The sequence below is a fragment of the Lysobacter sp. F60174L2 genome (genome assembly GCF_052547135.1).
The window spans coordinates 281838-339508 of record NZ_JBQWRA010000003.1 but is presented as its reverse complement, the minus strand read 5'-3'; the positions used below and the strand labels follow the sequence as shown (position 1 = coordinate 339508).

Sequence of the window (57671 nt, the reverse complement as noted above, 5' to 3'; positions counted from 1 at the left end):
CGCGCTGCGCATAGAACGGGTGGCGGACGACGAGGTTCTCCAGCTCGACGCCCCTGGCGCGGCCGTGGACGACGACGTCCTCGACGCCATAACGCTTCAGCGAGCTCTCCGCCAGCGCCTCGGCCAGCACCAGCCAGCGGCGGCTACCATCGGCACGGGCCGGCCCTTCGACCAGCACGTAATCGAGGTCCGCACCGACGCTGATCGCGAGGCTGGCCGGCAGCGTCCACGGGGTGGTGGTCCAGATCGGTACCGCGACCTCGATCCCCTGCTCCACCGCGATCCCGAACGCGCTCGACAGCTTCTCGGCGGACTTCGCCGGGTAGCCGACATCGATCGCCGGCGACACCTTGTCGGCGTACTCGATCTCGGCCTCGGCCAGCGCCGAGCCGCAGTCGAAGCACCAGTGCACCGGCTTGGCGCCGCGCAGCAGGTGGCCGCGGTCGATGATCTTCGCCAGCGAACGCAGCATGTCGGCCTCGAAGCGCGAGTCCATCGAGCGGTACGGGTTGTCCCAGTCGCCCAGCACGCCGAGGCGCTTGAAGTCGGTGCGCTGCAGGTCGATCTGCTCGGCGGCGTACTCGCGGCATTTCTGGCGGAATTCGGCCGCGTCGAGCTTGACCCCGACCTTGCCGTACTTCTTCTCGATGGCGATCTCGATCGGCAGGCCGTGGCAGTCCCAGCCCGGCACGTACGGTGCATCGAAACCCGACAGCAGCTTCGACTTCACCACCAGGTCCTTGAGCACCTTGTTGACCGCATGGCCGATGTGGATCACGCCGTTGGCGTACGGCGGGCCGTCGTGCAGCACGAAGCTGCGCCCGCGGCCCTTGACCTTGTCGCGGATCCGACCGTACAGGCCCTGCTCCTCCCAGCGCGCGAGCGTCACCGGCTCGCGCTTTGGCAGGTCGCCGCGCATCGGGAACTCCGTCGCCGGCAGGTTGAGGGTGGCCTTGTAGGAATTGGCGTCGTTGTTCTTGGCGCTCACGCAGTTGCTCGCGGTTGGTGTTGCATCAGGATGGCGCGGGCCTGCTCGGCATCGCGGTTCATCTGCGCGACCAGGGTCGGCAGGTCGTCGAATTTCTCTTCATCGCGCAGCCGGGCGACGAACTCGACCTCGATCCGGCGACCGTACAGGTCGCCGTCGAAATCGAACAGGTGGGCTTCGAGCAGTGGCTCGGTGCCGTTCACCGTCGGCCGGGTGCCGAGGCTGGACACCGACGCCCGCGGCTCCCCGCCGATGCCGTGGACGCGGGTGGCGTAGATGCCCGACAACGCCGGAACCCTGCCACCGAACCGCATGTTGGCCGTCGGGTAACCCAACTGGCGGCCAAGCTGCGCACCACGCACCACCCGCGCACCGATGCGGTACGGGCGGCCGAGCAGGCGCGAAGCGGTGGCAAAGTCGCCCGCCTGCAACGCCCTGCGGATGCGGGTGCTGGAGACGCGCTCGCCGCCGAGCAGTACCGGTTCGATCTCGCCAGCCGTAAAGCCGTGGCCGTCGTCGGCCAGCTCACGTCCCATCCGCTGCAACAGCGCAAGGTCGCCGCCACGGCCCTTGCCGAAGTGGAAATCGGGCCCGACCCACACCTCGCGCACGGACAACTGTGCGACCAGTACCTTGCGGACGAAGTCCTCCGCGGACATCGCCGCGAAACGGGCGTTGAAGCGCAACAGGCCGACCTGGTCGATGCCGAGTTCGAGCAACCCCTCGACCTTGGCCCGCGCCGACAGCAGTCGTGGTGGCGGCTGGTCACCCGCGAAGAACTCCCGCGGCAACGGCTCGAAGGTGAGCGCCACCGCCGGCACGCCCAGCGCGCGCGCGCGCTCGACCGCGTGGCGCACCAGCGCCCGATGCCCCAAATGGAGGCCGTCGAAGGCGCCGATGCAGACCACACTGCCGTGCGGGCACCGCGGCCCGCCCTCGACGTCTCTGAACAGCCTGCTCATCGGTCGAAGTATAACGGGCGGAGCGCCCCGGCCGGCGGGCGCAGTGGCCCCCGATCTTGCGCGGCCAAGCGTCCCGCCCCTGTAGGAGCGACGTAAGTCGCGATCGCCTCGCCAGTTGTCGATTCCTGGACGTCGCGACTTACGTCGCTCCTACAACGAAGGGATACCGCGGTTCCGTTCAACACGAAAGACGCCACAATGGCGCGCCCCCCTTTCCTGACCTCAATGCCGCAGATGGCGGGGACGCAGCCCGGCCACCAGTAGCACCACGCCATACACCCCGGCACCCGCACCGATCACCAGCAGCAGCCACGCCCAGCGCCACCAGCCGGTCATTGCCGTCCAGTCGCCAACCCACTCACGCAGGCCGACCACGACGGCCGCCATCGCGACCAGTCCCACCACGATCCGCCCCAGCCAGCGGCCCCAGCCCGGTTGCGGCTGGTAGATGCCATCCCGGCGCAGGTAGCGCCACAGCAACGCCGCGTTGAGGATGCCTGCCAGCGCGGTCGCCGCGGCGATCCCGGCGTGTGCCCACGGCAGGTCCATGCGGTACAGCGGCGTCACCAACACGACCGTCAGCACCACGTTGGCGACCACCGTGATCACCGCGGCGCGCATCGGGGTCCGGGTGTCCTTGCGGGCGTAGAACGCCGGCAGCAGAACCTTGCTGAGCATGAAGGCGGGGATACCGACGCTCATCGCGGTCAGCGCGTAACCCACCATCCGGGTGTCCTCCCCGGTGAACGCGCCGTAGCGGAACAGCGAGGCGGTCAGCGGCTCGGCCAGCAGCGCCAGCCCGAGCGCGGCGGGCATGCCGACCAGCAGCACCATCCGCAGGCCCCAGTCGAGCGACTTCGAGTAACCGCCGGCGTCCTCGTCCGCGTGCAGGCGCGACAGCTGCGGCAGGATCACGGTGCCGATGGCGACACCGAACAGTCCCAGCGGCAACTCGGTCAGCCGGTCGGAGTAGTACAGCCACGACTGCGCGGCCGGCACCAGCAACGAGGCGAACACGGTGCCGACCAGCAGGTTCACCTGCGACACCGACGAGGAGAAGATCGTCGGCAGCATCAGCGTCATCACCCGCCGCACGCCCGGATGGCGCAGGTTGAAGCGGAACCTGGGGCGCAGCCCGAGACGCCCCATCGCCGGCCACAGCACCAGCATCTGCAGGATGCCGGCGGCCAGCACGCCCAAGGCCAGCGCGTTTTCGTCGACCCCGAGAAAGCGCGGCAGCAGCAGCATCGCGCCGATCAGGGTCAGGTTGTGCAGCACCGGGGTCAGCGCCGGCAGGCCGAACTGGCGGAAGCTGTTGAGCACCGCGCCGGCCAGCGCGGTCATCGAGATGAACGTCAGGTACGGGAAGGTGATGCGCAGCATGTCCGCGGCCAGCGGCACGGTGTCGGTACCGGCCGGCGCCAGCGCCAGGAAAAGCTCGGCGATCCACGGCGCGGCCAGCATGCCGACACCGCTCACCAGCACCACGACCGCCAGCAGCGCACCGGCGACATGGTCGAGGAAGTCCTGCAGCGCCTTCTCGTCGCCCTTCTGCTTCAACTCCGACAGCAGCGGCACGAATGCCGACGAGAACGACCCTTCGGCGAAGATCCGCCGCAGGTAGTTGGGGATCCGGTAGGCGACCACGAACGCGCTGACCGCCGGGCTGGCGCCGAACAGGCTGGCCTGCAGCCAGTCGCGAAGGTAGCCGGCGATGCGCGAGATGAACGTCATCGCGCTGAATACCGCGGTGGAGCGCAGCATTCCGGCCTGGCGGCCCTTGTCCGGGCCGGCGCTCATCGGCGACTCCGTGGCCGCGCGCCCTTCACATGGGCGATGTTGACCCAAGCCATTGAATCCCCCATAATTTCCTGTCTACTCGCTGGGCAACCGGCCGACCATGGTGTCGGCAAACCCGTCCGCAGTCCATTTTTCTTTCCGCTCCAACTACATATTTCAGGAATACGCCGTGGCAAACATCAAGTCCGCCAAGAAGCGCGCCAAGCAGGCCGTCGTGCGCAACGCCCGTAACGGCAGCCAGCGCTCGATGCTGCGCACCGCCGTGAAGAAGGTGCTCAAGGCCCTCGGCGAGAACGACGCCGCCGCCGCCGAGAACGCCTTCAAGGTCGCCCAGCCGATCCTCGACCGTTTCAGCTCGCGTGGCCTGATCCACAAGAACAAGGCCGCGCGTCACAAGAGCCGCCTAACCGCCCGCATCAAGGCGCTCAAGGCCGCCTGATCCGGCGTTGCCCCTCCGGGGCGATCCAGACGCACGAAAAAGCCCGGCTCCCGCCGGGTTTTTTCGTGGGTGGCCGTTTTTCAAGCATGCAGGCACGACGACAATGGCCTCTGTAGGAGCGACGTAAGTCGCGAAGTCCAGGAACCGACGAATGGCGAGGCGATCGCGACTTACGTCGCTCCTACAGAAGCCCGGAAAAACACAAAAGCCCGGAAAAGCCCGGAATCTTCAGCCCACGTCGGGATTGCCGCTGCCGTGGGCCTCGGCTTCAGCCGCGGCCTCCAGCGCATCCTCACGCTGGCGGTCGAAGAACGCCATCACGTCGAGCATGATCGGCCAGGTGCCCTCGCGACCGATCGCCGAGACCAGGTAGGAGCGCTCCTTCCAGCCCAGCTCGTCGATGACCGACCGGGCAATCGATTGACGCTCGTCCTCCGGCAGCAGGTCGGCCTTGTTGAGGACCAGCCAGCGCGGCTTGTCCAACAGCTCGGGATCGTGCTTCTCCAGTTCGCGCTCGATCGCGCGAACCTGCTCGGCGGGGCTGATCTCGACCCCACCCTCCATGGCCGCGATATCGACCAGGTGCAGCAGCAGGCTGGTGCGCTGCAGGTGGCGCAGGAACTGCGCGCCCAGGCCCGCACCGTCGGCAGCTCCCTCGATCAGGCCGGGGATGTCGGCGATCACGAAGCTGCGGTACTGCTCGACCCGGACCACGCCGAGATTGGGGTACAGCGTGGTGAACGGGTAGTCGGCAACCTTCGGCGTCGCCGCCGAAACCGCGCGGATCAGGGTGCTCTTGCCTGCATTGGGAAATCCGAGCAGGCCCACATCGGCGAGCAGCTTCAGCTCCAGCTTCAGCGTCCGCTCCTCGCCCGGCAGGCCAGGCAGCGCCTTGCGCGGAGTGCGGTTGGTCGAGCTCTTGAAATGCATGTTGCCAAGCCCGCCCTTGCCACCCTGGGCGACCAGCAGCCGCTCGCCATGCGTGGTCAGGTCGCCGATGGCCTCGTCGGTCTCGACGTTGACCACCACGGTGCCCACCGGGACGGTGATGGTGAGGTCCGCGCCGGCCTTGCCGTACATCTGCCGGCCCATGCCGTTCTGTCCGCGCTGGGCACGGAACGTCCGCTGGTGGCGGAAATCGACCAGGGTGTTGAGGTTTTCGTCGGCGATGAGCCAGACACTGCCACCATCGCCGCCGTCACCGCCGTCGGGTCCGCCGAGCGGGATGAATTTTTCACGGCGGAAACCGATGCAGCCGTTGCCGCCGTTGCCTGCGGTGACCTGGATTTCGGCTTCGTCGACGAGCTTCATGCCTGGACCTTGCTTGTGGATGGAACGGATTGATTGTTGCAGAAACGAAAAGCCCCGCCGAAGCGGGGCCTCCCGAAACATCTGCCGGACATCGACGCCGGCCGGGTCAGGCCCTGGCCTGGCCCCGGGCAATCACTCGCTGACGATGTTGACGGTGCGGCGCTTCTTCAGGCCCCGGGTCGTGAACTCGACCTTGCCATCGACCAGCGCGAACAGCGTGTGGTCGCGGCCCACGCCGACGCCCTCGCCCGGATGGAACTGGGTGCCACGCTGGCGGACGATAATGTTGCCCGCTTCGATCGCCTGGCCGCCGTACAGCTTGACGCCGAGGTACTTCGGGTTGGAGTCGCGGCCGTTGCGCGAGGAACCTACGCCCTTTTTGTGTGCCATGACTGCTTCTCCTTACTTGCTGCCACCGGCAATGCCGGTGATCTCGATTTCGGTGTAGTGCTGACGGTGACCCATCTGCTTGCGGTGGTGCTTGCGGCGGCGGAACTTGACGATCCGGACCTTGTCGGCGCGGCCATGGCCGACGACCTTCGCGGTGACGCTGGCGCCCTTCAGCGCGTCGCCGAGCTTCACGCCCTCGCCGTCGCCCAGCATCAGGATGTTGTCGAGCTTGATCTCGCTGCCGGCTTCGGCCTCGAGCAGCTCGACGCGCAGGGTTTCGCCCTGCATCACGCGGTACTGCTTACCGCCGGTGACTACAACTGCATACATGACCAGATTCCTCTGTAGTTATTTTGGTCGCTGCCGTACCCGTCGAGGGGCAGACAGAAGCGGAATTGTAGGGGTATCAGGGGGTTAGCGCAACCAGCGGCGGGCATGCGCCGCCGTGGCCCGGCGTGCATCGCCGGACCGTTTGCCCGAGGGGCTCAGGCCACCGCGGCAGTGGCCGCCGGACGACGGGCGGCCCGGGGGGCAAGCAGCTTGGCGCCCTCAAAATAGGAAACCCGCAATTGCAGGCCCCGCGGCGAGTAGCCGATGAAGGTGCTGTCGGCTTCCGGGATGTAGGCGTCCTTGTGGTACGCGTCCAGGTAACGGCTCTCGAGCTCCAGCAACACGCCCAGGCTTTCCGGTTCGGCCAGGCCGGCATTGTAGGCCTGCAGGACCTCGCGGGCGCGGTTGTAGAACGGGATGACCTGGCCCTGCCCGCGCACGGAACGGGCGAAGAACAACCGGTAGTAGTACAGCGGCTGCATCAAACGCGGCAGCACCCGCACAACCGCCGTGCTGACGGCGCACAGGGCGCCATCGTCGCCACGGGCGATGCACACCACCTCGTCGGCCCGATGCCGCGCACGCTCCGGGTCGCCGATGGCGCGGTGCTGCTTCCAGAAGGCCAGCACTTCATCCTTCAGCTCGGGGGTGATCTGCTTCCACACCGGGGAAACATCGAAGGTGACGGGGGCACGTGTGCTCATGGGTGTCCGGCCTTGGAGGTAGGGGTGCGCGGTGGCGTCGGGCGACCACCGGTCGTGCGCAGCCGCTCGACCAGCGCGCTGTACTCGTCGAACTCGAGCTTCTGGCTGCGATTGCGGTCGGCCTCGGAGAAGGGCGGGGCCATGGCGCCGGAACGCTTGAGCAGAACCATGTTCGAGTACTCGGTCCGGTCGATGCCGTCATTGCCATTGGCATCCAGGCGATCGAACTGCTGTCGCAGCCCCGCTCCCGCCGTTTGCCTTGACCCGCGCTTCATGGTGCGCCAGCCATTGCGGAACTCGGCCAGGCTCAACGCGTTGTCGCGGTTGGCATCCCAGGCCTTGAACGCGGCATCGACGGCCGGTGGCACGGGTTCGGCGCGCAGGGTGGCCGCTGGCCGGGTGGCGGTGGCGGTCGACACCGCCGGCGTGGCCGGCTTCGGCGCGACCTGCGCCGAGGCCGCGCTGGCAGCGATGGCCACGGCGACGGCCAGGGCGATGCGCAGGCGGGGACTGACGTGCGGATGCGGGCTCATGCCGGAACCTCCTCGGTGGGGGTCTCCGCTTCGAAGGTGATCAGGTCGCGGATCTCGGCCGTGCGCAGGCCGATCATCATCGGGTTGCGTACGTTGGGCAGGAAGCTGATGTCGAAGATCTCGGTGATGTCTCCCTCGAACCGGATCCAGTTGCTGACGTCGCCGTTGGTCAGCGACACGATCTGCACGCCGCACCACGGGTCGGAGTCGCGCGTCCGCAGCTCTTCGTCGAGTTGCAGGCCCTCGAAGCGCTGGTTGCGGGGCTTGGACAGGCCGACCGCCGCGACGTTGCCGATGATCGACAGCCCGCGCAGGAAGCCAGGGAAGAATGCCAGAGGCACGAACGCCTTCTTCTCGAAGTCGACCCAGCCGAGGTGGCCGGTGCCGGCGTTGAGCACCCACAGCTTGCCATTGGCCCAGCGCGGCGAATGCGGCATCGACAGGCCCTCGCAGACGATCTCGTCGGTCTCGATGTCGATCACCACGCCGCCATCGTGGCGGCGGTCGCGCCAGCCGTCGACGGTGTCGCTGCGACACACGGCGGTGACGTACTTGGGCCGGCCGTCGACCATCGCCAGGCCGTTGAGGTGGCAGCGGTCTTCCGGCGCGAGCTTGCTGACGAACTTCGGTTTCCAGATCGGCTTGAAGCTATGGGTCTGGCTGAGCTCGGCCAGGCAGGAGTACTTGGTGTTGACGAACACGACCTTGCCGTTGCTGCGGATGCCGAGTTCGTGGATGTCCAGGTCGCCGATGGTCTGCGCGTTGCGCGGCACGTAGCACTTGTCGTACTGCCCGTGGATGACCTCGTTGGAACGCAGCACGTTCTCGAAGCGCCACAACTGGTACAAGCTGCCGAGGTAGATGCGCTGGGCGTTGCCGACCACGCCCATGGCGCGCTCGAAGATGCGCTCGAAGAACGACACCCTGCCCTGCTGGTCGCTGCCGACCAAGTAGACCCGGCCGCTCTGGTAGGAAGTGATCGCCAGCGAGATGCGGTTGGCGGCCAGCCATGCGGCGAGGCCGCGGGAACAGGTCTTCTCGACCTTGAACTTGGCCAGGTCGACCGGCGGCTTGCCGGCCTTGCCCGCGCCGGGCACCGCCTTGGCGGCAGGGGCTTCCGGCCCGACCGTCTGCAATCCGGACTCGGCGCCGCTGCCTTCTTTTCCCTGTTCCGATGAAACGTCGTTGGTGACTACTGCGGTCGCGTGTTCGCCACGCTCATTGCTCTTGCCTGTCAAAGGGCGGTCTCCCGTACTGGTGTCTGCATGTCTATCCACGTTCCCCTGTCATGCGCTCGCCCCGCGTCCGACTTGGCCTGCGGCAGTGCGGCCCGGTGACGTTGCCACCGGGCCGCCGGGTGTTACCAGGCGTACCGCAACATCACCTGGCCGCCGAACGCACCGTCGAAGTTGCCGCCGTCCAGCCAGTTGACGCCACTGTTCCACGACAGGCGACCCTTCTGCGCGCCCAGCCCGAGCTTCAGCAGTGCGCTGGTGCCCTCGGTGGCCACGTTGCCGAAGTAGTCGTCGTTGATCGCGTAGGTGGCCAGGCCTTCCAGCGTCCGGGTCATGCCGACCTCGCCATACGGCGACCACTGCCAGGCGCCGGCATTGAAGGTCTTCGACAGCGCCACGCCGACGCGGGCACGCTTCCATACCGCATCCTGGCCCTCGAACGTAGCCTGGTCGCCCTGGAAACGCAGGCCGTCGATCGACGTTTCGGTGTAGCGCAGCTGTGGCGCCACATCGATGCCGTTGGCCAGCTTCCATACGTGCCCGACCTCGAGATCACTGCTGAAGGCGTTGCCCTCGCCTTGCTGCAGCCCACCGATCGAGTCGATCCGGGTTTCGAACTGCATCGTCCGCCAGGACGCATCCACATAGAAACCGGTCGGCGACATCCATGTGCCGTACAGGCCCATGGTGCTGCCGCGGATCGTGTCCATGCCGCGGTCATCGACCAGGTACTGCCGGCCTTCGGACTTGGCGAACACCGAGCCGAAGCGGAAGCCGTTGGGCGCCAGGATCTCCACGCCCATCTCGGTGCCGGAGTTGTCCTGGCTCAGGCGCGAGTTGGACAGCTGCCCGAAGTTGCCGGACAGGTGGTCGGGGCTCATGCCGCCCTGGTCATCGAAGCCACGGACCCACGGCTGGATGCTCGTACGCAGCGGCGACAGACCCTTTGCCGCTACATAGTTGCGGTCGAGCCGGCTCCCGGCGGTGCTGGCCATCAGGCTGTCCACGCCCAGCGCTGCAGAGGATGCCAGCACGCCGGCCGCGTTGAGACCCGTGACGTGGGTCTTGACGTTGAGCATGTAGCCGCTGCCGTCGCCGCTGGCCTTGGCGCCCTTGTCGGGCGTGCTCGACAGGGTCAGCCCCATCGACAGGAAGTCCCGCGGCGAAACGCCCAGTACGCTGCCAGCCTTGAAGACCGACGGGTTCGTGTCGCCCGATACGTGCACGAGTTCCAGCTGGGTCCCGACGTCGCTCGACTTCGGCAGGCCGTCGAGCAGCATCACGTTCACGCTCTGCTTGGTGCCGTTGAGCACGCCACCCTGCACGATCAGCTGGTCGTTGAGCTTGCCGGCCAGGCTCACGTCGAGGTTGAGCGCGCCCCTGCCACCGAAGCCGCCAGTGACCGTCAGGCTGTCGTCCGCGGCGCCGTCGAGGAAGTCGAGGGTGCCGTTGTTGGTGAACGCCGCCGAGTGCTTGGGTCGCGCCAGCGCGGCAGTGGCCGCGGCAACACTGCCATCGGTCATGTCGATGTGGTTCCTGCCGGAAACCCGGATGGTGCCGGTGTTGCTGAAGCTGTTGTTTCCGGCGCCGAACAGGATCCCGGCATCCGCCAGCTGCAACGTGCCGCCCCACGCATTGACGAAGCTGTCGTCGCCGGCACCGAAGTCGGTGCCGCTACCGGTCAGTTGCCAGGTGCCGCCATTGCGGTTGGTGATGCTGTCGTCACCGCTTCCGGTTGCGATGGCACCTGTGATCGAACCGCTGTTGACGATATTCGCCGAACCCGGCGCCAGCGGTGCACCGCCGTCCGCGAGGAGGATGGCGTATGCGGTCCCATTGGTCGACGCCACATTGATGCTGCCGGCATTGTTCACCGTTACGTCTGCATCCGTGAGCGTGCCGAACAGGCCAATCGCGTCGCCGTCGACCGAGGTCGCGGTGATGCTGCCTGCAGCCGTGTTGGCCAGGGTCAGTTCACCCCCGCCGGCCACGGTGCCGCTGATGCCGATCGCATCGCCAGCAGTCGTGGTCGCCGCGATGGTTCCACGGTTACGCAACACCGCGTCACCGCCACCTTCGGCGGAACCGTCGACTCCCACGGCGTTTGCCGCGACGCTGGTGGCGGATATCACGCCACGGTTGTCAACGCTCAGTTCATCGTTGCTGCCTACATTCGCCAGCACACCGAAGGCGTTGCCGTAGTAGGTGTTGGCATCGATCGAGCCGCGGTTGACCACCGAGGCATCGTTGTTGTCGGACGATGCGTAGATGCCCGCGGCCAGCCCGGCATAGTCGCCGTGCGCGACCACGGTGCCGGCATTGACGACCTCCACGTCGTCGTAGACCGAGGTGCCAAGCATGCCCACCGCCACCGCGCCGGACGAGTAGGCATCGACCACGCCGTTGGCGGTATTGGTGATGCGCACATCGCCGTCAGTGGCGATTCCGGCGATGCCGTAGGTGTACTTGCCACCTGCATAGACCGAACCCTGGTTGCGGACATCGACATCGCCCGCACTCGATACCGCGTTGATGCCTCGGCTGTACTTGCCATAGGACTCGACGTAGCCGCGGTTGGTCACCTCCGCGTCGACACCGGAGGCATCGATGCCGCGGGCGATGGTCACCAGCCCGCTTGCTGTCGCCGAGATGTTGCCGCTGTTGGTAACCGCAGCGGTGCCGTTCTGTGAGGACGACACCACGCCATACGCGAACGTGTACAAGCCGCTACCCGCGGCCGTTGCCGTGACATCGCCCGCGTTGACCACGTTGGAATCACCGGCGAAGGACAGCGACAGCACGCCATAGGCGTAGGCGCCGCCGGCACTGATGGTGCCGTTCGCGGTGTTGCGGATCTCAACGTCGCCATCGCCGGAGGCCACCATGCCCACGGCATTGCCGTATTTTCCTTCCGTCGCGACCGCGCTGATCGCACCGGCGTTGGTCATGCTGATCGCCGCATCCGCACCGCTGGCCGCCGCGGAAATGCCGGATGCGCCGTTGTAGCCGTTGGCGGTGACGGTGCCGGCGCCGCGGTTGGTCACCTCGATGTCACTACCCTCGACATTGGTCACCGCGTTGATGCCGGTGGCGAAGCCGTTGACGGCAGTCGCACCGATGTCGCCACGGTTGTCGATGCCGATACCACCCGCGCCGCCGTCGTAGGTGTAGATGCCGGTTGCATACGGCCCGGTCGCCGCGATGGTGCCGCGGTTGTCCACGTAGACCCCGCCTTCGCCACCGGTCGCATAGATGCCGTAGGCGTGGCCATACACGGCCGGGGTTCCCGCTTCCGGATCCGCCGGCGCGTAGGCCGTTGCGCTGGCGCTGATCTCGCCCGTGTTGGTCACGTATGCGACGTCATCGCCCTGGGCCTCGATGCCCGCACCCCAGGTATAGCCGTCGGCCGTGATCGAACCGGAGTTGGTCACGTCGGCGACCGCACCGGAGGCGAACACGCCATCGGCCAGGCCGGCGCCGGTGGTCGCGGTGATGGAGCCGCTGTTGGTCACGCTGGCCACCGCGCCCGGTGCGTAGGCGTACACGCCGATCACGTCGGTGGGAATGGTGTAGGTGCCGTAATAGCCCTCGTAGACACCCGATCCGGTCGAGACGGCGCTGATGCTGCCGCTGTTGTCGACCGCGACATCACCACCGGCGCTCGAACGCACGATCACGCCACGCGCATTGCTGTAGCTGTTGCTCGCGCTGATGTCGCCGCTGTTGGTGACCAGCGCATAGCCGGCATCGGTCTGCACGACCGCACCGTAGGCGACCTGCGCGTAACCCGCACCGGTGGCGCTGATCGCGCCGGCGTTGTCGATGGTCGCGTTGCCGTCGTTGTTGGCGTTGGCGAATGCACCCACCGCGATCAGGTCGCCACTGTAGCCGGAGATCGTGCCGTCGCCGTCATTGCTGATCAGCGCATCACCGTAGTTGGAGGCCACCACCGCGCCATAGGCGTACTTGCCGCTGCCAGCAATGGCGCCGCTGTTGTAGACCGTCGCGTTGCCATCGCCGGACTGCGCCAGCACGCCGAAGCTGTACTTGCCATCGGTCGCGATCGTGCCGCTGTTGTCGACGACGGTATCGCCCTGCGAGGTATTGGCCCGCACACCGAAGGCGTACTTGCTCGCCGTGGTGTTGATATCGCCCTGGTTGTCCACGGTGGTGCCGGCGAAGCTGCTGGCGTCGATGCCGGCGGCCGTGCCAAAGCTGGAATCGACCGTGATCGAGCCGCTGTTGGTCACCCCGGAATAGCCGTTCTGCGAATTGGCGACGAAGCCGTAGCCACTCAGCCCGCCATTCACCGCAACCGTCCCGCTGTTGTCGACATCGGCATCGCCGGCGAAGGCGAGCGCCAGTCCGCCGTAGGCGTAATCGCCATAGCCAATGGTGATCGAACCGCTGTTGGCGATGCTGGCATCGCCGTCGGCCGAGGCGACGATGCCCTCGGCCGCCGAGTAGTACACCGTGGTCGCCGCGTAGACGTCACCGGCATTGTCGACGCTGGCGGACGAACCGGTGCCGGTCGCGAGGGCCACGATGCCGGACGCGCCGTTCATGCCGGTCGCGGTGATGCTGCCGGTATCGGCATTCTGGATCGCGATGTCGCTGTACTCGACATTGGTCACCGCGTTGACGCCCGTGGCGAAACCGTTTGCGGCGTTGGCGGTGATATCGCCGGAGTTGTCGACCTGGATGCCACCGATGCCGCTGTCATACGCATACACGCCGGTCGCGTACGGACCGGTTGCCGTAATGGAACCCTGGTTGTCGACGCTGACCCCACCGTCGCCACCGGTGGCATAGACACCGTAGGCGTGGCCGTAGACCGCGTCCGTCCCGGCTTCCGGATCGGCCGGGGCATAGGCCGTGGCGCTGGCGGCGATCGAACCGGTGTTGACCACCGATGCGGCATCGTCACCCTGCGCCTCGATGCCCGCACCCCAGGTGTAGCCGTCGGCTGTGATCGAGCCGGAGTTGTAGACATCCGCCACCGCGCCGGCAGCGAATACGCCATCGGCCAGGCCGGTCGCCGAGCTGGCCACGATCGCGCCGCTGTTGTCCACGCTGGCCAGCCCGCCCGGCGCGTACACATACACGCCGATCGCATCCGACGGCAGGTACTCGCCGGTGCCGGTCGCCGTCGCCACGATGTTGCCGGCATTGTCGACCGAAGCATCGCCGCCCGCGGAAGACCGCACGATCACTCCACGCGCGGAGCCGTAGCTGTTGTCCGCGGTGATCTCGCCGGTGTCGCCATTGGACACCAGGCCGGCACCCGCGTCGGTCTGGACCACCGCGCCATACGCGAGCTGCGCATAACCGACCGCCGTGGCGCTGGTCACGCCGGCGTTGTCGATCGTGGCGCTGCCGTCGAAGTTGGCGTTGGCAAACGCGCCCACCGCGATCAGGTCGCCGCTGTAGCCGGAAACCTTGCCGCCATCGGCGTTGTAGATCCCGACATCGCCGCCGTTGGAGCCCGCGACCACGCCATAGGCGTACTTGCCGCTGCCGGCGATCGCGCCGCTGTTGTCCACCAACACGTCGCCGTAGGTCGACTGCGCGAGTACGCCGAAGCTGTACTTGCCGTCGGTGGCGATCGTGCCGCTGTTGTCCACCACCACGTCGCCATCGCCGGACTGCGCGAACACGCCGAACGCGTACTTGCCCGACGTGGCGATGATGTCGCCGCGGTTGTCCGCCTCGGCATCGCCGACCGCCGAGTTGACGCGCATGCCGAAGGCATTGCTGCTGGCGTCGGCACCGATGTAGCCGCTGTTGGTGGCGGACGCGCCGGCCTGGCCGCTGGCGTCGAGACCGGCGGCCGTGCCGATACCGGATGAAACCGTGATCGAGCCGGCGTTGGTGGCGTCGGCATAGCCGTTCTGCGAAGCGGCCACGGCGCCGTATGCGCTCAATCCGCCGTACGCCGCGATGTCGCCGGTGTTGCGCACGTTCGCGTCACCGGCGAACGCCAGCGCCACTGCGCCATAGGCGTAATCGCCGTAACCGATGGTGATCGAACCGCTGTTGCGGATGTCGGCGTCGCCATCGGCCGAAACCAAGATGCCTTCCGCGGCGGAGTAGTACACGGTGGTCGCCGCGTAGATGTCGCCGGTGTTGTTGACGCTGGCCGAGGAGCCGACACCGCTGGCGAGCGCGACGATGCCGCTCGCACCGTTCATGCCGGTGGCTTCGATGCTGCCGCGGTTGGCGACGTCGATGTCGCTGCCCTCGACACTGGTCACCGCGTTGATGCCGGTGGCGAAGCCATTGTCCGCGGTCGCGGTGATGTCGCCACGGTTGGTGACATTGATGCCACCGCTGCCGCCGTCGTAGGCATAGATGCCGGTCGCATACGGGCCGGTCGCCTCGATCGAGCCGCGGTTGTTGACCACCACGCCATCTTCGCCGCTGCCCGCCGCGTAGATGCCGTAGGCGTGGCCGTAAACGCCGTACGCGGTGTCGTAGGCGTTGGCGGTGGCGCTGATGTTGCCGTTGTTGTTGACGGTCACCGAGTCGCCCTGCGCCTCGATGCCGGCCGCCCAGTCGTAGCCGTCGGCTTCGATCGTCCCGCGGTTGTTGACCGTGACCTCGGCGCCGTAGGCGAAGATGCCATCGGCCAGGCCGTCGACCGATTCGGCGTAGATGCTGCCATTGGCGGTGTTGACGATCGAAACGTCGCCACCCGCAAAACCGGCCTCGATGCCGATCACGTCGCCGCTGCCGGATTTGTCGATGGGGCCGCTGTTGACGATGTTGGCGGTGAGGGCCGCCACGCCGGGCGCGGTGATGCCGGTCGTACCCGCGACCACTACCGAATCGGGCGCGTGCGCGTCGGCGACCGTAGTCAAGTCGGCGACGGGCAGCTTTGCCGCGTCGACCTCGGCGCAGCGAATGAGCTGGGGCTGGACCATGCCGCCGCAATCGGTATCGCCCGCGTGTACCGCGCCGACACCGGCCAGCGCGATCGCGGACGCCGTCAGCGCGGCACGGACCGCGCGGGTGATCGGAGCAACGTAGTAGGTACGGGTCTGGGCGCGCCGCGACTGGGGGCCCTTGAATTTGTTTCCGCGCATCGTCAATCCCCTCGGATGAAGTTTGAGCCTGCAAGGCTGCATTTCATCGGCGATAACGCGGAGCGTCCCAGGAGTGCAAGGCGTGTCCGCTGTCGGGCCATCCGGCCACGACACCAACAAAACACAACCGCTGCCGCCCCCTAACGACAGGGCCGACCATATGCCTACAAAAATGACTTTGCAAGCGCCCCCCGTCACCGGGGTGGATCTTCCGTCCGCCTCGCGCCCGGCGAACGGCGGTGGCGCCCGCTGCGCGAGCGGGCCGGCAGTCGTCCTGGCAGGCCATGCACAAGGCCGCGGAAAGGCGTATGTTCCGAGCGGGGGATCCTGGTAATCGACGACCGAACGGTCATTTCTATCAGGGAGAGAACCACATGCGATTCACTCTTTTGGGCGCGGGTATCCTGGCCGCGCTGATGATTTCCCCCGCGGCATCCGCAGACGAACTGGCAACCTCGCCCTCCGCGATGCGCGCCCAGTCCATGCTCCAGCGCGGGTCCGTGCCGATGCTCAAGCGCGCCGCGGCAGACCGTTTCGTTGCGCAGGATGTCGTGGTCGACCGCAAGGGCAACGAGCACGTCCGCTTTGCGCGTACCTATCGCGGACTGCCGGTGATCGGCGGCGGCATCGTCGTGCATTCGCGCAACGGCGGGCTGGAGTCGGTGACCCAGACCATGGACGAACTGCAGCGGCCGGGCATCGTCCCGTCGGTGGACCGGCGCAAGGCCATCTCGGCGGCGGGCGCGCATTTCGACGTGGCCGCGCAGAAGGCGCCGACCACGCGCCTGGTGGTGTACGCACGCGGCGAGGCGACGCCGGCACTGGCCTACGAGGTGCGCTATGTCGGCGTAAAGAAGGACCAGACGCCGACCGACATGCGCTTCATCGTCGATGCGCACACCGGCCAGCTGCTGGACAAGTGGGACACCATCCACACCGCCGGCCCGGGGCGTGACCCGCGGACCTGCGACACCGCATCGTCGGGCACCGGCACCGGCCTGTACGTCGGCCAGGTCGAACTGGGCACCGCGCAGTGCAGCAACGGCCGCTACCAGCTGACCGACCCGTCGCGCGGGGGTGGCCGCACCACCAACATGAGCAATCGCAAGGTCGGCCTGGGTGCCGCTTTCGTGGACTCCGACAACGTCTGGGGCACCGGCACCAACAGCAGCTCGCAGACCGTCGGCGTCGATGCGCATTACGGCGTTTCGATGACCTGGGATTACTACGACCAGATCCATGGCCGCTCCGGCATCGCCGACGACGGCCAGGGCGCGTTGAGCCGCGTCCATTTCGGTCGCAACTACGCCAACGCGTTCTGGAGCGACGCCTGCTTCTGCATGACCTTCGGTGATGGCAACGGCAGCTCGGTCACCCCGCTGGTCGAACTCGACGTGGCCGGTCACGAGATGTCGCACGGCGTGACCAGCCGCACCGCCAACCTGATCTACTCGGGCGAATCGGGCGGCCTCAACGAAGCGACCTCGGACATCTTCGGCGCCATGGTCGAGTACTTCGCCGGTAACCCGTCCGACCCGGGCGACTACCTGATCGGCGAACTGGTGTTCCGCCAGGACCCGAACCTGCCCTACCAGACTGCCTTGCGCTACATGTTCAAGCCGAGCCTGGACGGCCTGTCGGCGGATTGCTGGAGCCCCGATGTCGGCGGCATGGACGTGCACTACAGCTCGGGCGTGGCCAACCACTTCTTCTACCTGCTGGCCGAGGGCGCCGTGGTACCCGACGGCTGGGGCGCCGGCACCGGCGCGGACCTCGCCACCACCGACATGGTCTGCAACGGCGATACCTCGCTGGCCGGCATCGGCCGCGAGGCCGCCGAGAAAATCTGGTATCTCGCCCTGACCGGCTACATGGTCGAGGACACCGACTATGCCGGGGCCCGCGTGGCCACCCTGAACGCCGCCACCGACCTGTACGGTGCGGAATCCGCGGAATACGCCGCGGTCGCCGCCACCTGGAGCGCGGTCAGCGTTGAATAAGCCGGGAAACCGGTAACCGCCAGCAAACGGCCCGCCCTGTGCGGGCCGTTTGCTTATGGACCGACTGAACCAACGGCCGGGCGCTTGCCGGGCGGCTCCCGCGTGCCCTTTTGTTGACGGCATTTGCCCCCATTTCAGGAGGCCGATACGCTCCCCTGTTGTCCGTCGATCCCGGCGGCACCCTCCCCCCTTGCAGGCTCCCGATGGCGATGGATTTCATCCGCATCCGCGGTGCGCGGACGCACAACCTCAAGAACATCGATCTCGACCTGCCGCGCGACAAGCTGATCGTGATCACCGGCCTGTCCGGCTCGGGCAAATCGTCGCTGGCGTTCGACACCATTTACGCCGAGGGCCAGCGCCGCTACGTCGAGTCGCTGTCGGCCTACGCGCGGCAGTTCCTGTCGGTGATGGAGAAGCCCGACGTCGACCACATCGAGGGGCTGAGCCCGGCGATCTCGATCGAGCAGAAGTCGACCTCGCACAACCCGCGCTCCACCGTCGGCACGATCACCGAGATCTACGACTACCTGCGCCTGCTGTATGCCCGCGTCGGCACCCCGCGCTGCCCCGACCACGGCTACCCGCTGGAAGCGCAGACGGTCAGCCAGATGGTCGACCAGGTGATCGCGTTGGCAGACAAGCCCGAGACCGCCGAGCAACGCTACATGCTGCTGGCGCCCGTCATCCGCGAGCGCAAGGGCGAGCATGCACAGGTGTTCGAGCAGTTGCGCGCGCAGGGTTTCGTGCGCGTGCGGGTCGACGGCGAGCTGCACGAGATCGACGCGGTGCCGCCGCTGGCGCTGCGCCAGAAGCACACGATCGAGGCGGTGATCGACCGCTTCCGTCCGCGCGAGGACCTGAAGCAGCGGTTGGCCGAATCGTTCGAGACCGCGCTCAAGCTCGGCGACGGCATGGCCCAGGTGCAGTCGCTGGATGACGCCGACGCCAAGCCGCTGTTGTTCTCATCCAAATACAGCTGCCCGGTCTGCGACTACTCGCTGCCGGAGCTGGAGCCGCGGCTGTTCTCGTTCAACTCGCCGGTCGGCGCCTGCCCGACCTGCGACGGCCTCGGCGTGGCCCAGTTCTTCGACCCGGCACGGGTGGTGGTGCATCCGGAGCTGGCGCTGTCGGCCGGCGCGGTGCGCGGCTGGGACCGGCGCAACGCCTACTACTTCCAGCTGATCCAGTCGCTGGCCAAGCACTACCGGTTCGACGTCGCGACGCCATGGCAGGAGTTGCCGGAAGGCATACGCAAGGCCGTGCTGTTCGGCAGCGGCGACGAGGTGATCTCGTTCGCCTACCTCAGCGAGGGCGGCACCCGCCACCAGCGCAAGCACAAATTCGAGGGCATCGTTCCGAACCTGGAGCGGCGCTACCGCGAGACCGAGTCTTCCGCGGTGCGCGAGGAGTTGTCCAAGTACATCAGCGAGCGGATGTGCACCGAGTGCGGTGGCGCGCGGCTCAACCGTTCGGCGCGCAACGTGTTCGTGGCCGAGCGGCCGCTGTCGGACATCGTGGTGCTGCCGATCGACGAGGCGCTGACGTTCTTCAAGGGGCTGAACCTGCCGGGCTGGCGTGGCGAGGTCGCGACCAAGATCGTCAAGGAGATCGGCGACCGCCTGCGCTTCCTGGTCGATGTCGGCCTCGACTACCTCAACCTGGAGCGCAAGGCCGACTCGCTGTCGGGCGGCGAGGCCCAGCGCATCCGCCTGGCCAGCCAGATCGGCGCCGGCCTGGTCGGGGTCATGTACGTGCTCGACGAGCCCTCGATCGGCCTGCACCAGCGCGACAACGAGCGCCTGCTGGGCACCCTCACCCGGCTGCGCGACATCGGCAACACGGTGATCGTGGTCGAGCACGACGAGGACGCGATCCGGCTGGCCGACCACGTCGTCGACATCGGTCCCGGCGCCGGCGTGCACGGTGGCGAGGTGGTGGCCGAAGGTTCGTTCGATGACCTGCTGAAGGCCCCGCGCTCGCTGACCGGCCAGTACCTCAGCGGCAAGAAGCGGATCGAGGTCCCCGCCAAGCGGCACGCGCCCAATCCGGAAATGACCCTGCACCTGCGCGGCGCCTCCGGCAACAACCTCAAGAACGTCGACCTCGACATCCACGCCGGGTTGCTGACCTGCGTGACCGGCGTGTCAGGCTCGGGCAAGTCGACGCTGATCAACGACACCCTCTACACCCTCGCCGCCAACGATCTCAACGGCGCCTCGCGCACGGTCGCGCCGCACAGGTCGGTCGAGAACATGGACCTGTTCGACAAGGTCGTCGACATCGACCAGTCGCCGATCGGGCGTACCCCGCGCTCCAACCCGGCGACCTACACCGGGTTGTTCACGCCGTTGCGCGAACTGTTCGCGCAGGTGCCGGAAGCGCGCGCGCGCGGCTACGCGGCGGGGCGCTTCAGCTTCAACGTGCGCGGTGGCCGTTGCGAAGCCTGCCAGGGCGACGGGTTGATCAAGGTCGAGATGCACTTCCTGCCCGACGTCTACGTGCCCTGCGACCTGTGCGGCGGCAAGCGCTACAACCGCGAGACGCTGGAGATCCTCTACAAGGGCTACAACATCTCCGACGTGCTGGAGATGACGGTCGAGGACGCGCTGAACCTGTTCGAGGCAATCCCGTCGATCTCGCGCAAGCTCGAAACGCTGGTCGATGTCGGCCTGAGCTACATCAAGCTCGGCCAGTCGGCGACCACGCTGTCGGGCGGCGAGGCACAGCGGGTCAAGCTGTCGAAGGAACTGTCGCGCAGGGACACCGGGCAGACGCTTTACATCCTCGACGAGCCGACGACCGGCCTGCACTTCCACGACATCGAGCATCTGTTGACGGTGCTGCACCGCCTGCGCGACGACGGCAACACCGTGGTGGTGATCGAGCACAACCTCGACGTGATCAAGACCGCCGACTGGGTGGTCGACCTCGGCCCCGAGGGTGGCCACCGCGGCGGCACCATCCTCGCCACCGGCACGCCGGAACACATCGCATCGCTGGAGCATTCCTACACCGGCCGCTTCCTCGCGCCGCTGCTGGAATCGGCCACCAAGGCGTCCAGATCCACCGCTGCTTCCGCGCCCAAGGCCAAGCGGCCGGCGGCGCGCAAGGCCACCAGGAAGAAGTCCGCCGCATGAGCGACAACGACAAACCCGACAAGCCCGCCAAGGCCGCCCGCAAACCGGCCGCGAAGAAGGCAACGAAGAAGAACGCCACACGCAAGCCACGGGCCACGGCGGCCACGAACGATTCGGCGAAGCCCGCGGCGCAGGCCGTTCCCGCCGCTGTCGCAGCGGCTACCCCGGCGTCACTGGCCCGGGTCCCCATGCCGGTCCGCTGGCGCGACCTCGACGCGTTCAACCACGTCAACAATTCCAAGTACCTCAGCTACCTGGAGGAAGCGCGGTTGCAGTGGATGATCGGCGTCCCCGGCAAGGGGCTGGATGACCATGTCGCACCCGTCGTGGCCGCCGCGCAGCTCAACTACCGGCGCCCGATCGCGTGGCCGGCGCAGGTCGTGATCGAGCTGTTCGTCGAGCGGCTCGGCAATACCAGCCTGACCATCGGCCATCGCATCGTCGATGGTGCCGACGGCAACGTGCTGTATTGCGACGGCCACGTGGTGATGGTCTGGATCGACCGTGACAGCGGCGCGGCCGCGCCGTTGCCGGCGGAGGTGCGCGAGGCCTGTTCCGGCTGAGCCTCAGTTCCCGGGCTTGCGTACCTCGAATTCGCCGCGCAACACACCGCCATCCTTCAATTCGAACTCGACCACCACCCGGCTGCCCGCCTCCAGCGGTGCGTTCGGCTGCATCAGCATCAGGTGCAGCCCGCCGGGCTCGAGGATCGCGTCGCCGTCGGGTGCGATGCGCAACTCCGGCACCGCACGCATCCGGCTGACGCCATCGACGATGCGGGTTTCGTGCAACGACACCTCGCCGAACGACGGGCTGCTGGCACCGGTGACCACCAGCGGCACCGTGCATGGATTTTCGATACGGCCGAACCCGGCCAGCATCGGCATCGACATCGGTGGCATCCGGACCCAGCCATCGGCCACGGTGGGGGCGCATTCACGCGCGCAGGCGGTGACGCTGAACGCAATCGCGGCCAGCGCCAGCAACAGGGAGGCATGGAATGTTCGCATCGGCCTATGATACCGGCAGGCCAGAATGGAGTCCGCGATGCACCGTCCCCTCTCGTTGCTTGCCCTTGCCTGCACGCTGGCGGCGTGTTCGCCCGGGGAGCGTGCACCCGATGCCAGCCAGCCGCCTCCGGCCGCCACCCCGACCCGGCCGGCCGACAAGGACGCCGCGGCCAACGCCGGGATCACCCGCCTGACGGTCTACAGCGGCGACTACGACGCGCTGGCCCGCAGCGGCGCACCCGGCCCGGACATGCCCGGCTACGCGCTGGTCGAGCGGCCTTTGCACTACACCCTCAAGACCGGTCTCAACGCGGTGTCCGCCACCAGCGTGCCGGCCGCGATGGATGTCGAGGCGGCGAGCCTGCAGGCCCGCACACCGGGTGTCGCGATCGAGTCGCAACGCTATGTCGCGCCGCTGTCCGGCACCGGCGACCTGGTATCGCAGATCATCGGACAGCGCATCACGGTGGAACACACCGCCGGCGGCGCCAAGCAGACCGATACCGGCGTATTGCTGGCGGCCAGCGACGGCCTGACCCTGGCGCTGGGCGACGGGCGGGTCAAGGTCGTGCGTGACTACGACAATTTCAGCGTGGTCGACGGCACCAGCCTGTTGCCGCAGCAGGCGGAACTGCGATGGACGGTGCGCGCCGAGGCCGATGGCGACGCCGATTTCCTGCTGTCCTACCCGATGGGCGGGCTCGCGTGGCGCGCCGAGTACCTGGCAAGGGTCGACGACAAGGAAGGCTGCAAGCTGGCGCTGGACGGCGCCGCGCTGGTCGCCAACCGCGCGGGCGTGACGTTCGCCGAAGCGCACCTGACCCTGGTCGCCGGCGAGCCCAGCCGGGTGCAGCCGCAACGCCAGTACATGGCGCGCGGCCAGGCCTACGACAGCGTCACGGTAACGGCCGCAGCCGCGCCGGGCATGCCGCAGCAGCGCGCTTCCGGCGAGTACCACGCCTACGAGGTGCCCGGCACCACGCCGATCCAGAGCGGAGCCACCGAGCGCGTGGCGCTGTTCCCGCGACGCGACGCGATCGCCTGCGAGCGTGCCTACGTGGTCGATGCCGACGCGCCGGACTGGCAGCCGCCGCGCCCGCTGATCGCGCCCAACCAGCGCGGCAGCACCGGCGAATTGCCGGTCAAGGCCGCGGTGTCGGTGCAGAACACCAAGGAAGCCGGGCTCGGCCAGCCGCTCCCGGCGGGTCGTGTCCGCGTCTACGACGGCGCCGATTTCCTCGGTGAGTCGCAGCTCGGCCACACGCCGGCGGGCGCCGAGATCCGGCTCGAAGTCGGCACCGTGTTCGACCTCACGGCCGAGCGCGAGGCGACCGATCTGCGGGTCGACCGCAGCGGCCGCACGATCACCGAGTCGTTCGCGGTGACGCTGAAGAACGCCAAGGACACCGATGTCGAAATCCGGGTGGTGGAACCGCTGCCGCGCTGGAGCGACTGGGAAGTCACCGCCAGCAGCGTGCCGTCCAAGAAGAAGGACGCGCGCCACGTCGAGTTCAACGTGCCCGTGGCTGCCGATGGCGAGACCCGGCTGACCTACACGGTGCGCTACCGCTGGCCCGAGGGAGTGACGCCGTGAGCTGTGTCGAGCGGGTCGACCACGGCGACGGCATCGTCGAACTGAAACTCGCGCGGGCACCGGTCAATGCACTCGATCCGGCGCTGTGCCGCGAGTTGCGTACCGCGCTTGACGCAGCGGTAACCGCCGAGGCGCGCGGCATCGTGCTGTCGGGTGGACCCAAAGTGTTTTCCGCCGGGCTCGACGTGCCCTACCTGCTCGGCCTCGGCGACGACCGCGAGGCACTCACCGCGGCCTGGCAGAGCTTCTTCGCCGCGGCGCGCGCACTGGCCGCGTGCCCGGTGCCGGTGGTCGCCGCCATCGCCGGGCATGCGCCGGCCGGCGGCTGCGTGCTGGCGTTGTGCTGCGATTACCGGGTGATGGCGTCCGGCGACTACCGCATCGGCCTCAACGAGACGCAAGTCGGCCTGGTCGCACCCGAGGGTATCCAGCGCCTGATGCGCCGCGCGGTCGGCGTCGGCCGCGCCGAACGACTGCTGGTGATGGGCGATCTGGTGGAAGCGGAGCGCGCCCTGCAGATCGGCCTGGTCGACGAACTGATCGATATCGAGCAGGTCGCCGCGCGGGCGCGCGAATGGTTGCAGCAACTGCTGGCATTGCCGCGCGAAGCGATGTTGCAGACGCGCCGGATCGCACGCGCCGATCTGCTGGAGGCGCTGCAGCCGGAACATATCCAGCTGGAGCGGTTCATCGAGGCGTGGTCGGCGCCGGGCACGCAGGGTGCGCTGCGTGCGCTGGTTGCGCGGCTGGGGAAATAGGACCGGCTGGGGGTATTGCCCGGGTAACGTCGCCACCGGTACGACCGGCGGATATCGGCACATGGCGTTCACCCCGGTGTAGGAGCGACGTAAGTCGCGATCGCACGGCGATCCCGGTTATCCGTGAAATCGCGACTTACGTCGCCCCTACACGGAACCTGGACCGGAACCGGAACCAGCATCCAAACCGGCATCGGCGTCGGCGGCCGGCCCCGTGGCAACAGGCCGGGAAGGATCCTCGAGCCAACCACTCCACGACCCGGTAAACAGCTTCGCCCCGTGCAGCCCGGCGTGCGCCATCGCCAGCAGGTGGTGGCAGGCGGTCACGCCGGAGCCGCACATCACCGCCACCTCGTCCGGCGCCTGCCCGGCCAGCAGCGCGCTGAACTCGGCGGCGAGGATGTCGGCGCGCTTGAAGTGGTCGTCGCGCAGGTTGTCCGCGTACGGGCGATTGACCGCGCCGGGCACGTGGCCGGCGGCCTTGTCGAGCGGCTCCAATTCGCCGCGGAACCGCTCGGCCGCACGAGCGTCGATCAACATGCCGCCCGCGTCGAGGTGCGCCTGCACCGCATCGGCATCCAGCAGCCGGTCCTCGTCGAAGCTGGCGTCGTAGGGCGTTGGCACGACCGTCGGTGATTCCCCCGACTCGACCGGCAGGCCCAGCGAGGTCCAGCCGGCCCAGCCGCCGTTGAGCACGGCAACGTCGCGATGACCGAGCGCGCGCAGCAGGAACCAGGCACGCGATGCCGCCAGGGCACCGTCGCCGGCGTCGTAAACCACCACCTGCGTGTCGGGGCGGATGCCCCAGCGGCCCAGGGTTTCGGTGAAGTCCGCGGCGTCCGGCCACGGGTGGCGACCGCCCGTCCTGCCGTGGTCGGACAGGTCGCGGTCGAGGTCGGCGTAGCGCGCCCCGGGGATGTGCGATTGGCGGTACATGGCCTCGCCGGCCGCGCGGTCCGTCAGCAGCACGCGCGCGTCGAGCATCACCAGGTCCTCGCGGCCGAGCGCGGCGGCAAGTTCGCCGGCATTGACCAGCGCCTGCCAGTTCTTTGCGGATTGGTTCATTGCAGGCCCTCCAGCCGCTGGCGCAGGTTCCACAGGATAGACGCGGTGGCGCCCCAGATCCGCTGCGCGGGATAACGGAATTCCAACACGCGCCGCTGACGGCCGCGGAACTCGACTTCGTGCTGATCGAGGTTGCCCGGGTCCAGCAGGAACGCGAGTGGCACTTCGAACACTTCGGCGACCTCGCCGGGGTCCGGACGGGCGACATAGGCCGGGTCGATCGCGGCGACCACCGGCAGGACCCGGAACCCCGTGATGGTCACCAGCGGGTCGAGCAAACCGATCGGAACCACCTGCCCGGCCGGCACACCGATCTCCTCGTCGGTCTCGCGCAGCGCCGCCGCGATCGCACCGTCGTCATCGGGTTCGACCCGGCCTCCCGGAAAGCTGACCTGCCCCGCATGGTTGCGCAGCGCATCGGTACGCCGGGTCAGCACCACGGCGGTCCCCGGCGCGCGGGCGACCAGGCCTACGAGCACCGCCGCGTCGGCCAGTTCGGTTGCCGGCAACAGCAGGTCGGCCAGTTCGTCCCGGTTCCAGCCGATGTCGGATGGCAGCGCGTCCAGTGGCCGCAGCGCGGCACGCAGTTGTGCGATCTCGCGCAGCCCGGCCGAAAGCCCGGCATCGGTCACCCGCTGTACCCCTCGCGCGCCGGCAGTACCTCCTCCATCAGCCGCAGCCGCTCGTCGTCGTTCATCTGCGACCAGCGGGCGATCTCGTGGCTGGTACGGCGGCAGCCCTCGCACAGGCCCTGCTCGTCGAGGCAGCAGACGCCGGTGCAGGGGCTCAGGACGGCGCGGTAGAGGGTGGTCATCGTTGTTTGTCGCGGGTCTCAAAACAATTGCGCCGGCATTGGGCCGGCGCAAAGGTGGAACGGTTACCGGTGCGGTCGATTACTTGACGCTCAGCAACTTGATCTCGAACTGCACGGCCATGTTCGGCGGGATCCCGGTGCGCGGGTCGGCGCCGTAGGCCTTGTCGGCCGGCAGCGTCACTTCCCACTTGGAGCCGGCCGGCATCTGCAGCAGCACTTCGCGCATCGCGGGCATCTCGACTTCGCTGACCTTGATCTCCGGCATGGTGCGCGCCTCGGCGTTCTGGCCGCGCTCGCCCCACGGGAACGGACCGCCAACCTGCAACTGCACGGTGCTGGCCTGGGTCGGCTTGGCGCCGTTGCCGGTCTCGACGATGCGGTACTGCACGCCGCTCGGCAGCGACTTCACGCCGGACTTCGCCTTGTTCTGGGCGATGAACGCATCGCTGCGGGTCTTGTTCTCGGCCGCCGCCTTGTCCCATGCCGCCTTGGCCTTGGCCTGCTGGCGCTTCTGCATGTTCTCGACCGCAGTGCGCAGCTGGTCGACCGGAACCGACGGCTCCTTCTTGGCGTAGCCGTCCTGCAGGCCCTTGACGATGGTGTTGACGTCCAGCGCCTCGCCGCTCTCGCTGGCGTTGCGGCCCAGGTCGTAACCGAGCGCGTAGCTCAGCTTGCCCTTCTCGGACGAGGTGTCCTGCGCGACGGCTTGGCCCGCGGTCAGGGTCAGGGCCGCCACTGCGACCGCAATCAAACGCAACTTCATTCGGTGGAACCTCCGGTGATGACGCGAAGCGGCGACACCGCCCCGGTTTGCCTTGATGCTCGGGATGCACCGTCCGGTCGAACCGACCCGGATGGACGCGCTAGGATAACGGCGGCAGCGCTTAACCGCCACTGACGCCCAGGCTCTGACAATACGATGCCGCCGGAGTTCCGCCGCGGCCGTCAGGCCATGGCCCGCCGGTCAGCCGCCGACCCTCATCCCACCCCGCAAGGCGCCCGCCCCATGCCCGAAACTTCCCTGTCCGACTCCCCGGTCACCATCGCCGACCACGCCGCCGTACGGGTGGTCACCGTCAATCGCCCGGACAAGCTGAATGCGCTCAACGGCGCGACCCTCGACGCCTTGCGCGAGGCCTTCGAGGCCGCCGCCGGGGACGACTCGGTGCGCTGCGTGGTGCTGACCGGTGCCGGCCCCAAGGCGTTCGTCGCCGGCGCCGACATCAGCGAGATGAACACGCTCAGCCCGGTCCAGGGTCGCGATTTCTCGCAGCGCGGGCAGCGCCTGATGCGGGCGATCGAGCGGATGCCGAAGCCGGTCATCGCGATGGTCAACGGTTTCGCCCTCGGCGGCGGGCTGGAGCTGGCGATGTGCTGCCATCTGCGGATCGCCGCCGACACCGCGAAGGTCGGCCAGCCCGAGATCAACCTCGGACTGGTCCCCGGCTTCGGCGGCACCCAGCGGTTGCTGCGGCTGGCCGGCCGCGCCGCGACACTGGAGTTGTGCCTGGTCGGTGCGCCGGTCGACGCCCAGCGCGCGCGTGAACTGGGCATCGTCAACCGTGTGGTACCGGCCGCCGAACTGGAGGCCGAAACCATGAAGCTGGCCGCGCAACTGGCCGGCTCGGCACCGCTGGCGCTGCGTTCGATCATCGACTGCGTCAACGTCGGCGGCGAGTGCGGGATCGAGGAAGGCCTGGAATACGAGACGGCGCAGTTCGGCCTGATGTTCTCGACCGACGACATGCGCGAGGGCACCGGCGCGTTCCTGGAACGGCGCAAGCCGGCGTTCACGGGCCGCTGACTGCGATGACTGGCATGGGCGCGACCTGCCGTTGCGGTTGCATCGATCCGCGCGGCGCGGCGGTGCATGTGATCGCCGCGGCGCTTGCGGTCGACGACCTCGACCGCGCGATCGAAGCCGGACTGCTGGCCTGCGAGCCCTGCCCGGGCTGCGACCCGGTCTGCAGCGCATCCGTCGTAGCCGCCAGGAACGCCCGGCGCGACGCACTGGCGGCACGCGAACGCTTCCGCGCCCGCGAAGCACGCCTGCGTCGCCGCGCCGAAGAGCGCGCGGCACGGCGGACGGTCGCAGCCGCCCCCCCCGACGCACCTGGCGAAGCACCGCGTCCGGCGCTGCCGCCGGCGGCCGCAGCGGCACTGGCGCGCGCCAAGGCCCGGGCCAGTGCCGCCAGGAAGCACTGAGTCGACCCGATGCCGGCCAAGCCAACCCGCAAGTCCCCCGCCCGCAAGCGCGCGCCCCGCTCACGTCTCGGCAAGGCCGAGATCGAGGAGATGTTTGCCCGGCTCCGGCAGCTCAACCCCAAGCCGGCCACCGAGCTGGAGTTCTCCTCTCCCTACGAGCTGCTGGTCGCCGTGGCACTGTCGGCGCAGGCGACCGATGTCGGGGTCAACAAGGCGACCCGCAAACTGTTCCCGGTCGCCAACACCCCCGGACAGATCGCCGCGCTCGGGGTCGAGAAGCTCAAGCCGTACATCGCCACCATCGGCCTGTTCAACACCAAGGCCGCCAACGTGGTCGCGATGGCCGAACAGTTGATTGCCAACCACGGCGGCGAGGTGCCGCGCAACCGTGAATCGCTGGAAGCCTTGCCCGGGGTCGGGCGCAAGACCGCCAACGTGGTGCTCAACACCGCATTCGGCGAGCCGACGATGGCGGTCGACACCCACATCTTCCGCGTCTCCAACCGCACCGGGCTGGCGCCGGGGAAGAACGTGCGCGAGGTCGAGGACCTGCTGGTGCGCGTCATCCCGGACGAGTACCTGCACGACGCCCACCACTGGCTGATCCTGCACGGCCGCTATGTCTGCAAGGCGCGCGTCCCCGATTGCCCGCACTGCGCGATCCGCGACATCTGCCGTTACAGGGACAAGACACCGGGTGAACCGGTGCCGGCGACCACGGCCGACTGAGACGTCAGTCGTGGCGGCGTTCGCGCAGCCACTTGGTCGCGATCCACTTCTCGCCCTCGAGCACCGGCGCACCCGCGTGCAGCGTGCGGGTCATCGGGTGCGGCCGGTCGTAGCTGAAGAACACCGCGTTGCCCTTGACCGCAGCGACTTCGAAGCTGGCCTCGGGGAAGGTGGTCGCACCGCCGCGCCGTGGCGTGTTGAGGTACATCACCAGCGAGCCGACCCGCTGGCCGCCGCGTTTGAGCGGTCCGATGGAGCCCGGCCACGCCGGGTCGAAGTAATCGTGATGAGGCCGGTACTCGGCCCCGGGCCCGTAGCGCATGACCTGCATCGCCTCGCCGTTCTCCAGCGGCCAATCGAGCAGCGTGGCGATGCGCGCCTCGATCCGCTCGCACAGCGCGTTGCCGCCGCGCGGGAAGAACGTGCCGGCGCTGGTGCGATCGACATGCACCTCGTCGCCGCCACTGTCGGGATCGAGGATGGTCGAGCGCTTGAGCTTCGGTCGTGACATCTCCACCAGTTCGTCGCATTCGTCGTCGCCGAGCAATCCGCCGAACACGATCACCCGCGGCAGCAACATGCTCGCCAGCACGGACACCCCACGGTCGCCAACCTGCAATATCGACGAGCCGTTGAGATCGATCGGCGATGGCACCGGCACCGAAGGCGGCAATCCGCTGTCGCGTGCATGCGAATCGAGCCAGTCGCGCACCACCGACTCGACCGCCGCGGTCGCCTCGCCCTGCTCCCAACCATCGTCCAGCAACGGCTGCAGCAGTGCATCGGGCGGCTGCCCGGCGCGCGCCATAACAAGGATTCTTTCGACGGCACCAGGCGCGAGTTCTCGTTTCATGCACCGAGTGTGTCAGGCGTTGATTGCAGTTTTTTTATGACATCCACGTTTCATCCAATCGACAGAATCGGCCGTTTCATCGCACGGATTAAGAAACCGTTATCGCTGCAAGCCCACTGTCACAAACCCTGCCTATAACGATTTCCTGAATCTTCGCCACGGAATTCTTCCCGTGCGTGGAGCCAACCCGTGATCGGAGAAATCGTGCAAATGGCTGCTTCCAGCAATTCCAAGACCCTGTTGATGACCCTGGCCGCGGCCTTCGCGCTCAGTGCGTGTGGTGGTGGTTCCGACAACGTGGCGTCGCCGGGCGAAGGCGCGTTCCCGCCACCGCCGACCGGCACTCCGCCGGCCACACCACCGACCACGCCGCCAACCACCCCGCCGCCGACCGCAGCCGCGTGCCCGGACGGCACCACCGATGTCGGCGAGGTCGCCAGCCTGACCAACTGCCAACTGCCCTCGCGCATCATCGGCGACCTGCTGCTGCCGAAGATCGACGGCGTGGTGTATTCGGTCAACGGCCGAACCGACGTCGGCGAGGACATGGGTGGCGACGCCGCCAACCCGGCGCCACAGGCACGCAAGGGCACCCTGACCGTCGAACCGGGCGTCACCGTATTCGGCTCCGCCGGTGCCGACTTCCTGATGGTCAACCGCGGTTCGCAGATCTTCGCCGAAGGCACCGCGACCGCGCCGGTCGTCTTCACCAGCCGCCAGAGCGTTGAAGGCACCACCGACATCGACTCGATCGGCCAGTGGGGCGGCCTGGTGCTGCTCGGCCGCGCCGCGATCAGCACCTGCCCGGGAACCGCGCAGCCCGGCACCGCCACCTGCGAAGCGCAGGTCGAGGGCGCCAACGGCTTCTATGGCGGCAACGCCAACGACGACAACACCGGCGTGCTGAAGTACGTGCGGGTGATGCATTCGGGCTTCGAAGTGCTGCCGGACGTCGAGCTCAACGGGATCACCCTGGCCGGCCTCGGCGATGGCACCACCATCGACCACGTGCAGGTGCACAACAGTTCCGATGACGGCTTCGAGTGGTTCGGCGGCACGGTCAACGCGACCCACCTGGTCGGCACCGGCAACGACGACGATACCTTCGACACCGACTCCGGCTTCCGCGGCGGCATCCAGTTCGGCCTGATCGTGCAGCGCGCCGGCGGCGGCGACCGCATGAACGAGATGAGCTCGCAGGACCTGCCGTACCGCTCCATGCCGAACCTCGCCAACGTCACCTTCGTCGGCGCCGGCCACGACAACGCGCTCGTGCTCAACCAGGGCACCCAGGTCGGCTACTACAACGCCGTGGTCACCGGCGCGCCGGCCTGCGTGGAGTTCCAGTCGGCCACCACCGAAGGCACCTTCCACTCGACCTACCTGTCGTGCGACACGCCGTTCTTCGACGACACGACGGATACCGACACCACCACCGACGGCATCGAGCAGACAGCTTTCAACGCCGGCACCAACAACTCCTCGGGTGCTTCCACCCTCACCGGCGGCTTCATCAACGGTGCCAACGAGACCGCGGTCCCGGCCTATGCCGGCCTGCCTGCGGTCAACGCGTCCTTCATCGACGTCGACTACATCGGCGCGGTCAAGGACGCCGGTGACACCTGGTGGCAGGGCTGGACCTGCGGCCTCACCGCCGACGACTGCTGACCGGCGACGACGGGCGTGGCCGCCGCGGCCGTCACGCCATGGGGAACGGGGCCGGTGTCCGCGGCCCCCGACCTCCAACGATGCCGCGGCCGGGCCGCGGCATCGGCTTATCAGACGCACCGAACCCCATTGAAAGGCTGCCACTCATGAAGCTCACCCCCGCCCGTACGGGCCTGTTCCTGGCGATCTCGGCCCTGCTCGCGCCCAGCATCGCGCCGGCGCAGACCGCCGCCTCCACCGCGCCGTCCTCGCAGTCCACCCCCGTCTCCACCGGCACGACGGCCGCCGCCGCGCCGATGCAGGCCACCGAACTGGACGCGGTCCAGGTCCAGGGCGAATACATCCCGGAGCCGATGCTGCTCAGCGCCGCGGTCATGACCCATGTCTCCAAGGAAGACCTTGAACGCCAGGGCGACAGCACCGCGGCCGATGCGCTGCAACGCGTCGCGGGCATCAGCCTCAACCATGGCCGCTACGTCTACGTGCGCGGCCTCAACGAGCGCTACTCCTCCGCCCTGCTCAACAACTCGCCGCTGCCCAGCCCGGAGCCGCTGAAGCGCGTGGTGCCGCTGGACCTGTTCCCGACCAACGTGCTGCAGACCATCGAAGTGGTGAAGACCTACTCGGCCCGCATGCCGGGCGAGTTCGGCGGTGGCACCATCAACCTGTCGAGCGCGGTGATCCCCGAGGAAGCCTTCCTCGACTTCAAGATCGGCACCGGCGGCAATAGCGAGACCACTTTCCAGGCCGGCCTGACCCATTACGGCGGCGGCGATTCCGACTACTTCGGCTATGACGACGGCACGCGCAAGATGACCGCCGAGCTGAAGCAGGCGATCGCCACCGGCAACCGCATCACCCCGGGGCGCGACTTCAGCAGCGAAGAGGTCAAGCAGATCGCGCGCAGCTTCACCAACGCGCCGCTCAACCTGCTGCAGGCGACTGACAGCATCGACCCGGATTTCAACGGCGAGATCAGCATGGGCAACGCCTACGACATCGGCGGCGATGCCCGGCTGGGACTGGTCGCCACCGCGGCGATGAAGAACAGCTGGCGTACCCAGCTCGGCGTGCAACAGGACGGCGCGGTCGAGGAAGGCTCGATGGCGGTGCAGAGCGACCACGAGTTCATGTCGACCACCAACAACGCCACGATCAACGGCCTGCTCGGCGCCGCGGTCGACTGGGACGGCCACCGCGTCGGCCTGATGACCATGTACGTCCACGACACCGACAAGGAGACCCGCAGCAGCGAGGGCTACAGCCTGCTGACCGGCGACAACGTGCGCGACGACACCACCCACTGGTTCGAGCGCGAGATGATCAACACCCAGCTCACCGGCCAGCACGCATTCGGCGAGTACCGCGACCTGACCGTCGACTGGCGCGCCAGCCACTCGCGCGCCAGCCGCGATGCACCGTACGAGAAGGGCTTCCGCTACCGCGAGGACGCCGACGGCTTCTGGCAGCACGATGCCTCGCAGGCGCAGAACTACACCCGCTTCAGCCAGGTCAACGAGCGCGTCGACAATGCCGGCGTGGACGTCAGCTGGCGCCTGCCGACCGAGCGCGAGATCAAGCTCGACTTCGGCGGCGCCTGGTCCGACACCGAGCGCGATGCGGTCTCGCGCGAGTTCCGCCTGCTGTCGCTGGGCAACCTGCCGTTCTACGAGCGCTACCAGCGCCCGGACTACCTGCTGTCGGACTACAACATCAGCCAGGGCTACCTGACCCTGCGCGAGACCACCGGCGGCACCGGCGCGGCGGCCTATGACGCGTCGCTGGAAACGAAGGCGGCCTACATCGAGGCCGAGTCGCAGCTGACCGGCACCGTGCGCGCCACCGTCGGCGTGCGCTACGAGGACGCGACCCAGCAGGTGCGCCCGATCGACCTGTTCGGCGAAGGCCAGCCGCTGCCGACCGCGGCACCGCTGGAGAACGACTACTTCCTGCCGGCGCTGTCGCTGACCTGGAACTTCGCCGAGAACCAGCAGTTGCGCTTCGGTGCGTCGCAGACGATCGCGCGTCCGCAGTTCCGCGAGCTGGCACCGCAGCAGTACCTCGACCTCGACAGCGACCGCCTGGTGATCGGCAACCCGTTCCTGGTCGACAGCGAGCTGACCAACCTCGACCTGCGCTACGAGTGGTACTTCGACCAGGGCGAGTACTTCAGTGCCGGCCTGTTCTACAAGGACATCGAGCATCCGGTCGAGATGGTGCTCAACGGCCGCTCCGGTTCGAGCTGGCAGCAGAGCTTCATCAACGCGCCTGCGGCGGTGGTGCATGGCCTGGAGCTGGACTTCCGCAAGTACTTGGCCAGCCCGTTCGACTGGCTCGGCGACAGCCGCCTGTTCCTTGGCGCCAACTACACCTGGTCGGATTCGGAAGTGCAGGTCGACGAAGGCGATGTGACCTACACGCTTGCAGGCAACGGTCGTCCGCAGTCCGCTTCCGAACTGGTGCTCGACGGCAGCCGCATGCAGGGCCAGTCCGAGCACCTGGCCAACCTGCAGCTCGGCATCGAGAACCCAGAGAGCGGCAGCCAGGCCACCTTGTTAGTGGGTTACGCCAGCGAGCGCATCAACGCCCGCGGCATCAACGGCTACTCGCCCGACGGCATCGTGGTCGTGCAGCCGGACTACATGCAGGAGCCGGGCACCACGGTCGACCTGGTGCTGAAGAAGGGCCTGAAGCTGTGGAACACCGACGTGACCGTCGGCTTCGAGGCCCGCAACCTGCTGGGCGAGGAGTACAGCGAGTACCAGGAATTCGGCGGCGGTCGCGCCGACGTGATGCGTTACGACCTGGGCACCAGCTACTCGTTCGAGATCAGCGCCTCGTTCTGAGGCAAGCGGTGAGTGGCCGGCGCTTGGGGAAGTGGCCGGACGCAGCGGCCCGGCAGGGAAACCTGCCGGGCTTTTTGTTGCATGTGACAGTCGCCGCAACGGGGTGTGTCAGTTGCAATCAAACCGTAACCGAACCGTCTCATCCTGTGCGCACGCCTGAAATATCAACGTTCCCGGCCGCTGCAGGACCAATGCATTTGCTTCCCACCCGGTTACTTCCTGACCAGCTTTCCCACTGGCGCGCCCGGCTTCCAGTCGTGGCGCAATGGGTGCTGGGGGCGTTGCTCCTGTTACAGCTCGGGCGACTGGTTTGGCTGGCGCTGGCTCCCCCAGGGCCGGTTGACACGACTGCGGAGGTTGTTGCGCATAACCTCCCGGCATCGCCAGCACTGCCCCGGGCCGACGTGTTCTTCCGTTCGGCGCGGGTGGCCGGAAGCGCAAACGACAAAGCCCTCGGCTACACCCTGTTCGGCGTGCGCAGCGACGGCGACCACGGCTCGGCGATCCTCGGCAAGGACGGTGAACAGGCGTCGTATGCGATCGGCCGCGAGGTCGCCACCGGCATCGTGCTGGAGTCGGTCGGAATCGACCATGCAGTGCTCTCCGCCAACGGTATGCGGCATCGGCTGGAGCTGCCGCCGCTTGCCACTGCCGGCGCCCCGTCAGCCGCGACGAAGCTGCCAGCCGGCAAGTCCAAGGTAGCGGCGCCGCCAGCAGTCCCGGGCGTGGCCTCGCCTCCGGGTGGGACGACCACGGCTCTGGCAACGCCGGGCCAATCCCCTTCTCCGGTCGATCCCGCGGCGAGTAATGGCGACGGCTACATGATCACCCCGGGCGTCCGCGCCGCACTGCTGCGACCGGCCGGCCTGCGACCCGGCGACGTGGTGCTGTCGGTCAACGGACGCCCGCTCGATACCGCCCGGCTGGCGGGACTGCGCAACGAACTGAAAGGCCGGAGCCAGGTGACCATCCAGTACCGGCGCGACGGCAAGACCCACACCACCACCGTGCAGGCGCCCTGATGAGCCGTCCCTTCCTCGCCACCGCGCTTGTCCTGGCGCTGGCACTGCAACCGATGCATCCGGCGATCGCGCAGGCCGCGGCCGCCGCGCCGAACGCGTTCAACGTGCGCAACGCCGACATCCGTGCCTTCATCCAGGACGTCGCCCGCGCGACCGGCACCAACTTCATCGTCGACCCGCGCGTGCAGGGCATGGTCAACTTCTCCAACGACCAGCCGATGAGCGAGTCGGAACTGCTCGGCGTGCTGCTGACGATCCTGCGCGCCAACGGTCTGATCGCGGTGCCCGCGGGCGCCGGCACCTATCGCGTGGTGCCCGACGACACCGCCGCGCAGCAGCCGCGCTCGGCCGGCGGCAGCGCGACCGGCTTTGCCACCGATATCATTCCGTTGCAGCGGGTCGATGCGCGCATCGCCGCCGAGACCATCAAGCCGCTGGTCGGCCGCGGCGGCGTGGTTATCGCCACCGCGCAGGGCAACAGCCTGCTGGTGGCCGACTACGCGGACAACCTGCGCCGGATCCGCGACTTGATCGCGCAGATCGACACCGACCGCGCCTCGATCGACACCGTCACCCTGCGCAACAGTTCGGCGCGCGAGATCGCCGCCACCGTCAACCAGCTGTTCGGCATGGGTGGCGGCGAGGGCGGCAACGCGGCGATGTCGATCCTGCCGGTACCGAGCAGCAATTCGATCGTGGTACGCGGCAGCCCCGAGGTGATCCAGCGGGTGGTGCAGATGGTGCTGGAACTCGACCGCCGCGCGGAAAGCACCGGTGACCTGAAAGTGGTGCAACTGCAGCACGCCAGCGCCGAGCAGTTGCTGCCGGTGCTGCAGCAACTCGTCGGGCAAGCCGTCGACGCGACCGGCAGCGGCACACAGGCCCAGGTCGGCACCGGCCCAACCGGTACCGGCATCGACGCCAGCCAGGGCCAGTTGATCTCGGCGGTGCCCGGCAAGCGCCCGACCCTCGTCCGCGCACCGGGCCAGAACGCGCTGATCATCAACGCCGATCCCGAAACCCAGCGCACCCTGCTGGGCGTGATCAAGCAGCTCGACGTGCGCCGCCGGCAGGTGCTGGTCGAGGCGATCGTGGTCGAGATTTCCGACGACGCCGCCAGCGAACTCGGCGCACAGATCGCGGCGGCCAACAAGGATGGCGTGCCGTTCGGGGTCAGCCAGTTCCGCAACGGTGGACCGGGCATCACCGAGCTGGCCGGCGCGGCCCTGCTCAAGGACGACGACTCCGACCTGACCGAGACCGCGCGCAACGCCGCGATGCAGTCGCTGCTCGGCCTGACCGGCGGACTGGCGGGGATCGCGGGCAGCGCCGGCGACACCCTGTTCGGACTGATCATCAACGCGGTCAAGACCGACAACGGCTCCAACCTGCTGTCGACGCCGTCGATCATGACGCTGGACAACGAGCCGGCGCGGATCCTGGTCGGCCAGGAAGTGCCGGTCACCTCCGGCGAGGTGCTGGGCGACAGCAACTCCAATCCGTTCCGCACGATCGAGCGGCAGGACGTCGGTATCCAGCTGGAAGTCACGCCGCAGATTAACGCCGGCGGCGGCATCACCCTGCAATTGCGGCAGGAAGTGTCGTCGGTCGCCGGACCGGTGTCCGCCGACTTCGACGAGCTGATCCTCAACAAGCGCGAGATCGAGACCCGGGTGCTGGTCGACGACGGCGCGATCGTCGTGCTCGGCGGCCTGCTCGACCAGGCCGAGCGCAGTTCGGTCGACAAGGTGCCGCTGCTGGGCGACATCCCGATCCTCGGCAGCCTGTTCCGCTCCAACCGCAAATCGCGCGACAAGACCAACCTGATGGTCTTCATCCGCCCGACGATTGTCGGCGGGCCGGAGGACGCCCAGCGGGTGACCGCGCCGCGTTACGACTACATGCGCAACTCGCAGCTGCGGATCGACGACGGCAAGCAGCGCGAGGCCGCGCTCGACGTGCTGGTGCGTGACTACCTGCGCGCGCATCCGCCGGTAGCACCGCCGACCGGGGCCACGTCGGCGCCGGCGGCGGTACCCACGACCACCGAAGCCCTGCCCACCCCATGAGCACCACCGCGCCGTCGTTGCCCTATGCGTTTGCCAAGCGGCACGGCGTGGTCGTGCTCGATGGCGCGGGCGAGGCGATCCAGATCGGCCTGCGCGAAGACGCCGCTGCGACCGCGCTGATCGAAGTGCGCCGCGCGCTCGGCCGGCCACTGCAGGTCGCGCGACTGCCGCACGCCGCGTTCGACCGCAAGCTGTCGGAGGTCTACGCCGACGCCGGCCTCGGCACCAGTGATGCGGTCGACCAGCTCGACATGCACGGCAGCCTCGACTCGCTGGTCGAGGACATCCCGGCGACCGCCGACCTGCTGGAAAATCAGGACGACGCGCCGATCATCCGGCTGATCAACGGCCTGATCGCCGAGGGCGCGCGGCTGGGCGCTTCCGATATCCATATCGAACCATCGGAGGCCGCGCTGCGCGTGCGCTTCCGGGTCGATGGGGTGATGCGCGAGGCGGTCAGCCTGCCGAGCCGGATCGCGCCGCTGCTGGTGTCGCGGGTCAAGGTGATGGCGCGGCTCGACATCGCCGAAAAGCGCATCCCGCAGGACGGCCGAATCTCGGTGGCGATGGGCGCCAAGGCGCTCGACGTGCGCGTCTCCACCCTGCCCGCGCGCGGCGGCGAGCGCGTGGTGCTGCGCATCCTCGACAAGGACCAGGGCACGTTGACGCTGCAGCAACTCGGCATGCCGGCCGCGGTCGAGGCCGCGTTCGGCAAGGCGTTGCACGTGCCCAACGGCATCGTGCTGGTGACCGGCCCGACCGGATCGGGCAAGACCACCACGCTGTACGCCGGGCTGGCCTCGCTCAACGACGGCAGCCGCAACATCCTCACCGTCGAGGACCCGGTCGAATACGCGATCGATGGCGTCGGCCAGACCCAGGTCAACACCAAGGTCGGGATGACCTTCGCCGCCGGCCTGCGCGCGATCCTGCGGCAGGACCCGGACGTGGTGATGGTCGGCGAAATCCGCGACCCGGAGACCGCGCAGATCGCGGTGCAGGCCAGCCTGACCGGCCACCTGGTGCTGTCGACCGTGCACACCAACGACGCCGTCGGCGCGATTACCCGATTGCGCGACATGGGGACGGAACCGTTCCTGCTGGCCTCGACCGTGCGACTGGTGCTGGCGCAGCGGCTGGTGCGGCGCCTTTGCACGCATTGCCGAGCAACGCGTCCGGTCGACGCGTTGGGCGAGCGGCTGATGGGTCGCGACTTCGACGGCGTGCTGTACCAGGCGGTCGGCTGCCCGCGCTGCAACCACACCGGGTACGCCGGGCGCATGGGCGTGTACGAGGCGATCGTGATCGACGACGAAATGCGCCGGCTGATCGGCGACAACGCCGACGAGGACACCCTCGCCCGCGCCGCGTTCGCCTGCGCCGACCGGCTCGCCGGTTCCGCGCGCGCCGCGGTCGCCAGCGGCGCGACCACGCTGGAGGAAGCATTGCGCGTGACCCGCGAGGATGACGGCCACGCAACGCCGGCCGCGGACGCCAGCCATGCCGGCGTTTGACTACGACGCGCTCGACGAGCGCGGCCGCAACCGAAGCGGCCGCCTCGATGCCACCGATCCCGGCGACGCCCGCGCACGGCTGCAGCGGCGGCGCCTGGTGCCGGTCCGGTTGGAGCCGGCGCGTGCCGGCAACGACTCCGCATCGGGCAGATCACCGGCGCGCGGCTTCGACCGCTTCACCACCAAGGACGTCGCCCTCGTAACCCGCCAGTTGGCCACGCTCGTCTCGGCCGCACCGTTGGAAGAAGCCCTGCGCACGATCGGCGCGAAGGCCGAGAAGCGCGCAGTCCGCCGGGTGTTGATGTCGACCCACGCACTGGTGCTCGAAGGCTTCCGCCTGTCCGACGCGATGGCGCGCCAGGGCAAGGCCTTCCCGCCGCTGTACCGGGCGATGGTCGCCGCCGGCGAAGGTTCCGGCGCGCTGCCCGACATCCTCGAACGCCTCGCCGACCTGCTCGAACGCGAGCAGCAGGTCCGCGGCAAGCTGGTCACCGCGCTGGTCTACCCGGCCGCCCTTGCGCTGACCGCGGTCGCGGTGGTGATCGCGCTGATGGCGTTCGTGGTGCCCAAGGTGGTCGAGCAGTTCGACTCGATGGGCCGCGAGCTGCCGATGCTGACGAAGATCGTAATCGGCATCTCCGAGCTGATGGCCAACTGGGGCCTGCTGGTGCTGGCGTTGCTCGCGTTGGCGGGCGTGGCATTCGCGCGGCTGCTGCAGCGCCCGGCGTTCCGGCTGCGCTTCGACGCGCTGGTGCTGAAGACGCCGTTGCTGGGTCGGCTGGTCCGCGATGTCCACGCCGCGCAGATGGCCCGGACCCTGTCGATCATGCTCGCCAGCGGCCTGCCGATGATGGAAGGCCTGGTGATCACCGCGCGCACCGTGCACAACCGCGTGCTGCGCGCCGCGACCGACACCATGGTCGCCTCGATCCGCGAGGGCGGCAGCCTGTCGAGCGCGATGCGCCGCGCCGCGGTGTTTCCGCCAACCCTGCTGTACATGACCGGCAGCGGCGAGAACAGCGGCCGCCTGGCGCCGATGCTAGAGCGCGCCGCGGATTACCTCGAACGCGAATTCAACACCTTCACCTCAGTCGCGATGAGCCTGCTGGAGCCGGTGATCATCGTCGTCCTCGGCGGCGTGGTCGCGGTGATCGTGCTCGCGATCCTGCTGCCGATCCTTCAGTTCAATTCCCTGGTCCTTGGTTGAGGAATGCCCATGCACACCCCGCGTATCCCACCCCGCCGCACCGCCGTTGGTTTCACGCTGGTCGAACTGATGGTGGTGATCGTCATCATCGGCCTGCTCGCCACCGTGGTGATGATCAACGTCATGCCCAGCCAAGATCGCGCGATGGTCGAGAAGGCCCGCGCCGACGTGTCGGTGCTGGAGCAGGCGGTCGAGACCTATCGGCTGGAAAACCTGGTCTACCCGCGTACCGAACATGGCCTCGACGCGTTGCTGCGCGCCCCGGCCGGCCTCGCCCGACCCGAGCGCTACCGCAAGGGCGGCTACATCCGGCGCCTGCCGACCGATCCGTGGGGCAACCCCTACCAGTACCGCCAGCCCGGCGAGCACGGCGCGTTCGACATCTATTCGTTCGGTGCCGATGGCGTGACGGGCGGTGAAGAAGACAACACCGATATCGGCAACTGGAACTGAGCCTTGTCGCGCCAGCCCACCCGCCTGCGGCGCCCGGCCCGCCTGCGCGGCTTCACTCTGGTGGAGCTGATGGTGGTGCTGGTGATCGTCGGGCTGATGGGCGTGGCGGTGGTGCTGACCGCGCCCGGCGAAGGCAACACGCTATCGCGCGAAGCCGACGCCCTCGCGGCACGACTGGTGCGCGCGCAGGAGGAGGCGATCCTGACCACCCGCGCGGTGCAGGTGGTGGTGGATGCACGCGGCTACTCGTTCCAGCGCCAGAGCTTCGGCCAATGGCAACCGCTGGATGAAGGTCCGTTCGAGCCTGTGCCGTGGGCCGAGGGCACCACCGCCGTGCTCGATGGCGCGCGCGAACAGGTCAGCTTCCGCTTCGAGCCGACCGGTGGCGGGCGCGATGAAGCGGTGCGCCTGACGCGCAACGGCCGGCAACTCCAGGTCGTCGTGGATGCCGCCGGCGAGGTCGAGGTCGATGCATCGCATTGACTGTCCCGCGCGGGGCTTCTCGCTGATCGAACTGCTGGTGGCGCTGGCGGTGTTCAGCCTGGTCGCGCTGGCGCTGTTGAACCTGGCCGGCGAGAACGCGCGCACTGCGGTGGTGATCGAGGAGCGCGTGCTGGCCGGCGTGGTCGCCGACAACCGCGCGGTGGAGGCGATGCTGGCGGCGCCGGGGCAACTCGGCGCCGATACCTCCGGCACCGGGTCCGCCGGCGACCGCGACTGGCGCTGGAGCCGCACGGTCAGTCCCACCGACATGGCGGAGATCGTGCGGGTCGACATAACCGTGACGCCCGCCACAGAGGATCGCATCGTCGCGGAAGCCAGCGTGTTCCGGAGCGCGCAATGAACGCGCGCGGTTTCACGCTGGTCGAGATGCTGGTCGCGCTGCTGGTATTCGCCCTGCTCTCGGCAGTCGGCGTCACGGTGATGGCCTACGCCGCCGACAACCAGGGCGTGGTGCAGGCGCGGATGGACCGGCTCGGCGAGTTCCAGCACGCGCGCGCCCTGCTCAAGGCCGACCTGGCGCAGGCCGCGCCGCGACGGGTGCGCGAACGCGACGGTACGCCCGCACGCAACGCCTTTGTCGGCAGCACCGCCGGGGACGGCCGGGCTATGTCCGGCGCGGCACCGCTGCTGGCGTTGGTCCGCCGCGGCTGGCCCAATCCCGACGCCGAGCCGCGCGCATCGATGCAGTACGTCGAGTACCGGCTGGTCGATGGTCAACTCGAACGCAGCGTCCGCACCGCGCTCGACGGCGCCGCGCCAGGCGTGCCGCAGGTGATGTTGGCTGGCATCGAATCGGCGAGCATCGGCTACCACTACCGCGGCCAGTGGATCGACGGCTGGCCCGGCGGAGCGTCCGCGATGCCCGACGCAGTGCGGCTGCAACTGCAACTGGAAGGCCTGGGCCGGATCGAGCAACTGTTCCTGCTGCCGGGGGCGGAGTCGTGAACCGCCAGTCGGGCGTCGCGCTGCTGACCGTGCTGCTGCTGGTCGCGGTGATGTCGGTGCTGGTGATGAGCGTGCTCGACGACATCCGCTTCGGCCTGCGCCGCGCATCCAACGCGCAGTCGATGGCGCAGGCGCAGTGGTACGCGCTCGGCGCGGAAACGCTGGCGATGGCGCAGATCGACAAGCTGTCGGCGCGCGACCCCGGCCGCACCACGCTGGCCGGGGACTGGAACGACCGGCCGCTGGTGTTCCCGATCGAACACGGCACCATCAGCGCGCGCCTGTCCGACGCCACCACCTGCTTCAACCTCAACAGCGTGGTCATGGGCGCGCCCGAGCTGTGGCAACGCAGCGACACCGGCAGCCAGCAGTTCGGCGCGCTGCTGCACGCCCTCGACGTCCCCGCGCACGAGGCCGACGCGCTGGTCGATGCACTGGTCGACTGGATCGATACCGACACCACTCCCGGCGCGTCCGGCGCCGAGGATGCGACGTACCTGTCGCGTACGCCGGTCCATCGCACCAGCGGCACGCTACTGGCCGAGCCCAGCGAGCTTCGCGCGATCGCGGGTTTCGACGACGACATCTATATCCGACTGCGCCCGCACGTCTGCGCGCTGCCGACCGACGAGCCGTCGCCGATCAACCTCAATACCCTCCAGGACGACGACGCCGTGCTGCTGTCGATGCTGACCGATGGCGCGCTCGGGCCGGACGCGGCGCATCGGCTGATCCGCGCGCGACCGCCCGGGGGCTGGCCCGACTTCGACGCCTTCTGGTCGAACCGGTTGCTGGCCGGGATCGAGCCATCGCAACCGGTACGCGAGCAGGTCTCGTTGCGGACGCGATTCTTCGCCCTGCAATCACAGATCGAGTACGCCGACGCGCAGGTCGTGGCCAGCGCACTGTTCGAGAACGACGCGGGCCACACCCGGCTGGTCGCGCACCGCCTGGCACCACTGGAATGAGCATGAAGAATCCACGCGAGCCGATCGCGATGAATCCAACCACCCGCCTGTTGCTGCTTCCGACCGCACCGGGCGCATCCGCCACCTGTCTCCAGGTCGATGGCGCCGGTCGCGTGCTTTCGCGGACAGTGATCGACCCGGCTGCACCGCCAGCCGCCACCGCCAACGAATCCCCGGCCCGGCAGATACTCGCCGTGCCCGGCAGCGAGTGCCTGTCGACCTGGCTGGACCTGCCCGCGCGCAACCCGCTGCAGGCGGTAGCGGCGGCGCGCGTACTCCTCGCCGAACAGATCGCCGGCCCGGTCGACACCCTGCATCTGGCGATCGCGCCGGCCACGAATGACGGAAACTGCCTGGTGGTCGCGGTCGAGACGGCGACCATGCGGGGCTGGCTGGACCGCGCCGCGGCATTCGGCATGACCCCCGACGCCGTGGTGCCGCTGCCGATGCTGCTGCCGATCGCGGACGCCGACGCACTGGTCACTACCGACATCGACGGCCACCGCCTGGTCCGCGGCCCGCGACTGGCCTTCGCCGCCGAGCCGACCCTGGCCGAACAGGTCATCAGCGAACAACCGCATCGCACCCTGACCTTGGAAGAAGCGGAAACCGCATTCGCCGCCAACGCACTGTCACCGCCGATCGACCTGCTGCAATACGCCTTCGCCCGCGAACCCGTCCGTCGCGAAGGCTGGCCGGCCTGGCGCCGTGCAGCGATCCTTGCCGCGGTGTTGGCGGTATCACCGCTGGTATTGCTGGCCGCGCAGATCGCCCGTTACGAAGTGGCCGCAAGCAACCTGCAGACACAGGCGAACACCCGTGCCCGCGAAGTGCTGCCCACGCTGGGTGCGGATGCCGACCCGGTGCCGCCAATCCGCGAGCACCTCGCCGGAGTGCAGGCCGGTCAGGGATTTGCCCACGCAACCGCCGCACTGCTGGCTGCCATCACGGCAACCAACGGCGCCGAGCTGGATGCCATGTCGTATTCCAACGTCGAACTTCACGCGACTTTGGTGGTGCCCGCGCCGGCCGCGCTGGAAAGCATCCGCGCCGCACTGGCAGGCAACGGGCTGGAACTTGTCGAGACCGGCCGTCGCGATGCGAACGGCCGCCACCAGTTCACCGTCACCGTGAGGCCCGCCGCATGAGCACCCTCGACAACCTCCGGCAGTGGTGGCGATCACGCGAACTCCGCGAGCAACGGATGCTGGCGGTGATGTTCGCCGCCCTCGCCGCATTCGCGCTGTGGTTCGGTGTGATCGCGCCTCTGCAGCACATGCGCGATGCGGCCCGGGACCGTCATGACAGCGCCGCCGCCGACCTGCACGAAGTCACGCAGGCGGTCGACACGATCACCGCACTGCAGGCCCGGAACCCGGGGCTGCCAACCACCGGCGATGCCTTTGCCCGCGCCATCCTCGACGCCGCGGCCAGCGCACAGGTGCCGGTCAGCCGCCAGCGCACCGGCGATGCCGGCATGCTGGAGATCGGGATCGACGCCGTGGCCGCGCCCGCGCTGCTGGGCTGGCTCGACGCGCTGATCCAGCAGCACGGCATCGCCCCGCAGGGGCTCGACATCAGTGAACGCAATGGCAGCCTGCAAGTGCAGGCCAGCTTCCGTGCGCCGCCGCCATGAGCACCCGCGTGGGGTTTGACGACGTACAAGCGCAATAATTCCGTCACGAAACTGCAGGAATGTCACATTTCCGTAATTTATCCGGCCTACCCTGCAGGCACTTCCCCAGCCGTGACACCAAACCGCAATGAAACTTCAACAAAACCGCCTCACAACGCGGACCCTCGTCGGCCTGTCGCTCGCCGCTTTGGCACCGCTATCCCACGCAGGCGTGCCGATCGACACCATCGGCGGCTCCGAAATCAGCTTCGAGGGCATGATCCAGGCCGACGGCTACTGGTACGACAACGACCTGGCCAACCTCGATGGCGACCCGGGTGACGGCAGCGACCATGACTTCCAGGTCCGTCGTGCAGAATTCGCGCTCAAGGGCAAAGGCCCGGGCAACCTCGACTGGGTGGTCGGCTACGACGGCAAGAGTGACAAATGGCTCGACGTCAACCTCGCATATGGCTTCGGCGGCGGTCACACGCTGCAGGCCGGCCAGTTCAAGCAACCCAATAGCCTGGAAGAACTGTCGTCGAGCAAGAACAACGACTTCATCTCCAAGGCGATGACCACCAACACCTTCGCGGTGTCGCGCCGACTGGGCGTGGCCTATGGCTACAGCCAGGACAACTGGGGCGTCACCGGCAGCGCGTTTGGCCGCGAACTGACCAGCGGCGGCGCCCACGGCAGCGGTTACGCGCTGCGCGGCACCTTCGCGCCGATCAAACAGGACGGCAACATCCTCCACTTCGGCCTGTCCTATACGAACCAGGACACCGACGCCGACTCCCTGCGACTGCGCACTCGTCCGCAGGCCGACCTGGCCGGGGTGCGGCTGGTCGACAGCGGCACGCTCACCGATACCGACCGCCTCGCCACCACCGGCGTCGAGGCGCTCTGGGTGCGCGGCCCGTTCAAGCTGCAGGGCGAGTACATGCATGCCGATGTCAACCGCTACGACAGTGCCGACTACGCTGCCACCGGCGCCTACCTCAGCGCGCTCTACAACCTGACCGGCGAGACCTGGAGCTACAAGAACGGCGTGCCCGGCACCGCCAAGCCGTCCGACCCGGCCCGCGGCATGTGGCAGCTCGGCCTGCGCTACGACACCATCGATCTCGACGACGGCACCATCGAAGGTGGCCAGATGGACGCGCTGACCGCCGGCGTGAACTGGTACTGGCGCAAGAACTTCAAGTTCGCGGTGAACTACGTTCAGGTCGACAGCGAGCGCCTGGGCGTCAGCGACGACCCGAACATCCTCGAAGCGCGCGCGCAGTTCTACTGGTAACCGACACACGCCTGCAACATCCGGCGGGCCCAATGTTCCCGGGCCCTCCCCGGCTCCATCTCTCTCTCCTGAACATCAGGGCGCGGCCAAGGTCGCGCCCATTTTTTTGCGTTTTGTAACAAATCCACCGAACTGTCATATCGATGTAACAAAAACATCATTTCATGGTCGCACCCGCCGGATACACCGGCATCTTTCGTCACGGAGTTCCGCATGAACACCACGCCGGCCGGCTTCAACCTCCGCACCGCCGCCCTCTCCCTCGCCGTCGCGCTGGCTGTCGCCGCGTGCGGTGGCAACGATGCAGCCCCGGCGGCCGACGCCGGTGCCAACGCCCCGGGCGCCGATGCCCCGGCCGGCGACAAGGTCGCCGCGCAGATCACCGGCGCCGGCGCGACCTTCATCTTCCCGCTGGTCTCCAAGTGGTCGGCCGACTACCACGCCGCCACCGGCAACCAGGTCAACTACCAGTCGATCGGGTCGGGCGGCGGCATCGCCCAGATCAAGGCCGGCACCGTGGACTTCGGCTCGTCCGATGCGCCGCTGTCGAGCGAGGAGCTGGCCGAAGCCGGCCTGCTGCAGTTCCCGTCGGTGATCGGCGGCGTGGTGCCGGTGGTCAACGTCAAGGGCATCGAGGCGGGCGAGTTGAAGCTCACCGGTCCGCTGCTGGCCGACATCTACCTGGGCAAGGTCAAGACCTGGAACGACCCGGCGATCGCCACGCTCAACCCGGGCGTCGAGCTGCCGTCGGGCAAGATCAACCTGGTGCAGCGCTCGGACGGTTCGGGCACCACCTTCAACTTCACCAACTACCTGACCAAGGTCAGCCCGGCGTGGAAGGACTCGGTCGGCGAAGGCAAGTCGGTGCAGTGGCCCGACGGCGTCGGCGGCAAGGGCAACGAGGGCGTGGCGTCCTACGTGCAGCAGATCGACGGCTCGATCGGCTACGTCGAGCTGGCCTACGCGCTGCAGAACAAGATGGCCTACGCGATGATGCAGAACGCCGCCGGCAACTTCGTCGCGCCGAGCGCCGAAACATTCGCCGCGGCCGCCGCGACCGCCGACTGGACCAGCGTGCAGGACTTCAACCTGGTCATCACCAACGCCCCGGGTGAGCAGGCGTGGCCGATCACCGCGACCAACTTCATCCTGATGTACGAGCAGCCGAAGGACCCGCAGCGCAGCGCCGCGGCCCGCGAGTTCTTCACCTGGGCGCTGGAGAACGGCCAGCAGCAGGCGGCTGAACTCGACTACGTGCCGCTGCCGCCGGAGCTGGTCGGTCAGATCGAGCAGTACTGGGCCGCCGAGTTCAAGGCGCCCGCCGCACAGTAACCGCGATCCGGGCCCCTCTTTCGCGCGCGGGAGAGGGGTTGGGGTGAGGGCTGCGTGCCCCGCCACCCTCATCCGCCCTTCGGGCACCTTCTCCCGCCAGCGGGAGAAGGGACAGGCCAGGCCTTACGAATGAGTGTTATCTCCCTGCCAAACGCCGTCGCCTCGCGCGACCACAAGGACGCCCGCAACGACCGGCTGTTCCGTTACGCGCTGGTCGCCACCGTGGTGTTCGTGCTGCTGGCCCTGACCGGCGCGGCGCTGTCGATGCTGTGGGGCGGGCGCCAGGCACTCGAGGCTTCGGGCCTCGACTTCTTCTTCAGCGCCGACTGGAACCCGGTCGAAAACCGCTACGGCGCGCTGGTGCCGATCTACGGCACCATCGTCACCGCGATGATCGCGATGCTGATCGCGGTCCCGGTCAGCTTCGGCATCGCCTTCTTCCTGACCGAGGTCGCACCGCGCTGGGCGCGCGGACCGGTCGGCACCGCGATCGAGCTGCTCGCGGGCATCCCCTCGATCATCTACGGCATGTGGGGCCTGTTCGTGCTGGTGCCGGTGATGACGACGTACGTCACGCCGTGGGCCAACGAGCATCTGGGCACGCTGCCGGTGATCGGCCCGCTGTTCCAGGGTCCGCCGATCGGCATCGGCATGCTCACCGCCGGCATCGTGCTGGCGATCATGGTCGTTCCATTCATTTCGTCGGTGATGCGCGAGGTGTTCCTCACCGTGCCGACGCGGCTGAAGGAATCGGCCTACGCGCTCGGCTCGACCAAATGGGAGGTCAGCTGGGACATCGTGCTGCCGTACACCCGCTCGGCGGTGATCGGCGGCATCTTCCTCGGGCTGGGCCGGGCGCTGGGCGAGACCATGGCGGTCGCGTTCGTGATCGGCAACTCGACCCGCTTCACCGCCTCACTGCTGGAACCCGGCACGACGATCGCGGCGCTGATCGCCAACGACTTCGGCGAGGCAACCGAAACCTACCGCTCGGCGCTGCTGCTGCTCGGCTTCGTGTTGTTCATCGTGACCTTCATCGTGCTGGCGATCGCGCGGCTGATGCTCGGCCACCTGTCGCGCAAGGAGGGCAACTGATGGGCGCGGTCATCACCAATACCGGCATGGACCGTCGCGCCATGCGCACCGCCGACGCACTGTATCGCCGACGCCGGATCACCAATGTCGTGTCGCTGGTGCTCGCCTGCCTCGCGGCCGGGCTCGGCCTGCTGTTCCTGGGCTGGATCCTGTGGACGCTGGTGTCCAAGGGCCTGGGCGGCATCGACGTGGCGCTGTTCACCCGGGACACGCCACCGCCGATGGCCGAGGGCGGACTGAGGAACGCATTGTTCGGCAGTGCCGTGATGTGCCTGATGGCGATCGGCATCGGCACGCCGCTGGGCATCGCCGCCGGCACCTGGCTGGCCGAGTACGGCGCGGCCAGCAGGGTCGGCACGGTCGTCCGGTTCGTCAACGACATCCTGCTGTCGGCGCCGTCGATCGTGCTCGGACTGTTCGTCTACACGCTGGTGGTGATGCAGGCCGGCGGCAACTTCTCCGCCATCGCCGGTGCGATCGCGCTGGCCTTCATCGTGCTGCCGGTGGTGTTGCGCACCACCGACGAAATGTTGCGGCTGGTGCCCTCGCAGATGCGCGAGGCGGCGCTGTCGCTGGGCGTGCCGCAGTGGAAGGTCACCGTGCAGGTGATGTACCGCTCGGCGATGCCGGGCATCGTCACCGGCATCCTGCTGGCGCTGGCCCGGATCTCCGGCGAGACCGCACCGCTGCTGTTCACCGCGTTCGGCAACCAGTACTGGAGCAGCGATGTCACCGGCCCGATGGCCAGCGTGCCGGTGGTGATGTACCAGTTCGCCGGCAGCCCGTACGAGTCGTGGCAGTCGATCGCCTGGGCCGGCGCGCTGGTACTGACCGGCTTCGTGCTGCTTATCAGCCTGGTCGCCCGCGCGATCGTTTCACGCAACCGGGTCGCGAATGACTGACATGTTTACCGACACACCGCAGCACCAATCCCGTTTCCAGACGACTGCCATGAATGATTTCGCCGCCACCGTCGCCCCTGTCGCCACCGATGCGCCGGTGAAGCTCGCCGCGCGCGGGCTCGACTTCCACTACGACCGGTTCCACGCGCTCAAGGGCATCGACCTGGATATCCCGGAGAAGCAGGTCACCGCGCTGATCGGCCCGTCGGGTTGCGGCAAGTCGACCTTGCTGCGCGTGTTCAACCGCATCTACGCGCTGTACCCGAAGTTGCGCGCCAGCGGCGAGGTGCTGCTCGACGGCGAGAACATCCTCGACCCGAAGTACCCGATGAACCGCCTGCGCAGCAAGGTCGGCATGGTGTTCCAGAAGCCGGTGCCGTTCCCGATGACGATCTTCGAGAACGTCGCCTACGGCATCCGCCACCACGAGAAGCTGTCGAAGCCGGACATGGGCATCCGCGTCGAAGAGGCGCTGCGCCAGGCCGCGCTGTGGGAGGAGGTCAAGGACAAGCTCGACCAGAGCGCGCTCGGCCTGTCCGGCGGCCAGCAACAGCGGCTGTGCATCGCCCGTGCGGTCGCGCTGAAGCCCGACGTGCTGCTGCTGGACGAGCCGACCTCGGCGCTCGACCCGATCTCGACCAGCCGCATCGAGCAACTGGTGGCCGAGCTCAAGGACGACTACACCATCGCCATCGTGACCCACAACATGCAGCAGGCCGCGCGCGTGTCGGACTACACCGCCTTCATGTACCTGGGCGACCTTGTCGAGCACGGCGCCACCGACACGATCTTCTCCAATCCTTCGGTGCAACAGACCGAGGACTACATCAGCGGCCGGTTCGGCTGAGGACGCATTGATGAACAACATTCCGCACGACCACATCGTCAAGAGCTACGACGACGAGCAGCGCCGCCTGCTCGACGAGACCCTGCGCATGGGCGAGATGGCCGCCGCGCAGCTGGAGGCCGCGCTCGACGTGGTCCAGCGCCGCGACGACAAGGCCGCCGCCCGCATCATCGACAACGACGAGGCGATCGACGCGCTGGAACAGGCGATCAGCCAGGACGTCATGAAGCTGGCCCTGCGCGGCCCGATGGCACGCGACCTGCGCGAGATCCTCGCGACCATCCGCATCGCCTCCGACATCGAGCGCATCGGCGACTACGCGGCCAACGTCGCCAAGCGTTCCACGGCATTGAACCTGGCGCCACCCCTGCCTCATGTCGGTGGCCTGCAGGTCATCGGCAAACTCGCGGCACAGCAGTTGCGCGACGTCATGGACGCCTATCGCGACAACGATGTGGAGGCCGCGCAGAAGGTCCGCGACCGTGACGCCGAGCTCGATGCGGCCTATACCTCGCTGTTCCGCGAACTGCTGACCTACATGGCCGAGGACCCGCGCAGCATCACCGGCTGCACCCACCTGCTGTTCATGGCCAAGAACATCGAGCGCATCGGCGACCACGCCACCAACATCGCCGAGAACGTCTGGTTCCTGGTCCGCGGCGAGGACAACCTGCCGCCGCGCGAGAAGCGTGACGACAGTAATACGGTGGCGCCGTAATCTCTCCCTGTGCCCGTCCATTCTTGACTTCGTTGGGGGGGGCGGCTTCTTGTAGGAGCGACGTAAGTCGCGAATTCCTCGGTGTGTCCCGGGTTCAGAGAGTCGCGACTTACGTCGCTCCTACACGGCACAACCAACCGCTCAGACCGCGCGGGGCAAACCGCGCTAGCATCGGCCCTCAACGCGGCCCGCGCCGCACCCACGGAGACAGCCGATGTCCAGCAAGCCGAACAAGCCCGCCCTTGCCACCGCCACCCTCGCCAGCGGTCTGCTGCTGGCCGGCTCCGCCTTCGCCGCCACCCCGCTCGCGCAGGGCTACATGCTCGGCGCGCAGGATGCCGCGACTGCCACCCAGGCCAAGACCCAGGAAGGCGGCTGCGGTGCCAAGAAGGCCGAAGGCAGCTGCGGCATGGACAAGATGGATACCGACAAGGACGGCAAAATCTCATCGGCCGAGTTCGGCGCCGCCCACGGTGGCGACACCAGCAAGTTCGCCGCGCATGATCCGAATGGCGACGGCTTCGTCGATGCCGCCGAGATGGACGCCCACCACGCAGCGAAGAAGGCCGACGCCGGTGCCGCCAAGGGCGACATGGAAGGCAAGTGCGGCGAGGGCAAGTGCGGCGGCTCGAAGTAACCACGTCGCGTTGAGCGTCATCCATGGCCGCGTCGTCCGCGCCCGCGCCTGACGCTGTCGGCCTCGGCCTGCGGCGGGCCCTGCTGGGTCCGCTGCGGGCGGCCACCCCGGGCAGCTTCGATTTCCTCGAAGCCGCGCCGGAAAACTGGATCGGGGTCGGCGGCGCCCTCGGCGAAGCCTTCGCAGAACTCGCCTCGCGCCACCCGATCGTCTGCCACGGCCTGTCGCTGTCGCTCGGCGGCCCCGGCCCACTCGACGAGACCTTCCTCGGCAAGCTGCGGCGCTTCCTCGACGCCCACCGCGTGCCGATCTACAGCGAGCACCTGAGCGCCTGCAGCGACGGGCACGGCCAACTCTACGACCTGATGCCGCTGCCGTTCACCGACGCCGCGGTCGAGCACGTCGCCGCCCGCATCCGCCGCACCCAGGACGCGCTGGGCCGTCGCATCGCGGTCGAGAACATCTCCTACTACGCGACCCTGCAGCCGGCCGGCATGACCGAAGTCGACTTCATCAACACCGTGCTGGAACGCGCCGACTGCGACCTGCTACTGGACGTCAACAACATCGTGGTCAACGCCACCAATCACGGCTACGACGCGCTCGAATTCCTTGGCGCGCTGCCCGGCGAGCGCATTGCCTACATCCACGTCGCCGGCCACTTCGACGAGGCCGACGACCTCAAGATCGATACCCACGGCGCCGCGGTGAGCGACCCGGTCTGGGCCTTGCTAGGCGAGGCGTATCGCCGGTTCGGTCCACGCCCGACCCTGCTTGAGCGCGACTTCAACCTGCCGCCACTGGACGAGCTGCTGGGCGAACTCGACATCGTCCGCGGCCACCTGTCCCGCGCCGGCGGCAGGCGACGCCGTGCTGCCTGAGCGCGACAGTTCCGGCGATGACGGTTTGCACCGTGACCGTCCCGGCGCAGCCACGGCGGTGGCGCCCGGTGTGAAAAGCGCGCTCGCCGACTACATCCGCGACCCTGACCACGCGTTGCCCCCCGAGGGGATCGAACCGCGCCGGCTCAAGGTCTACCAGGAACTGTTCTTCAACAACATCGAGTCAATGCTGGCCGGCAACTTCCCGGTGATCCGGCGGATATTTTCGAGCGGGCCGGAACCGGACCGCTGGACAACTCTGGTGCGCGACTTCTATCGCGAGCATCCGTCGCGTACACCATTGTTCACCGAGTTGGCGCGCGAGTTCGTGCGCTATCTGGAGGCTCGCGCGGGTCACGGCGATACCCCGCCCCGGGAGACGTCCGGCGCGCGCGTGGATCGCAACGACCCGCCATGGCTCCCGGAGCTTGCGCATTACGAGTGGGTCGAACTGGCGCTGCAGATCAGCGAAGCGCGCGCCGACGACATTCCGCACGACCCCGATGGCGACCTGCTCGACGGCCGCCCGCTGCTGTCACCGCTGGCATGGCCGCTGTCCTACAACTGGCCGGTGCACCGTATCGGCCCCGACTACCAGCCTGCTGGCGATCACCGCACCGACGCGCCCGCGAACCAACCGGACATGGCGCCGACGCCGACATTCCTGCTGGTGCAGCGTGACGCGGCCGGCAAGGTCCATTTCCAGCAGCTCAGCGCATTGACCTTCCGGCTGCTGCAGCGACTCGACCAGCACCCCGGGCTCGCCGGACGCGATCAACTCGCTGCGCTGGCGGCGGAGGCTGGCGTAAACGGTGATCAAACGTTCATCGAACAGGGCCGGGTGATGTTGCAGCAGTTGCACGTGAGCGGCGTAGTCCTGGGCACCCGGACCGACACGATGCCCTGTTGAACGCGACTCCTCCGTTGTAGGAGCGACGTAAGTCGCGACGCTCTGAACACGTGGGACATCGAGGAATTCGCGACTTACGTCGCTCCTACAAAAGGCGGGCTCCTGGAAGTGCGCTCCTGGAGGCGGTCGCCCGCAGGCCGGCCACCCCCGTCTGCTACGCTTCCCCGATGACAACCGCAGCACCCGGCGCCCCCCAGGCCGCCTCCGCCAGCCCCACCGTCTCCCCGCTCGCCACCCGCTTTCGCGGCTTCCTGCCGGTGGTGGTCGACGTCGAGACCGGCGGCTTCGACTGGAATCGCTGCGCGTTGCTGGAAATCGCGGTGCAACCGATCGACATCGACGAGAACGGCCTGCTGTTTCCCGGCGAGACCACCAACGCCCACGTCGTTCCCGCGCCCGGCCTGGACATCGACCCCAAGTCGCTGGAAATCACCGGCATCAAGCTCGACCACCCGTTCCGGCTGGCCAAGGAAGAGCGCCCGGCGCTCGACCACGTGTTCGCCCCGGTCCGCGCCGCCTGCAAGAAGCACGGTTGCCAGCGCGCGATCCTGGTCGGTCACAACGCCCACTTCGACCTCAACTTCCTCAACGCCGCGATCGCCCGCGTCGGTCACAAGCGCAACCCGTTCCACCCCTTCAGCGTGTTCGACACGGTGACGCTGGCCGGCGTCGCCTATGGCCAGACCGTTCTCGCCCGCGCGGTGCAGGCTGCCGGTTTCGAATGGGATGCCAACGAGGCGCACTCGGCGGTCTACGACACCGAGCGCACCGCCGAACTGTTCTGCAGGATCGTCAACGCGTGGCCGGCACCGACGCAGGCCGCCACGCCGCGGTAAACGCTTTTTGTAGGAGCAACGTAAGTCGCGATCGCACGGCGGAACCGGGAATCGAAGTACGTCACGTGCCGACAATCCGCGCCGATGCACTGATGCGCGCAGTACGCACCACCGGGACACCAGTGAAATCGCGACTTACGTCGCTCCTACATCCGAATCGTCGGTGAAAGGTCTCAGGTCCGGTTCCCGGGGCGATTCCGGGCCTTCATCGACCGCACGATTCCATAGGCGCTGATCGCGACCCAGGCGGCTTCGAGCAGGAACACCGACACGTTGAACTGCCCGATCAGCGACACCAGCACGCCACCTGCGCCGAGCAGGTTGAGCAACTGGTAGACCAGTCCGGTTCCGGTCAGCCGGCCGGCCTGCAGCAGGAAGAACGCGGCCAGCACCATCAGCGTGCCGGCGATGCCGATCCAGTCGTACCACTCAAGATTCATCGTGCGTCCCCTTCGGTTTGCAGGTCATTGCCGCTGGCGCACGGCCTCGAACAACGTTACGCCGGTCGCCACCGAGACGTTGAGGCTCTCCACCCCGCCGGTGGCGTCGCCGCCCGGCATCGGGATCTTGACCAACTGGTCGCAGTTCTCGCGGGTCAGCCGGCGCAGACCGTCACCCTCGCCGCCCAGCACCAGGCCGACGTTGCCGCGCAGGTCGATCGAATACAGCGATGCGTCCGCCTCGCCAGCCAGGCCGTACAGCCAGACGCCAAGCTGCTGCAGGTCGCGCATGGTGCGGGCCAGGTTGGTCACCGGCACCACCGGCACGCTGTCGGCGGCGCCGGCGGAAGTCTTGCGCACGGTCGCGTTGACCTGCACGGACTTGTCCTTGGGGATCACGACCGCGGTCGCGCCGGCGGCGGCGGCGCTGCGCAGGCAGGCGCCGAGGTTGTGCGGATCCTGCACGCCGTCCAGCAGCAGCACCAGCACGCGGCCTTCGGCGGCCTCGACCAGGCCTTGCAGCTCGTCTTCGCTCCAGGTCTTGGCCGCGGCGTAGCGCGCGACCACGCCCTGGTGGCGCAGGTTGCCGACCACGCCAGCGAGCGCCTGCTGGTTGACCCGGCGCGCGTCGATGCCGAAACGGCGGGCGTTGCTCTCGATCTCGGCCAGCCGCGGGTTCTTGGCGCCGGCCTCGATCAGGACCTCACGGACGTTGTCGGCGTCGTGTTCGATCGCGGCGGAGACGGCGTTGATGCCGGCGATCCATTGTTTCTGGCTCATGGGGCGTGGGGCGTGGAGACGGGCCGCCATTGTAGATGCGAGCCCGCTTTGATGTAGGAGCGACGTAAGTCGCGATTGCACGGCGAATCCGGATGGCGAGGAAATCGCGACTTACGTCGCTCCTACATGGGTAACGGGACGCCCTAGTACTTCTGTTTCTTCCGCTTCGCCGGCTGCCCGCGCTGCTGCATCGGCCGGTCGCCGCCCTCACCACCACCTTGTCCAACCAGCTTGAAGTCGATCTTGCGGTCCTCGACGCTGGCCTTCATCACGATGATGCTGACCCGGTCGCCGAGGCGGAATTCGCGGTCGGTGCGTTGGCCGGTCAGGGTCTTGCGGATCGGGTCGAAGTGGTAGAAGTCGTTGGGCAGCTGGGTGACGTGGATCAGGCCGTTGACCTTGGATTCGTCGAGCTCGACAAACAGGCCGAAGCTGGTCACGCCGCTGATCACGCCATCGAACTCGCTGCCGACGTGCTTCTCCATCCATGCCGCGCGATAGCGCTCGTCGACCTCGCGCGAGGCCTCGTCGGCACGGCGCGCGCGTTCCGAACTCTGCAGCGACAGCTGCGCCATCGCGCTCGGCGAATAGCGGAACTTCTCCGGCTTCGCGCCACTCAGCGCATGCTTGATCGCCCGATGCACCAGCAGGTCCGGATAGCGCCGGATCGGCGAGGTGAAGTGCGCGTACGCCTCCAGCGCGAGGCCGAAGTGGCCGACGTTCTCCGGCTGGTACACGGCCAGGCTCTGGCTGCGCAGCAGCACCGATTCGATCAGGGTCGCGTCGGCGCGCTCGCGGATGGTCTTGAGCAGCTGGGTGAAGTCGCGCGGGTGGACCTTGCCCCACGGCGGCATCCGCAGCTTGAACTCCTTGAGGAACTCCAGCAGGTCGGCGTACTTCTGCTCCGGCGGGCGGTCGTGGATGCGGTACGGCGCCGGCACCTCGGCGTCGATCAGGAACTTCGCGGCCTCGACGTTGGCCGCGATCATGCATTCCTCGATCAGCTTGTGCGCGTCGTTGCGCTGGAGCATGCCGGCCTGGCTGACCTCGCCCTTGGCGTCGAGCACGAACCGCACCTCGCTGGACTCGAACTCGATCGCGCCGCGCTTGGCCCGCGCCTTCGCCAGCACCTGGTACAGCTGGTGCAGGCGCTGCACCTGCGGCAACAGCGAGCCGATCCGGCCCAGCGCGTCCTCGCGGTCTTCCGGCAACGCGGCCTCGTCGATCGCGTTCCAGACCTGGGTGTAGGTCAGGCGCGCATGCGAGTGCATGGTCGCCTCGTAGAACTTCGAGCCGGTGACCTCGCCCTTGCGGTCGATCTGCATGTCGCAGACGAAGCACAGCCGGTCGACCTTCGGCTTCAGCGAGCAGATGCCGTTGGACAGGGTCTCCGGCAGCATCGGCACGACGAAACCGGGGAAGTACACCGAGGTCGCGCGCTTTTGCGCCTCGTCGTCGAGCGGGGTGCCGGGACGCACGTAATGCGAGACGTCGGCGATCGCCACCACCAGCCGGAAGCCGTCGCGGTTGGGTTCGCACCAGACCGCGTCGTCGAAGTCCTTGGCGTCCTCGCCGTCGATCGTGACCAGCGGCAGGTCGCGGATGTCGACGCGCTCGCGGACGGTGGCGTCCTCGACTTCCAGCGGTACCGCGGCGGCCTGGTCGAGCACTTCCTGCGGGAACTCGTGCGGGATGTCGTGGCCGTGGATCGCCGCCTGCACCGCCAGCGAGGCGGTCAGGCGCTCGCCGAGCACGGTCAGCACCTTGCCCATCGGCGGGCGGCGCGCATCCGGGGCACGGGTCAGTTCGCAGACCACCAGTTGCCCGGCCTGTGCCTCGCCACGGGCTTCCGGCGGAATCAGGATGTTGCGCTGGATCCGGCTGTCGTCGGGCTCGACGTAGCTGACCCCGTCCTCGAGGATGAAACGGCCGATCAGGCGGCTGAGCCGGCGCTCCAGCACCTCGACGATCGCGCCCTCCTGGCGGCCGCGGCGGTCGGTGCCGGTGACGCTGGCCAGCACGCGGTCGCCGTGCATCGCCTTGCGCATCTCGTACGGCGGCAGGAACAGGTCGTCGCCACCCGCATCCGGGCGCAGGAAGCCGAAGCCGTCCGGGTTGGCGATCACGCTGCCGGCGACCAGGTCGACCTGCTCGGCCGGCACGTAGCCGCCCTTGCGGTTCTGCAGCAGCTGGCCGTCACGGACCATCGCGCGCAACCGCGCGGTCAGCGCCTCGAA

General features: G+C 68.1%; 49 protein-coding genes and 1 pseudogene (2 of these 50 cut by a window edge). 32 read left to right on the top strand and 18 right to left on the bottom strand.

All coding sequences use genetic code 11. The annotated features are described in order from the left end of the window. From ileS to murJ, 3 genes are all read right to left on the bottom strand, one after another. On the bottom strand, positions 1-919 hold the 5' portion of the coding sequence (ileS, locus tag ACT9AS_RS10560) for an isoleucine--tRNA ligase (protein ID WP_445100358.1). 1895 nt of this gene lie to the left of the window's left edge; the window shows 919 of its 2814 coding nt (coding positions 1-919); it begins with the start codon at positions 917-919; its stop codon lies off the left edge, out of view. Positions 920-984: 65 nt separating this feature from the next. Beyond that, positions 985-1950, bottom strand: a complete 966-nt coding sequence (locus ACT9AS_RS10555) for a bifunctional riboflavin kinase/FAD synthetase (protein ID WP_445100094.1) — start codon at positions 1948-1950, stop codon at positions 985-987. Between the two features lie 222 nt (positions 1951-2172). Continuing rightward, a complete protein-coding gene (gene murJ, locus ACT9AS_RS10550; protein ID WP_445100093.1) occupies positions 2173-3750 on the bottom strand; it encodes a murein biosynthesis integral membrane protein MurJ in 1578 nt (525 codons plus the stop codon). 169 nt (positions 3751-3919) lie between these two features. Between murJ and rpsT the strand changes: the two genes are divergently transcribed. Then, positions 3920-4189: a 30S ribosomal protein S20 gene (gene rpsT / locus ACT9AS_RS10545; RefSeq protein ID WP_445100092.1), complete on the top strand. Its 270-nt coding sequence runs from the start codon at positions 3920-3922 to the stop codon at positions 4187-4189. A gap of 228 nt (positions 4190-4417) precedes the next feature. On the opposite strand, the gene cgtA is transcribed toward rpsT, so the two are convergent. The 7 genes from cgtA to ACT9AS_RS10510 form a co-directional block, all read right to left on the bottom strand. Then, positions 4418-5500 (bottom strand): Obg family GTPase CgtA, encoded by a 1083-nt coding sequence (cgtA, locus tag ACT9AS_RS10540; RefSeq protein WP_445100091.1) that lies wholly within the window; start codon positions 5498-5500, stop codon positions 4418-4420. Between the two features lie 132 nt (positions 5501-5632). Continuing rightward, a complete protein-coding gene (gene rpmA / locus ACT9AS_RS10535; protein ID WP_445100090.1) occupies positions 5633-5890 on the bottom strand; it encodes a 50S ribosomal protein L27 in 258 nt (85 codons plus the stop codon). A gap of 12 nt (positions 5891-5902) precedes the next feature. Beyond that, positions 5903-6220 carry a 50S ribosomal protein L21 gene (gene rplU / locus ACT9AS_RS10530; RefSeq protein ID WP_445100089.1) on the bottom strand — a complete coding sequence of 106 codons (318 nt, stop codon included), beginning with the start codon at positions 6218-6220 and terminating at the stop codon, positions 5903-5905. 155 nt (positions 6221-6375) lie between these two features. Then, complete coding sequence (locus ACT9AS_RS10525) at positions 6376-6924, bottom strand: hypothetical protein (RefSeq protein WP_445100088.1); 549 nt, start codon at positions 6922-6924, stop codon at positions 6376-6378. Further along, complete coding sequence (locus ACT9AS_RS10520) at positions 6921-7457, bottom strand: EF-hand domain-containing protein (RefSeq protein ID WP_445100087.1); 537 nt, start codon at positions 7455-7457, stop codon at positions 6921-6923. The genes ACT9AS_RS10525 and ACT9AS_RS10520 overlap by 4 nt, the downstream gene beginning before the upstream one ends. Next, complete coding sequence (locus ACT9AS_RS10515; protein ID WP_445100086.1) at positions 7454-8695, bottom strand: TIGR03032 family protein; 1242 nt, start codon at positions 8693-8695, stop codon at positions 7454-7456. The genes ACT9AS_RS10520 and ACT9AS_RS10515 overlap by 4 nt, the downstream gene beginning before the upstream one ends. Positions 8696-8817: 122 nt before the next feature. Then, positions 8818-15777, bottom strand: coding sequence for a hypothetical protein (locus ACT9AS_RS10510; RefSeq protein WP_445100085.1), 6960 nt, complete (start codon positions 15775-15777; stop codon positions 8818-8820). Between the two features lie 374 nt (positions 15778-16151). Here ACT9AS_RS10510 and ACT9AS_RS10505 point away from each other — a divergent pair, with 374 nt between their 5' ends. The 3 genes from ACT9AS_RS10505 to ACT9AS_RS10495 all read left to right on the top strand — a co-directional run bounded on the left by ACT9AS_RS10505 (position 16152) and on the right by ACT9AS_RS10495 (position 21480). After that, positions 16152-17777, top strand: coding sequence for a M4 family metallopeptidase (locus ACT9AS_RS10505; RefSeq protein ID WP_445100084.1), 1626 nt, complete (start codon positions 16152-16154; stop codon positions 17775-17777). Between the two features lie 203 nt (positions 17778-17980). Continuing rightward, positions 17981-20917 (top strand): excinuclease ABC subunit UvrA, encoded by a 2937-nt coding sequence (gene uvrA, locus ACT9AS_RS10500; protein ID WP_445100083.1) that lies wholly within the window; start codon positions 17981-17983, stop codon positions 20915-20917. Positions 20918-21105: 188 nt separating this feature from the next. Beyond that, positions 21106-21480, top strand: coding sequence for a thioesterase family protein (locus ACT9AS_RS10495; protein WP_445100357.1), 375 nt, complete (start codon positions 21106-21108; stop codon positions 21478-21480). Between the two features lie 3 nt (positions 21481-21483). Here ACT9AS_RS10495 and ACT9AS_RS10490 read toward each other — a convergent pair whose 3' ends face one another. After that, entirely contained in the window at positions 21484-21900 is a 417-nt protein-coding gene (locus ACT9AS_RS10490; RefSeq protein ID WP_445100356.1) for a copper chaperone PCu(A)C, read from the bottom strand. Between the two features lie 64 nt (positions 21901-21964). Between ACT9AS_RS10490 and ACT9AS_RS10485 the strand changes: the two genes are divergently transcribed. Next, positions 21965-23521 (top strand): DUF4139 domain-containing protein, encoded by a 1557-nt coding sequence (locus ACT9AS_RS10485; protein WP_445100082.1) that lies wholly within the window; start codon positions 21965-21967, stop codon positions 23519-23521. Then, positions 23518-24279 (top strand): enoyl-CoA hydratase-related protein, encoded by a 762-nt coding sequence (locus tag ACT9AS_RS10480; protein ID WP_445100081.1) that lies wholly within the window; start codon positions 23518-23520, stop codon positions 24277-24279. The genes ACT9AS_RS10485 and ACT9AS_RS10480 overlap by 4 nt, the downstream gene beginning before the upstream one ends. A 147-nt stretch (positions 24280-24426) precedes the next feature. On the opposite strand, the gene ACT9AS_RS10475 is transcribed toward ACT9AS_RS10480, so the two are convergent. From ACT9AS_RS10475 to ACT9AS_RS10465, 3 genes and pseudogenes are all read right to left on the bottom strand, one after another. Then, complete coding sequence (locus tag ACT9AS_RS10475) at positions 24427-25344, bottom strand: rhodanese-like domain-containing protein (protein WP_445100080.1); 918 nt, start codon at positions 25342-25344, stop codon at positions 24427-24429. Then, a pseudogene (locus ACT9AS_RS10470) lies at positions 25341-26158 on the bottom strand (CoA pyrophosphatase). The gene ACT9AS_RS10475 and the pseudogene ACT9AS_RS10470 overlap by 4 nt, the downstream one beginning before the upstream one ends. 79 nt (positions 26159-26237) lie before the next feature. After that, positions 26238-26921 (bottom strand): FKBP-type peptidyl-prolyl cis-trans isomerase N-terminal domain-containing protein, encoded by a 684-nt coding sequence (locus tag ACT9AS_RS10465; RefSeq protein WP_445100079.1) that lies wholly within the window; start codon positions 26919-26921, stop codon positions 26238-26240. 243 nt (positions 26922-27164) lie between these two features. Here ACT9AS_RS10465 and ACT9AS_RS10460 point away from each other — a divergent pair, with 243 nt between their 5' ends. The 3 genes from ACT9AS_RS10460 to nth are packed head-to-tail and all read left to right on the top strand — an operon-like array spanning position 27165 to position 29092. Beyond that, positions 27165-27962 carry an enoyl-CoA hydratase-related protein gene (locus ACT9AS_RS10460; protein ID WP_445100078.1) on the top strand — a complete coding sequence of 266 codons (798 nt, stop codon included), beginning with the start codon at positions 27165-27167 and terminating at the stop codon, positions 27960-27962. Between the two features lie 5 nt (positions 27963-27967). Then, entirely contained in the window at positions 27968-28363 is a 396-nt protein-coding gene (locus ACT9AS_RS10455; RefSeq protein ID WP_445100077.1) for a hypothetical protein, read from the top strand. Between the two features lie 9 nt (positions 28364-28372). Next, positions 28373-29092, top strand: a complete 720-nt coding sequence (nth, locus tag ACT9AS_RS10450) for an endonuclease III (protein WP_445100076.1) — start codon at positions 28373-28375, stop codon at positions 29090-29092. Between the two features lie 4 nt (positions 29093-29096). Here nth and ACT9AS_RS10445 read toward each other — a convergent pair whose 3' ends face one another. Then, the gene (locus tag ACT9AS_RS10445; protein ID WP_445100075.1) at positions 29097-29945 is read right to left on the bottom strand and encodes a 2OG-Fe(II) oxygenase; all 849 of its coding nucleotides are present in this window, start codon (positions 29943-29945) and stop codon (positions 29097-29099) included. Between the two features lie 210 nt (positions 29946-30155). Between ACT9AS_RS10445 and ACT9AS_RS10440 the strand changes: the two genes are divergently transcribed. The 23 genes from ACT9AS_RS10440 to rnt all read left to right on the top strand — a co-directional run bounded on the left by ACT9AS_RS10440 (position 30156) and on the right by rnt (position 54214). Next, complete coding sequence (locus ACT9AS_RS10440; protein WP_445100074.1) at positions 30156-31613, top strand: hypothetical protein; 1458 nt, start codon at positions 30156-30158, stop codon at positions 31611-31613. A gap of 146 nt (positions 31614-31759) precedes the next feature. Then, positions 31760-34459, top strand: a complete 2700-nt coding sequence (locus ACT9AS_RS10435) for a TonB-dependent receptor domain-containing protein (protein ID WP_445100073.1) — start codon at positions 31760-31762, stop codon at positions 34457-34459. 191 nt (positions 34460-34650) lie between these two features. Next, entirely contained in the window at positions 34651-35481 is an 831-nt protein-coding gene (locus ACT9AS_RS10430; protein ID WP_445100072.1) for a type II secretion system protein N, read from the top strand. Next, on the top strand, positions 35481-37550 hold the full coding sequence (gene gspD / locus ACT9AS_RS10425) for a type II secretion system secretin GspD (RefSeq protein ID WP_445100071.1): 2070 nt from the start codon (positions 35481-35483) through the stop codon (positions 37548-37550). The genes ACT9AS_RS10430 and gspD overlap by 1 nt, the downstream gene beginning before the upstream one ends. Continuing rightward, positions 37547-39064: a type II secretion system ATPase GspE gene (gspE, locus tag ACT9AS_RS10420; RefSeq protein WP_445100070.1), complete on the top strand. Its 1518-nt coding sequence runs from the start codon at positions 37547-37549 to the stop codon at positions 39062-39064. The genes gspD and gspE overlap by 4 nt, the downstream gene beginning before the upstream one ends. Next, positions 39051-40271, top strand: a complete 1221-nt coding sequence (gspF, locus tag ACT9AS_RS10415) for a type II secretion system inner membrane protein GspF (protein WP_445100069.1) — start codon at positions 39051-39053, stop codon at positions 40269-40271. Before gspE ends, gspF begins: the two co-directional genes overlap by 14 nt. Positions 40272-40274: 3 nt before the next feature. Beyond that, positions 40275-40724, top strand: coding sequence for a type II secretion system major pseudopilin GspG (gene gspG, locus ACT9AS_RS10410; protein ID WP_445100068.1), 450 nt, complete (start codon positions 40275-40277; stop codon positions 40722-40724). Positions 40725-40727: 3 nt separating this feature from the next. Continuing rightward, positions 40728-41207: a GspH/FimT family pseudopilin gene (locus ACT9AS_RS10405; protein ID WP_445100067.1), complete on the top strand. Its 480-nt coding sequence runs from the start codon at positions 40728-40730 to the stop codon at positions 41205-41207. Next, positions 41194-41568, top strand: coding sequence for a type II secretion system minor pseudopilin GspI (gene gspI / locus ACT9AS_RS10400; RefSeq protein ID WP_445100066.1), 375 nt, complete (start codon positions 41194-41196; stop codon positions 41566-41568). The genes ACT9AS_RS10405 and gspI overlap by 14 nt, the downstream gene beginning before the upstream one ends. Continuing rightward, a complete protein-coding gene (gspJ, locus tag ACT9AS_RS10395; protein ID WP_445100065.1) occupies positions 41565-42173 on the top strand; it encodes a type II secretion system minor pseudopilin GspJ in 609 nt (202 codons plus the stop codon). Before gspI ends, gspJ begins: the two co-directional genes overlap by 4 nt. After that, positions 42170-43141 carry a type II secretion system minor pseudopilin GspK gene (gene gspK, locus ACT9AS_RS10390; protein WP_445100064.1) on the top strand — a complete coding sequence of 324 codons (972 nt, stop codon included), beginning with the start codon at positions 42170-42172 and terminating at the stop codon, positions 43139-43141. The genes gspJ and gspK overlap by 4 nt, the downstream gene beginning before the upstream one ends. 2 nt (positions 43142-43143) lie before the next feature. Continuing rightward, complete coding sequence (gspL, locus tag ACT9AS_RS10385) at positions 43144-44289, top strand: type II secretion system protein GspL (protein ID WP_445100063.1); 1146 nt, start codon at positions 43144-43146, stop codon at positions 44287-44289. Next, the gene (gene gspM / locus ACT9AS_RS10380) at positions 44286-44777 is read left to right on the top strand and encodes a type II secretion system protein GspM (protein ID WP_445100062.1); all 492 of its coding nucleotides are present in this window, start codon (positions 44286-44288) and stop codon (positions 44775-44777) included. Before gspL ends, gspM begins: the two co-directional genes overlap by 4 nt. A 127-nt stretch (positions 44778-44904) precedes the next feature. Further along, complete coding sequence (locus tag ACT9AS_RS10375; protein WP_445100061.1) at positions 44905-46056, top strand: porin; 1152 nt, start codon at positions 44905-44907, stop codon at positions 46054-46056. Between the two features lie 213 nt (positions 46057-46269). Next, the gene (pstS, locus tag ACT9AS_RS10370) at positions 46270-47388 is read left to right on the top strand and encodes a phosphate ABC transporter substrate-binding protein PstS (RefSeq protein ID WP_445100060.1); all 1119 of its coding nucleotides are present in this window, start codon (positions 46270-46272) and stop codon (positions 47386-47388) included. A gap of 129 nt (positions 47389-47517) precedes the next feature. Further along, the gene (pstC, locus tag ACT9AS_RS10365; protein WP_445100059.1) at positions 47518-48483 is read left to right on the top strand and encodes a phosphate ABC transporter permease subunit PstC; all 966 of its coding nucleotides are present in this window, start codon (positions 47518-47520) and stop codon (positions 48481-48483) included. Between the two features lie 26 nt (positions 48484-48509). Further along, the gene (gene pstA, locus ACT9AS_RS10360) at positions 48510-49385 is read left to right on the top strand and encodes a phosphate ABC transporter permease PstA (RefSeq protein WP_445100355.1); all 876 of its coding nucleotides are present in this window, start codon (positions 48510-48512) and stop codon (positions 49383-49385) included. A 49-nt stretch (positions 49386-49434) separates the two neighbouring features. Next, positions 49435-50232, top strand: coding sequence for a phosphate ABC transporter ATP-binding protein PstB (pstB, locus tag ACT9AS_RS10355; protein ID WP_445100058.1), 798 nt, complete (start codon positions 49435-49437; stop codon positions 50230-50232). A gap of 10 nt (positions 50233-50242) precedes the next feature. Next, positions 50243-50950, top strand: coding sequence for a phosphate signaling complex protein PhoU (phoU, locus tag ACT9AS_RS10350; RefSeq protein ID WP_445100057.1), 708 nt, complete (start codon positions 50243-50245; stop codon positions 50948-50950). Between the two features lie 214 nt (positions 50951-51164). Next, positions 51165-51587, top strand: a complete 423-nt coding sequence (locus ACT9AS_RS10345; RefSeq protein ID WP_445100056.1) for an EF-hand domain-containing protein — start codon at positions 51165-51167, stop codon at positions 51585-51587. 23 nt (positions 51588-51610) lie between these two features. Then, entirely contained in the window at positions 51611-52468 is an 858-nt protein-coding gene (locus tag ACT9AS_RS10340) for an HvfB family MNIO-type RiPP peptide maturase (protein ID WP_445100055.1), read from the top strand. A 70-nt stretch (positions 52469-52538) separates the two neighbouring features. Further along, entirely contained in the window at positions 52539-53378 is an 840-nt protein-coding gene (locus ACT9AS_RS10335) for an HvfC family RiPP maturation protein (protein ID WP_445100054.1), read from the top strand. Positions 53379-53545: 167 nt separating this feature from the next. After that, the gene (gene rnt, locus ACT9AS_RS10330; protein WP_445100053.1) at positions 53546-54214 is read left to right on the top strand and encodes a ribonuclease T; all 669 of its coding nucleotides are present in this window, start codon (positions 53546-53548) and stop codon (positions 54212-54214) included. Positions 54215-54387: 173 nt separating this feature from the next. Here the strand turns inward: rnt and ACT9AS_RS10325 are convergent, their stop codons facing one another. From ACT9AS_RS10325 to rnr, 3 genes are all read right to left on the bottom strand, one after another. Further along, positions 54388-54654: a CBU_0592 family membrane protein gene (locus ACT9AS_RS10325; protein WP_445100052.1), complete on the bottom strand. Its 267-nt coding sequence runs from the start codon at positions 54652-54654 to the stop codon at positions 54388-54390. A 24-nt stretch (positions 54655-54678) separates the two neighbouring features. After that, entirely contained in the window at positions 54679-55434 is a 756-nt protein-coding gene (gene rlmB / locus ACT9AS_RS10320; protein ID WP_445100051.1) for a 23S rRNA (guanosine(2251)-2'-O)-methyltransferase RlmB, read from the bottom strand. 143 nt (positions 55435-55577) lie between these two features. Next, a protein-coding gene (gene rnr / locus ACT9AS_RS10315; protein WP_445100050.1) for a ribonuclease R crosses the window boundary here: on the bottom strand, positions 55578-57671 show its 3' portion. The gene runs 408 nt beyond the window's last position; the window shows 2094 of its 2502 coding nt (coding positions 409-2502); the start codon falls outside the window, past its right edge — the gene reads right to left on this strand; it ends in the stop codon at positions 55578-55580.

What these genes read in the sequence shown, in the direction of transcription:
- ACT9AS_RS10555 (WP_445100094.1), bottom strand. Translation starts at nt 1,950, where the DNA reads ATGAGCAGGCTGTTCAGAGACGTCGAGGGCGGGCCGCGGTGCCCGCAC.
- murJ (WP_445100093.1), bottom strand. Translation starts at nt 3,750, where the DNA reads ATGAGCGCCGGCCCGGACAAGGGCCGCCAGGCCGGAATGCTGCGCTCC.
- cgtA (WP_445100091.1), bottom strand. Translation starts at nt 5,500, where the DNA reads ATGAAGCTCGTCGACGAAGCCGAAATCCAGGTCACCGCAGGCAACGGC.
- rpmA (WP_445100090.1), bottom strand. Translation starts at nt 5,890, where the DNA reads ATGGCACACAAAAAGGGCGTAGGTTCCTCGCGCAACGGCCGCGACTCC.
- rplU (WP_445100089.1), bottom strand. Translation starts at nt 6,220, where the DNA reads ATGTATGCAGTTGTAGTCACCGGCGGTAAGCAGTACCGCGTGATGCAG.
- ACT9AS_RS10525 (WP_445100088.1), bottom strand. Translation starts at nt 6,924, where the DNA reads ATGAGCACACGTGCCCCCGTCACCTTCGATGTTTCCCCGGTGTGGAAG.
- ACT9AS_RS10520 (WP_445100087.1), bottom strand. Translation starts at nt 7,457, where the DNA reads ATGAGCCCGCATCCGCACGTCAGTCCCCGCCTGCGCATCGCCCTGGCC.
- ACT9AS_RS10510 (WP_445100085.1), bottom strand. Translation starts at nt 15,777, where the DNA reads ATGCGCGGAAACAAATTCAAGGGCCCCCAGTCGCGGCGCGCCCAGACC.
- ACT9AS_RS10505 (WP_445100084.1), top strand. Translation starts at nt 16,152, where the DNA reads ATGCGATTCACTCTTTTGGGCGCGGGTATCCTGGCCGCGCTGATGATT.
- uvrA (WP_445100083.1), top strand. Translation starts at nt 17,981, where the DNA reads ATGGCGATGGATTTCATCCGCATCCGCGGTGCGCGGACGCACAACCTC.
- ACT9AS_RS10495 (WP_445100357.1), top strand. Translation starts at nt 21,106, where the DNA reads ATGCCGGTCCGCTGGCGCGACCTCGACGCGTTCAACCACGTCAACAAT.
- ACT9AS_RS10485 (WP_445100082.1), top strand. Translation starts at nt 21,965, where the DNA reads ATGCACCGTCCCCTCTCGTTGCTTGCCCTTGCCTGCACGCTGGCGGCG.
- ACT9AS_RS10475 (WP_445100080.1), bottom strand. Translation starts at nt 25,344, where the DNA reads ATGAACCAATCCGCAAAGAACTGGCAGGCGCTGGTCAATGCCGGCGAA.
- ACT9AS_RS10465 (WP_445100079.1), bottom strand. Translation starts at nt 26,921, where the DNA reads ATGAAGTTGCGTTTGATTGCGGTCGCAGTGGCGGCCCTGACCCTGACC.
- ACT9AS_RS10460 (WP_445100078.1), top strand. Translation starts at nt 27,165, where the DNA reads ATGCCCGAAACTTCCCTGTCCGACTCCCCGGTCACCATCGCCGACCAC.
- ACT9AS_RS10455 (WP_445100077.1), top strand. Translation starts at nt 27,968, where the DNA reads ATGACTGGCATGGGCGCGACCTGCCGTTGCGGTTGCATCGATCCGCGC.
- nth (WP_445100076.1), top strand. Translation starts at nt 28,373, where the DNA reads ATGCCGGCCAAGCCAACCCGCAAGTCCCCCGCCCGCAAGCGCGCGCCC.
- ACT9AS_RS10445 (WP_445100075.1), bottom strand. Translation starts at nt 29,945, where the DNA reads ATGAAACGAGAACTCGCGCCTGGTGCCGTCGAAAGAATCCTTGTTATG.
- ACT9AS_RS10440 (WP_445100074.1), top strand. Translation starts at nt 30,156, where the DNA reads ATGGCTGCTTCCAGCAATTCCAAGACCCTGTTGATGACCCTGGCCGCG.
- ACT9AS_RS10435 (WP_445100073.1), top strand. Translation starts at nt 31,760, where the DNA reads ATGAAGCTCACCCCCGCCCGTACGGGCCTGTTCCTGGCGATCTCGGCC.
- ACT9AS_RS10430 (WP_445100072.1), top strand. Translation starts at nt 34,651, where the DNA reads ATGCATTTGCTTCCCACCCGGTTACTTCCTGACCAGCTTTCCCACTGG.
- gspD (WP_445100071.1), top strand. Translation starts at nt 35,481, where the DNA reads ATGAGCCGTCCCTTCCTCGCCACCGCGCTTGTCCTGGCGCTGGCACTG.
- gspE (WP_445100070.1), top strand. Translation starts at nt 37,547, where the DNA reads ATGAGCACCACCGCGCCGTCGTTGCCCTATGCGTTTGCCAAGCGGCAC.
- gspF (WP_445100069.1), top strand. Translation starts at nt 39,051, where the DNA reads ATGCCGGCGTTTGACTACGACGCGCTCGACGAGCGCGGCCGCAACCGA.
- gspG (WP_445100068.1), top strand. Translation starts at nt 40,275, where the DNA reads ATGCCCATGCACACCCCGCGTATCCCACCCCGCCGCACCGCCGTTGGT.
- gspI (WP_445100066.1), top strand. Translation starts at nt 41,194, where the DNA reads ATGCATCGCATTGACTGTCCCGCGCGGGGCTTCTCGCTGATCGAACTG.
- gspJ (WP_445100065.1), top strand. Translation starts at nt 41,565, where the DNA reads ATGAACGCGCGCGGTTTCACGCTGGTCGAGATGCTGGTCGCGCTGCTG.
- gspL (WP_445100063.1), top strand. Translation starts at nt 43,144, where the DNA reads ATGAAGAATCCACGCGAGCCGATCGCGATGAATCCAACCACCCGCCTG.
- gspM (WP_445100062.1), top strand. Translation starts at nt 44,286, where the DNA reads ATGAGCACCCTCGACAACCTCCGGCAGTGGTGGCGATCACGCGAACTC.
- ACT9AS_RS10375 (WP_445100061.1), top strand. Translation starts at nt 44,905, where the DNA reads ATGAAACTTCAACAAAACCGCCTCACAACGCGGACCCTCGTCGGCCTG.
- pstS (WP_445100060.1), top strand. Translation starts at nt 46,270, where the DNA reads ATGAACACCACGCCGGCCGGCTTCAACCTCCGCACCGCCGCCCTCTCC.
- pstC (WP_445100059.1), top strand. Translation starts at nt 47,518, where the DNA reads ATGAGTGTTATCTCCCTGCCAAACGCCGTCGCCTCGCGCGACCACAAG.
- pstA (WP_445100355.1), top strand. Translation starts at nt 48,510, where the DNA reads ATGGACCGTCGCGCCATGCGCACCGCCGACGCACTGTATCGCCGACGC.
- pstB (WP_445100058.1), top strand. Translation starts at nt 49,435, where the DNA reads ATGAATGATTTCGCCGCCACCGTCGCCCCTGTCGCCACCGATGCGCCG.
- phoU (WP_445100057.1), top strand. Translation starts at nt 50,243, where the DNA reads ATGAACAACATTCCGCACGACCACATCGTCAAGAGCTACGACGACGAG.
- ACT9AS_RS10345 (WP_445100056.1), top strand. Translation starts at nt 51,165, where the DNA reads ATGTCCAGCAAGCCGAACAAGCCCGCCCTTGCCACCGCCACCCTCGCC.
- ACT9AS_RS10340 (WP_445100055.1), top strand. Translation starts at nt 51,611, where the DNA reads ATGGCCGCGTCGTCCGCGCCCGCGCCTGACGCTGTCGGCCTCGGCCTG.
- rnt (WP_445100053.1), top strand. Translation starts at nt 53,546, where the DNA reads ATGACAACCGCAGCACCCGGCGCCCCCCAGGCCGCCTCCGCCAGCCCC.
- ACT9AS_RS10325 (WP_445100052.1), bottom strand. Translation starts at nt 54,654, where the DNA reads ATGAATCTTGAGTGGTACGACTGGATCGGCATCGCCGGCACGCTGATG.
- rlmB (WP_445100051.1), bottom strand. Translation starts at nt 55,434, where the DNA reads ATGAGCCAGAAACAATGGATCGCCGGCATCAACGCCGTCTCCGCCGCG.